The organism is Streptomyces sp. NPDC057939 (assembly GCF_042887545.1).
GTDB lineage: Bacteria > Actinomycetota > Actinomycetes > Streptomycetales > Streptomycetaceae > Streptomyces.
The window spans coordinates 54,977-111,924 of the sequence record NZ_JBHVPG010000003.1 but is presented as its reverse complement, the minus strand read 5'-3'; the positions used below and the strand labels follow the sequence as shown (position 1 = coordinate 111,924).

Below are 56,948 nucleotides of genomic sequence, written 5' to 3'. Positions count from 1 at the left end.
CGGGGCGGGGGTCCTGCTGCTCAGGTAGGGCATGGCCTTGCTCGCGATTTCGGACTTCAGCCGCAGGGTGCCGTCGTCGGCGAGGACCAGTAGGGCGCGGGCATCGGGCGCGCCCAGGGCGAACCGGCCGGTCTCGTTCTGGGAGATGTGGGCGAACCAGACTTCGGTCACGTCGAGTCGGGCTGCATCGAGCCAGGTCTTGAGTTCCTGCCAGTCGACCATGGGGAAGTGGGCCTCGAAGCCGGTGATGCAACCGCCCATTCCCTTGCGCGGGCCTTCCCAGGTCGGCTCGAAGTAGGGGACGACGAGGAGCTCCTCCCCGTTCTCCCCGGCGTCGCGGGCCGCTTCCTCGAAGCCGGAGTCGTGTTCGCTGAGAAACCATTCACGCTGGGACACCGAGGGGGCCTCTCGATCGTGGTCATGTTGGGCAGGCCCTCTTGATCCTCCCGCTGCCGTGCCGGCCGGTCAACGCGGGAGGGATGAGCCGCGGCGGCCGACGCGCACAGCGGCTGACGCATCCAGCGGCCGACGGGCGAACGAACACGGTCGGCGAACCTGTGGCCCCGGCACGTTGCCGGTGTCGGAGCCGTCGGTGTTCCCAGGTGGAGGTGGCCTGCCGGTCGGCGATGTCGGAGCGGGGCAGTGTTCGGCAAAGCGTGCGTGGCCCGTGCCCCCGGTGGTCGGGGTCGCGGGCCACGCATGGTGATGCAGTCAGGGCCTACTTCCCGACGACGACCGTTACGGATTCCCAGCCGGTTTCCACCGAGGAGTACCGGTGCGGGTCGTCGTGGCTGTAGGGGAAGTGGTAGCCGCCGTTCTTCTTCACGTTGCACAGGGTCAGGTCGTATGTGCCGGGAGGCACCTCCCACGTCACCTCGATGGTGACGTTGCCGTTCGAGATGTCCCGGGTGAAGTGATAGTCGGAGATCAGGCGGTGCGGGCTGGAGGCCTGCGCGATTTTGATCTTCCCCGAGACGTGGCCGCTGTCGCCCCACGCGGTCCCGGCGAAGTTCAGTGCCCACGCGTCCACGTACCAGGTCGCCTTCACATGGAACACGTTGCGCTCCGCATTGTGGAACACCTGTGCCTGGAGCGTGTGGTTCAGCTTGCTGTAGCCGTCGAAGCCCTTCGCGACCATGCCTTCTCGCCGCGCTTTGCGGTGCGCGAGTTCCGGACCGACCGGTGCCGGGGGCGGCGGCGGGGGCGGCGTCCACAGGCCGGGCCCGGTGTATGCCAGCAGCAGACGGCCCTGCGTCGGGTCACCGGGCTCCTTGTGGACGACGGGGGTCGGCGGTCGGCTGGAGGTCACCGGAAGGACGAACTCACCCGACCACGACGTCCCGTCGTAGACCTGGTACCCGATACGGCCGACCGTCCGGGTGTAGGTCTCCGGGACGTCCTTGCCCTTCAGGGCGTCGTCGAGGATCTTCCAGGCCCGGTCGCTGTGGCTCTCGCGCAACGGTTCGGCCAGGTGGCTGGCGATCTGCCTCAGGACCTGAGGCTCGTCCTTGGCCGCGACGATGTCGGACAGACGCGGCGAGATCAGCCCGAACAGGTGCTGGCGGATCTGGAAGTGGAGGCCGCCCTTGGAACGGATCAGTTCGTCGACGGCGTCCTCGGAACGGATGGTCTCTTCGGTGATCACGTTGTAGAAGGTGTAGAGCTTGCCGTCGTACTCCACCGTGCTGGGAGCGGACTGGGCCGTCCCGGTGGCCGGGCTGTCGGAAGCCTTCGCCCAGGCGCCATCGGTGTTGATCCAATGCTTGAGGTGATCGCCCTCGGTGTAGACCAGATGGAGGGCGTTCTTGTACGACACCAGCGACAGCCGTGACGACGGCGACTCCGCCGGGCCGTTCGAGGTGACCTCCTCATCGGTGGTCCACGCGCCCGGGAACGGCACCGGAGTGGAGGTGATGCCGTCCTTGACCGTCGCGTACCGCAGGCCGTAGACGCCCTCGCTCCACACGATGTGGATCTCACCGGCGTGGACGGCGACACCCGGCACCACAGGGCTCGACAGGGGTACCGTCTCCGTGGTGCCCTCGCCCTTGGGCCGCTGGACGGCCCGGACCGTCCACTTGCCCGCGGGGGACAGGACCGCTTCGTTGACCTGTCCGTCGCTCACCGCCTTGAGGAAGGCGTGCAGATGGCCCTGGTGGGAGACGAGAGCCGGCGGACGCACGCTCTTCACCCCGGGTACCGCGCCCAGGTCGGTCCACCCCGGCCGGCCCGGCGTGAAGTACCGCACGACCGCGACCTGCTCGTTGCCGCCGGTGAGGATCAGGTACACCCTGCCGCCGTGCTCGACCAGACGCGGCGGGTATCCGATCTCCGTCCGCAGGAGATCCTGCGGAGACCAGCCCACGGGCCCGGACTCCGGCTTGTCCGTGGAGAAGTCCTGCGGCGCGGAGCCGTCCGGCTTCTTCCCCTCGTCGGCGCGGGAAATGAACGAGGTCTGCCAGACTCCCCGGCGTTCCACCTGGTATTTCTGCTCAGCCATGTGCGAAGGCTCCCCAAGCATCGGCGTAGGTACGAGCGGAAGGCGCACGGTGTGTGTCCGTCCGCGCGCACAACGTTACGTAGCTGCGGCGTTGTTGATCAGTCCAGAACGAGCCACCGAGGGAGCAACCGGGTGAAGTCTTGGCCTTGAAACCCCTTGTGAGCACCCGCGCAAATCACGCAAACCGAAGGACCCCGACAAGGTCCATCACCTCAGGAAGCGCCCGACTACTCCCCCTTCCGCGACCGCTGCCCCGACCGCGGCTTGGCGGGGCGCCGCTGTTCCTCCTCGGCGAGGGGTCGGCACTCGGACACCGACCGGATCGACCAAGAGCTTCTGGACGTGGACGCTTGCGACCTCCCCGAGACCCAACCCCGCGCCCCGCGAAGGCCGGGGCGGTGAGCCGGCCGTGGTTTTCCCGAACAGCGGTCGGGAAGCGGGGGCACCGGCCGCACGCACGGCTGTTGGGCAATGACTCCCCAGCGGTGAGGGTCACGGTCGTGCCCGGAGGCCGTTGATGGCAAGGGTGCTGGGTCCGAACATCGTGGCCCCAGGGGGTCTGGATGTCGTCCGTCCGCCACGGCCGGCGAGGCGGCGCGGGTAGTGGCGGGGGGCGGTGTGGGTGGGAGCCGGACGGCGCCGAACTGTGCGATCTCCCTCTTGACACGCGGCTCTGCCGCTTGGCCACGTGACCCGATACCTGGTGGAACGTCAGGTCTCTGTCGGATGGCCATCCTGTTTCAGGCCGTTGGTGACGGGCGCTGGGCGAAGGGTGCATGGCGAAGTGAGCGAAGTCGCCACAGAAACGTGGGCGAGGGCTGTTGCTCGTTCCATCCAGACCGGTGCGATCCGGGCTTGGTGGCCTTACGGGCGGGATCGGTTCTCTCCGAGGTTTCAACAGCCGCCTGTCACTCGTTCGAGTGGCAGGTCCGGTTTGCTTGTCGGAGGTGATCACACCGGAACGATCATGTTTGTGACACCTCATCAGAAGCACTGCCACGGAAGGTGGAACATCCATGCCGGTCAACGGATCCCCCGATAGCCCGTTCGCTCTCAGCCCCGACGATGTCGCCAAGCTGGAGGCGATTCGCGAGGCACTGCTCGACCCGTCGCCGCGTCGGATCGGCAGGCTCGACCAGTGGGGTCTTGCCGACACCTACGAGGTGCAGGCGGAGATCGCCGAGTACCGGGAGTTCCAGATCGCCATGGCGGACGGAACCCGGATCGATGCCGGGCTGAGTACGCCGCGCAACCTCGCGCCGGGGCAGACCTGTCCCGCCATCGTCATGCCCGCCCCGTTAAGCGACTTCGGCCGGCTGGCCTACTTCGGCACGATCCCGCGCTGGACGCAGGGCGGCTACGCCGTCCTGACCTACAGCCAGCGTGGTCTGGCCGGCTCCGAGGGCGAGATCCAGGTCGCGGGCCCCCAGGATGTCGCCGACGGAGTCGAGATCCTCAACTTCCTCACAGGGCAGGAAGGCATCGATGCGGACCGGATCGGATGCTTCGGCGCCTCCTACGGTGCGGGTACCAGCCTGCTGTTGGCGGCGCGGGACCCGCGGGTCAAGGCCGTGGCGGGCGCCAGCGCGTGGAGTGACCTGTTCACCTCGTTGTTCGAGAACGGCACCCGGCACATCAAGGCCTTCGAGGCACTCGTGGGCCTGTTCCACGAGGAGCGCTGCTCGCAGGAGTTCCAGGCGATCATCAGGAAGATCCGCGCCAACGTCATCGACGATGAGGTCACGAAGTTCGCCAAGCTCCGCTCGCCGATGGAGCAGCTGAAGGCATACAACGACCGTGAGCTGCCGATCCTGCTGACCACTTCCTGGCACGAAACGATCTTCTCCGTGCCGGCTGTCGTCGACCTCTTCACCAAGCTGCAAGGCCCCAAGTCGTTGCTGGTACAGATCGGCGACCACGGCAACAGCGAACTTCCCGGCCTGCTCGGAGGCATCTCCAAGCCCACCGAGATGACCTACCGCTGGATGGACCACCACCTCGGCGGCACCGCCGGCGACGGCGCCCAGCCGCAGTTCGGCATCCGCTCGGAATACATGCACAACCTGCTGTCCGATCTCACCCACAACGACTGGGCGGACTACGCCCTCCCCACGCAGCGCTTCCACCTCGGCGCCGTGCCCGACGGCAAGCAGGATGCGCCGTTGGCGCAGGGCCAGCCGCAGGCGGGCTGGACCCGCTCCGTCCAGGCCGCCGGCCCGGACACCGGGATCGTCGTCGCGCCCAAGCTCGTCCAGACCGGCCTGGCCGAGCGCGTGGGACTCCCGCACGTCTACAAGACCGCCGACATCAAGCGCGACGTCGCCGCCGTCTGGACCACCGCGCCGCTGGAGCGACCGATGCGCGTCCAGGGCGACCTGGAGGCCCGACTCACCGTGAGGCCGCAGACGAAGAACTCGACCTTCACCGCCTACCTGCTGGACTGCGACCCGGCGACCGGCCGGGCCGCGATCATCACCCACGCCCCCTACACCCTGACCGACCAGCAGGCCGCCACGGTGACCTTCCGCCTGCAGCCCGCCCACTACGTCCTGGCCAAGGGCCGCCAGTTGCAACTCATTGTCGACAGCTACGACCCGTTCTTCGCGGACGAGAACACCATCCCCGCCGCCCTTGAGATCACCTCCCCCAAGGGCAACGAGTCCTACATCGACATCCCCTTCGCCACCCTGCCGTAACACCCACCCGCCCCGCCGGGAACCCGCGCCCACCACCAGGTCCGGTCCGCGACACACGCTGACCGGGCCTGGGTGTGGAGCGGATCGATCAGCTCACGCCCACGCTGACGCACTGGGTCACGAAGTTCGGTGGGGTGGATCGTGAGTTCGACGCCCGGATCACCCAGCAGATCCCCGACGAGCGGGTCGCCTGGACCGCGGTGGACGGTGAGGTGAAGCAGGCCGGTGTGGTCACCTTCCACCACCTCGACGACAACAGGTCCAAGGTGATGCTGCAGCTCGACTTTGACCCCGAGGGCTTCACCGAGAACCCGGGCGACAAGCTCGGGTTCGTGCAGCGGCAGATCACCGGTGACCTGAAGCGGTTCAAGGAGTACATCGAGGAGCGCGGTCGCGAGACGGGTTCCTGGTGCGGCGAGGTCCGAGACCTTCGGTCTTCCTACCCGCGCCACGGTGGCCGGGATCCCGGCGGTGGTGTCCGGTCGCCGCCGGGGACCGCGGCACGCGGTACTGGTGACCAACGCTCCGGACCCAGGACGGTGACGACGGCGGGGGTCGGGGGCCGAGGAGGCACTCAGCCGGCCGGTACGACCAGTGCCGCCTCGCGGGCGAGGTCCCGGGCCTGGTGGGCGCGTTCTTCGATGAGCCGACGGAACCCGGGGAGTGCATACCGCTCGCCGGTGGCCGCACCGCGCCCGCGGATTCCGGCGGTGTCGGCCATGAACTGCTGCGGTTGGGGTTGCCAGCCCACGACCAGGACCCGAAGCCCCCAGCCCTCCGCCCGGCGGTGCAGGTCCAGCAGGTGCAGCAGTCCTTCACGGCCCATCAGGACCATTGCGTGCAGATCCACCATGAGGACCCGCTCGTAGCCGGTGACCTGCTCCAGTACCTGCCCCAGCACCGGGCCGCCGTCCGCGTCGAGTTGCCCGCCGACGATGGCCCAGAGGGTGTGGTCTCGGTGCTGGACGTCCACAGTGATCAAGGCGTGCCTCCCGTTCCCCGGGACGGCAGGTGCCTTCCGGGGCCATCATCTTTGCGTGACGGCCGACCCGGCGTGTCCGTGACCCGCTGGAACCAGGCGCTTCGTGTTGACGGTGGCCGCAGGCACTGGTCGACGGCGAGGCCCCAGCGGTGCTCAGCGATCCGGCGGAGTGGCTGCCCTCGGACGGTTCCTCCCACTGCACATATGCCTCGACCTGGGTCGGCACGAAGCTGCGCTGGGCCTTGGCCGTCGACGAGAAGGAGCGCCATGCCCTCCTCGGGCCCGCCGAGGAGGGCCCCACCACCACCGTCATCCACGAGGCCGCCCCGCAGAAGCGTTGCGCGGATGGTTGCCGGGCGAGTTCGGGGAGGCCCCGGGATTGGGGGACGCGGGTGACTGCGCGTCCCCACGACCGGAGGCCGGGTTGCTGTGGTGGGAGATGGTCAGTACGCGCCGACGTACTGGACGACGGTGCGGCTCAGGGCCTTGGCGGGAACCTGGCCGGTCTTGCCCTCGTAGACGAACGAGCCCCCGGTGATGGTCGAGTACCACTCCTCGGACGGGTAGGTCTCGGGCGTCTTCATCACCTCGGACAGGTCGACGGTGTTGGCGTCCTTGTCGGTGCCGAAGCGAATGTGGAGTGTGCACCAGGTCTCGGTGGAGACGAAGGCCGTGTCCTCGCAGCGTCGGTAGGCGTCCCCGACGACGACGGGGCTCTCTCCTCGAATGTCGTGGACGACGCCGTGTCCCGTGTAGTTCGTCCCGGTGAGATCGCTGAACGTGATCGTCATCGCATAGAGGTCGGGCCCGGGGGCAGGCCGTGCCGGCTGCTGGGCGGCGACCGGCGCGCTGAAGGCGCAGCCGGCGCCGAGCGCGATGGCCGCGGCGGCCACCCCGAGGGTCTTGCGGGACGGAGCGAAACGCTTCATCTGGTCCTACCGATCCTGTCGCGTTGCGTCCGAACCGCGTGGTCCGGACGGCGCCACATGATCATGCGCCTGAGCTCGTTGTCGTCTCGCTCGGGGGCACCGCCCGCGGGGCCCCGGCCGGACGGCCATGCCGAGCCTGCGGGCGCAGAAACGGTTCGCAGCGGCCGCTCCCACCCCCCGGTCGGCGGATTGTGGCCATCGCCTGATCGGCCCCCGTAGTTCACCCCGGTGGCAGGGGCGCACAACCGGCACAACAAGCCCGAGCCGCCGGCGCCCGACCCCCTCTCCGGCCCGTCCAACGGCCCGAGCCACCCGGCAGCGTCACTGATGACGTCCTGCACGTCGCCTACGAAGACCACCGCCTCACCTCCGAGGAACGGAATTGGGACACTGGGCCGGTGATCCACACCGACTCCGCGATTCGCTTCCGCTTCGGACTGACCCCGCTGGAGGAGGTCGAGCCGTGGGGTGCCGGGCGCGTACTGCACTGGTTCGGGCTGACCGCCGGCTGGTACTGCATCGACGTCGGCGGTCACGAGGTGCTGCGCTACTCCGAGCGCACGGTCCGGGAACTCCGCAACGACGGCGACGGCGACCTCGACGACAGAGTGCACCCGTACGTCGACCACTACGTCGTCCGCCTGTGGGAGGACGTGATCGCGCTCGTTTCGGGGGCTATGGAACCGGTGCCCCACGACCTGGTGGAGGTCGCGGCCGACATGGCGCCACGCCGGACGTGGATCGACACCCCGGAGGCCGACGCCGCGCTGACCTGGCACGGTGAGGGCTACCTGTACACCGACTACCTGCGCGTCGCCCCGACCATCCGCCTCTGGCGCACCGTGGTCGGTGACGAGGACACCGTGACCGTCGCTTGGGAGCACCGGGCGGACCTGGAGGGCGTGATCGAGTTCGCGAGTCCGCAGGCGGGCCGGGTGACCGTGCCGACGAGCGAGTTCCTGGGGGCGGTGGCCGAACTGGACCGATCGCTGCTCGCCGCCATGGACGGACGCATCAGCGAACTGGAGAAGTCCGGACCGCCGCCCGGGGTTCGAGGAGGGGTGGACGTGGAGCAGTTGCGCCGGGAGCAGCGGGATCGGGCGACCTGGCTGCCGCGTGCGCGGGATCGCGAGCCGGGCACGGACTGGGACGCCGTACGGACCGGTACGCGCACGCTCCTGGCCGCCGGGCCCGAGGCCCGGGACGGCACGGAGTAGAGGGGCCGGGTCGGTCGGCGACGGGGAACCTGTCCCGGGCCCTGTGCTGCGCCAGGGCCCGTTCGAGCTGCTTCAGCGTGGCCGACCGGGTGCCGTGGAAGGCGGTGCCCGGCTCGTCCGCACCGCTCCCGACGGCATCGAGGACCTGGAGGCGCCCTTCCAACCGTCAACGAAGGACCCGTTGCAGTACTAGGTTCTGGAGTGTGACAACCGATCCCGTGGCTTTCGTATCCGCTCTCGTCGCCGACGTCCTGAGCGCGGACGCGGACGCGCGCGCCGCGGTGCTGGAGCCCGCGCTGAGGGGCAAGTACGCCGCTGCCTTCGCGATGGGACGCAGGGAGGCCCGCGCCCTCAGCGCGGCGGATCGCGAGCGCTACCTCTGCGCCTTCGCCCCGTACTGGACCGCCAAGGTCGCCGCGGTCTTCCTCGACATCGGACCGGTCGCCCCCACAACCGCTTCCGCGGACAAGGCCACGGCGCACCGGGTGAGCGCGACCGCCGCCCGGTCCCCCGGGAGTCCCTCCTGCACGCCGGCCGTGACCTACCGGCTCAAGTCGGACGCCGACGGCACGTACCTGCGACTCACCGACCTGGATGTTGAAGGAGCCTCGGTGCTGGGCACGGAGAAGGAGCTGATCCAGCGCATGCTGCGGAGCGACGGCTTCGAGGCGGTGCTGGCCTTCCTGGAAGCCGGGAGCCGATACGAAAGCGGAGCGCCTGTAGCGAAGAGTGAGTAGCGGCGTCCCGCCAGCCATAGTCCGTGGGGTGCGGGGAGGGGAAAGTCTCCCAGGGTGTCCGGGTTCAGGCGAGGCGCAGGGTGATCGCGATGGTTTGCCGTGGGGGTGGACTTCGATGTGGGTGTGTTCGGAGAGGTTGTGGACGAGGGGCCATCCGAACCCTCCGGGTTGCTCGACGCCGTAGCTGCGGTGGTGCGGTGGTGCGGTGGTGCGGTGGGTTCGGGTTGGCGTCGCCGACGGACAGGTGGAGGGTGCCGTCGGTGATTTTGGTGTGGAAGGTGGTGAGGCCGCCGCCGTGTCGGATCGCGTTGGTCACCAACTCGGAGGTGACCAGGAGGGCGTCGGCGGTGGTGACACTGTCGAGGTCGATCCCCGCACCGTGTAGGAGGTCGGTGACGTGGGCTCGTGCGGAGGCGGCGTTGGTCGGCAGGGTGCCGCCGCGGTGCTCGTTCGGGGGAACGGCCCGCTGCTGGAAGCGGTGTTCGGCGCTCGACGTCCCGTATCAGCGCCTTGACTTCCCGGCCGGACTTGAGACGCACCCACAGATGGGCCATGGTCGCGTCGACACCGCCCCAACCGGAGCCGATCTGGGCGATGACCCCGGTGAACTCGGCCGGCCGCTCCCGCCCGCGGTCCTGGCGTTCCACGTGGGTGGTGCCGGTGACGTGGTCCCCGACCTTGAAGGGCGCGTGGTTCTGCCGGGTGCGCAGCGGGCTCATGTCGTGCCGGGGCGGTAGGGCAGGGTGACATCGAACTCCGGGCACTGGGCGAGGAACCGCTCCAGGCCCGTGTCGGCACGATCCAGCATCGACGGGGAGGGGACACCGTGGGCGGGCTGCTCGCACGCCCCAAGGGTGTGGGCGGGCGGGTGTGGGGGTGCGCTCATTCGGGGCCCCCGGGGCTGCGGAGCCGGTTGTCCCGGCCTCAACGACGCTAGGGAGTTCCGGCCGGGGACCTCAACGATTTTGCGGGTTTTGCGGACGACTACCGCTGTGTCGTACGGATGCGTTCGATCCGGGTGCGGGCCGCCCGGCCGTAGAGGGCGACGGTCGACAGCTGTGCGAAGGCCCGCTCGTACACGGCGATCTCGCCGGGCGCGGTGATGCTCACGCGGGCCGACAGCAGCTCGATGCCGACCTGGGCGGTGTCGTAGAGGGTGAAGGACTCCATGGACCACAGCGGCCGGGTGGCTCCGGACGGGACGATGCCCAACGACACCTGCGGCAGGGCGAACACCTCCAGCAGGCGGTCGAGCTGGGCGGCGGTGGTCTCCTTGTCCGCGACCCCGGGCAGCAGCACGGACTCCTCCAGGAGGAACGCGAAGGTGCGGCCGAGTTTGGTCAGGACGCGGGAGCGGGCCAGGCGGGCGGGTGCGGCGGAATCGGCGTCGGTGTCGGGGGCGGCGTGGAAGGCGCCGTAGGCGGCGATGACGGCAGCGGCGTACCCGTGGGTCTGGAGGAGGCCGGGTACGACGTGCGAGCAGTAGACGCGGAAGGCCCGGGTACGGTCGATCAGGGGCACGATCTCGTTCTGCAGGCGGGTCAACCCGGCCCGGTTGAGCCGTTTCCACTCCACGTACATGGAGTTCGCGCTCCGGGCGGCGGCGATGAGGTCCGCCTCCTGGTCATCGGCCCCGCACGCCGCGCACCAGGCGCGGATGTCGGCATCGGACGGCGCGGCCCTGCCGTGCTCGATCCGCGAGGTTTTCGCACTGTTCCAACCACATTGGACGGAGAGGTCCCTGCCGGCCAGGCCCGCGTCCAGGCGTAGGTGCCGCAGCCGCAGGGCGAGCGCGGCACGGGCTTCCTGAGCACCGGTCAGGGGGCGAGGACATTGGGCGGGCCGTCAGGTCAGGACTTGCAGTCGGCCAGTGGCACGGCTCGATCCCACACCGCGCCGAACGCGGTGCGCACAGCGCGGCCGTGGCGGGGTCGTCACACATCTCCCCGCCCACCGGGGCGCCGTTCCCGGAGAAGTGGTTCCGGCAACGGCTGGATGTGGGCAAGCCGTCACGAACGGGCGACAAGCCGTGAGCTTGGACATGCCTGCAGGGCAGGGAAATCTGCGTCCGGGCACGGGCGGCCGAGCTGGAGGGAGGACAACTCCTGGTGACCATGGGGGAGAAGGACATGTCCTATTTCGTGCGTACCTGACTCTGATCCCCGCCCAGCGCCTGCCACGCATGGACCGTCTCACCGTCATGGCGAGTCACACCGTCATGGCGAGTCACACCGTCATTCTGACGGCGACTCACCCACCTCGGGGGTCCCGGCGGCGAGCGCTGCGGTGCGCTGGCGTTCCATCACGTCCGCCGGGGTGATCATGTACGCCTTACCCGCGATCGACTTCTCGAACCCGGCGCGGGTCAGTCGCCACACCCCGCAGGCCTCCCGGCCGGTGACGCCGATGGAGTTCTGCACCCGGGGATTGAACAGGTCGAGGTGGTGGAGGGTCAGGCCCGGATCCACCGACTGCGCGGTGCGGGCGGAGCCCTCCTGCCCGTGATTGGCGAGGACGCTGATCACGTGCGCCACGTGGAGGGCGGGCAGCCGGCCCTGGGGGGCGTCGGGGTGCCGGAAGATGTGCTGCGAGATGTACGAATCGGCCTCCGGCCGGACCTCGAAGGGCGTGTCGACGAGGGTCCCGAGGAGGTCGAGGACGGATCCGCCGCCGACGACGGCGCCGCCGAGGGCGTGCCGAACCCGGTCGACGGCGCGGTCCTCGTCCTCGAACGCCTCGTACTCGGCCCGCGCCAGATCGACCGCGTGCTTCTGGTACCCGTCCGGGATCCATTCCGGCACGTCGTTGGCCTCGTCGACCGGGCGGGGTGTGACGCCGGCCATGTCCTCCGGGGCGTGCGCGTCGAGGCGGATCAGCGCGCGGCCGGGCAGGCGGGTGTACAGCGGGCTGTCGGGGACCAGGATCTGCGTGACGTTCAGCCACAGGCGCAGGTCCGGGCCTTCGTCGCCGGCCAGGCGCCAGATCGCCTCCAGAACCTCGTCGTCGTCCTCCGCGACGCGGACGGGAGCGCCGAAGCGCTGCGCGACGGCGTCAACGTGCTCCCGCCACGCGGTACGCGCGAGGGCGAGGACCTTCGGGTTCTCCTCGGCGTTCTCCGCCTCGATCACGCAGGGCACGTAGCGCGCCATCCGCACCGGGTTGAGGAAGTCGCTGCCCCGCCCGTACAGCTCGAAGGGCGTGTCGGATCGGCTGTGCAGGGTGATGACGGAGTCGATCTCGAGCCGGGTGAAGTACTTGACCTCGTCCATCCATCCGGCGAGGTCGCCCTCCCGTACCGGGGGCCCGGACCACAGCGCGGGGTTCGCCAGACCTATGAAGGTGGCCGCGTCCCGAACCTGCCCCGGTATGTCCTGCCAGGCAAATCGCACGATTCTTCCCCCGTTGAACGATGATCAGTTGATCATCTTAGGGGCGCTTTTGGCCACGACCGCCATGCTTCCCGAAAACGCCTGTGTGTCCGTCCTGGGAGTCAACACCGAGGCCCAGGCCGCCGGTCCCGCCCCGGACGACGGTGTACTGCTCGTTCTGTCGAACGAGCAGTGCACCAACCGTTTCGGGCAAGAGGCCGGCGCGGACGGCGGAAGCGTTCCTGCCTGCAGATCTGCTCACACTGGTCCACGGTCACCACAACGGGTGCACGGCCGCCGCGATCAGCTCGCCCACCCCGCGGTCACCGAGGTAGTGCTGGGCCTGAAGGCGGCGGAGGCTCTTGGGGCCACGAAGGCGGCCGGCCCGCTACGAGTACCTGAGCTGAGCGCGGCCTTCCGCGTTTGGGGGCCTGGGGGCCGCAGGTCGTCGGCCTGGCGGCGGCCACCGGTCACCACAAGGAGGGGTAGGGGTCGTCCTCGGGGGCGTAGGACGAAGGTTTCGGGCGGGGCCTGGCCGATGGTGGTGCGCTGCCCTCGATGGTGAACGTGAACTCGTAGGGCGGCAAGGGGGCCTTGAGGTACTCGTGGCCGATGGTCCAGGTGGTCGTCGCGTCTTCTCCCAGGCGCACGATGTACTCTCCGTCGTCGAGCTCGGTGTAGGCGAAGAACCCCACGCCGTCGTCCAGGTGGATCCGGCTACCCCCCTGATCGAAGGAAACGAATCGGCGAGGCCTGCCCGGCGTGAGGATCTCGACTCCCGTAGCGAGTCCGGCCTGGCCCTGGAAGATGCGCGGTGCTTCGATCCGGCGTACACCGTCACTCTGATAGTAGGTCAGGCGTTGCAGGTTCAACCGGAGCACTTTGCGCCCCCAGTCCTTTGTGGCGATGCGCACGCCCATCCGCGTCCGTGATATGCGCTGCCCGTCCTCTGAGGTCCGCTCCGCCCAGTCCGTCCAATCCATGTCCTCTGTCACGGTCATATCTCCCTTCCAGACAGGTATTCAGCTCATCGCGGCCACTCTAGATGCCTTCGCCCCGGCGCTGGGTGGGAGCCGATGCGCACCGTAGTCGCCGCCTGGCAGTCCGGGCCGCGGCCGGCCGGTCCGACGACCTGATGGACGAGGTCGACGTGGAGGGCGTCCGCGCTGTCCTGGTGGTGCGGGACGCGTTCGCGGCGGCGGAGCGGCCGGCGCGCTTGGGGCTTCGTTGCCGGTGCGCCGGCCGGGGGTGATGGCGCGGAGGACCGGGGACCTGGTGGCGGCCGGGCCTCCTGGTCCGCCTCGGCGGGGACGGCGAGACGCCGTACGCCCACCATTCCCGACCCGGGGGCAACCTGAGAGGCTCAGGTTGACGTCAGATGCCGTCGCGGCGCCACCCTGCCCCGCCCGAACCCCACCCGAAGTGTTGGTCTGACGAACCAGCGCCAGCACCGCGACCACGAACCCTCCAGCAGCCAGACCCGCACCCACGAGACTGGCCACCTTGTCACCCGTATCAAGATCAAACACAAGCACCACGACCAACAAGCCCACCACCAGCAACGCGCTCACCACGACCGTGCCCCACACCACCCTGCGCGCCGTACCCGCCACCCCGCACCGCCGCTTCACCCACCGCGACCGACCCCTTCCGAAGGCTAAACGGCTCACCGAGAACACGTTGGCGCATCGTCAGATATCTCAGGGCGCAGGCAATGCCGCCTCCGCGGGCCCGTGCGCGTTTCATGGCCGAGCGGGGGCGCTACGTGGGCGTCGTCTCTCGGCGTCGGTTGCCGTCGGGTGGGGTGGTGGCGCCGTTCAGACAGCGGTCGAGGAGTGCGTGCATGCGAGGGATGGGGAGGGACGGGTTGGCCGCGGCGCCCTCTGCGGTGCGGGGGTCGGCGAGGAGGGCCTCCAGATTCTGAGGTGTCAGGCTCGGGTTGGCGGCGGCTGCTCGGCGCACCGACTCGTCGGGATCGTCCACAGGTGGCGCCGGCAGGGTGTGATCGGCCGCTGCGAGGGCGCGCACCTCGGGATCCGGGTGGTCGATGAGGTCGGTCAGGCCGACTCGAGGGAACGCGGGCAGGGTCAGCAGGTGCGGTCGGTGGGCCTGGCGGGTGACGAACACGTCCAGGAGGAGGCGTGGCGGAGCCAGGGGCTGGTGGCAGGCCAGCAGGATCCGCACCTCCTCGTCGTCGTCCTGTGCCAGCGCGTCGACGAGCATCGCGGGCAGTCCGGGCCAGCTCGCCGCAACCCGGCGCAGTTCCGGTTGCTCGGACGCCGCGCAGGCGGCGATCCAGTCGGGCGAGGGTTCGGTGTCCGGCTCGGTGATCGGGCAGACGCAGTCCGGGCCGTGTCCGATGACGCGCTGGATCGCCCGGTATTCGGCCCAGGTGCGGGGGAAGGGGTGGAGGCGTGCGCGCATCCGTACGTCCTCGTCCGGATCCTCCCTGAGCTCGGCGACGAGGTCGGGGCCCAGGTCGGGCCTGGCGGCGACCATCTCGCGGACCTTTGCTTCGGTGTGGCGGGCGAGCCGTGCGACGGCGTCGGCCGGGGTGTGTGGGTTCCAGGTCAGGGGGTGCACCGTGCCTTCGGCGAAGCACTGCTCGACGAGCGCGGGGGACAGGGCGCACGTGCCGAGCACGAACGACTTGCTGTGCGAGCCGATCGACGGCAGTTTGGCCTCCACCGCTTCCGGGTCCAGCTCCCAACTCTCCTGCGCCGCTTCCCGTACCGCGGGGTCGGAGTCGTCGAGCAGGGCCTGGCGCTGCGCGGGAGTGAGTGACTGCCACCTCCAAGTGGCTCGTACACGGAGTTCTGGGTGCTCGTGCCCGGCCATGGAGCGGTAGAAGGACAGAGGGATCTGCCGGGAGAATGCGAGCTCCTGGGTGATCTCGTGCTCGGTGAGCATGCCGTCCTCGCCCCCGTCCTGAGCGGTCAGAAGAGTGACGAGGATGTCGTCCGGCAGCGGTCTGATCCATCGCGGTCGGGGCCAGCGGGGGCCGCCGGCGAGCCGTGCGCGGACGATCCCCGACGGGTCCGTTGCCAAGCGGGCAAGTCGTGCGGGGTCGACAAGTTGGTTGCCTGCGAGCCGCGCTCGGATCCCCATGGACGGGTGGCGCAGGGCCGCGTCGATGACGGCGTCGGGCAGGTCGCGGCCCTCGCACATCAGCCGGCCGGCCTCACCGGCTGCCAGATCGACCAGGCGTATCAGTACGTCGGAGGGCGCCGCCGGATTGAAGGCGATGCCGCGCAGCCACAGTTCATGGAGAGAATCGGACACCGCGTCATCCTGCCATCTTGTCGTGACCGGACCGTTCTACGTGGCGAACAGGTAGTGCCTTCCACGCCAAGCAACTGAATGTTGCTGAAACTCGGTTCTGGCACAGATCTTGGGCTCTGTCGCAAGTTTGGGGGTAGTTGGGAAGCTATCCGATGTGATGGGTGGGGTTCAGGTCGGGGATCTTCTTCTGCCGGGTGTCGCGGTGGAGGTCGACCAGGTGGTGCTGACGGATGTGGAGGTCCGGGTCGCCGTGCGGTCAGGGGCCGTGTGGGCTGCGTGTCCCGGATGCGGGCGGAGATCTTCGAGAGTGCTACTACGAGCGGACTCTTGCGGATCGTCCGGTCGCCGGCCGACGTGTGCGGATCGAGCTGCGGGCGCGTCGGCTCGCGTGCGGGAACGGGCAATCTGACCGTCGGACGTCCGCCGAACAGGTCTACGCCGAAGGCGCCAAGGAGGCCTTTGCCACCTGGCAGACCGAGGGCGCGCTCCAGCGGCAGATGCCCCTGCCCGGCGGCGGCTTGGGCCCGCGCTTGGTCGACTTGCACCTCTTGGCAGCGGTGGGCGGGCTTCGATCTGGTTATGGTCGATGCGGACATTGCCGGCTGTGTGCACACCTGGCTGGGCAACAGTGGCACTCTTGATGAGTGGCGTTACAGGATTCTGCGATGGCGTGGATCTCAACTCGTGCAGATTCCGACTGTTTTGGGGCCGGGTGACAGTCCGACCTATTGGGCCAGAATCTTTCAGATGGCTGAGCTCGTGGCATTGACGGATCCTAGGCCGAAGAATTCCTATCCGGTCGAACCGTGAAGACCCGTAGACCCTTCCGCGACGAGCTGAGGCGGCCGCAACCACTGTTCCCTGGCTACCCGCGGAGCGGGCTGGGCCTGAGGCGAGGCGGAAGGGTTCCGGAGCGGGGGAGTGAAGGGGAGACCCACTGCGGGGCGAAGGTCTAAACCCCGTGAAACGGGGTCACTCCGGCCTGCTTTTGGTGAGTGGGTTGTGGTTCAGAGTGTGATGCGTGTCCACGTGTCGCCGCTGCGGAGCCAGAGGATTCCGTCTCGGCCTTTGACGCAGGATCTGCTCATGGGTTCGGGGAGGGTCAGTTTCTCCTGTGTGGTGATGACCCAGGTGTTGTCGATGAGTTCTGCGTGGTGCAGTTCGATGCCGGGCCGGTTGTGGAAGCTGTGGGTGAGGATCATCCGGTTGCCTTGGACGGTGAGTCCGTCGATGTCCCGGATTGGGATTTTCCAGCTGGTTTCCTCTTCGGTGGTGGGATTGACCCGTGTGAGGAAGGCGCCTTCGTGGCTGTACCAGGCGAGCCAGGCCAACGTTCCCTCCGTGGTGCCTGCCAGGGGGCCGAGAGGCAGTTCTGGTAGGTGCTGCGGAGTCCATGTGTGGTCGCCGTCGGTGTTCCAGCGTGCGAGGCCGGCGCGGGACGCGGGGTGGTCGCCGTAGATGCCTTGGTCGCCATAGGCGGTCCAGATACCTCCGTCACGGTCGCCGACGACGTATTCGACGCATTCGCCGAGGGATATGTGGTTTATCGGGTAGCCGCCGGGCGAGTACACGACGAAGCTCTCCTGAGAGTCGCGGAGTAGGAGCCGGGACCACGAGAGGAAAGTCAGGCCGCCGGTCGATTTCTTGATGCCGCGCAGGGTTGTGCGGTGTTCCGTCCCGTCTTTGACCACGATGAGCAGGCGGTCGCACGTGGTGGCTACGCGCCAGCCGATCCAGCCTTTGACGTAAGGGGAACGATGCAGGTTTTGCTCCTGGACCAGGATTACTCCGAGTGCGCCGTCCGGTCCGATGTCCCACCACAGTGCTCGCCATCCGGCTTGGGCATCCTTGGAGGAGAGGCTCCATACGGTGGACAGTTGGCGAGTGGTCATGGGCATGCACCTCAGGGACTCCGGGCCCCGACGGCACCCGAAGAGAGCGACGTTACCCGGGCGGGTCAGCGGCGCCAACCTCGGGAGCTTCGCACGAGAGGAACCCGCCCGGACGATGTGAGTGGTCAGCGCGAGCCGCCCGCGGGGTGGGCCGGTCCAGGAGGCGAAGCCGGAAGGACCCAGGGTGGGGGAGCGGTCCGGGCCTCCAAACGGGCCGAAGGCCCGGACCCCGTGAAACGGGATCACCTCAGCCCGCGTAGCGGGCCGTTCGGGCGAAGCCCGAACCAGTCCGAAGCGAAGCGCAGGCCTTCGGCCCGAAGGGCCGGCCCGGCCCCTCGTTCGACCCCTTGGATGTCGGCCCCGCGTCGTTGAGAGCGCCTCCCGGGCATGTCTCTCCTAAGCACGCGTGGCGTGGGAACCCGCCTCCGGTGGATCATGGTTGGTTCCGGGTGCTTGATGATGGGGTTAGGCACCCGTGGTGGCTGCTGGTTTTGTGGTTGGGGTGTGTTGTGGGGGATTGGATCGAGCTGTGGGTGCGGAAGACCGCGTTCTGGTGGCTGGTGGTTGCCGTCTGTGGGTTTTCGGTGCTTGAGGATGGGTGGGTGCCGTTCCGGGTTTTCTCGGCTCTCGTCGGCGTCTGTGCTGTCGTGGAGGTTGCTCGAACCACGTTGAAGGTGGTGCGTGATTCGCGGCCGGCGAAGGAGCGTCTGGAGCAGCACATCGAGGAGTCGCCTGCTCCGTAGCCGGTCGCCCTCGGCGTGGGCGGATTGTTCGGCACCCGGACGGTGGTGTTCTTCGTTGCCGCGGCGCAGCCTGGGGTGATGCGGATCTTTGATGCCGTCGGTGGTCCAGTCCCGGATGCGGAACAGGCCGGGGCGGGGCACCGATTCGGGGAGGGTGCGGGAGGTGGAGGGGCCGTCCCACAGTTTGCCGCCCCCGGTGCAGGCCTCGGCGCAGACCACGCGCAGCCAGTGCGGGCCGGCGGCCGAGGAAAGGGTTCGGCCCTGGTACCCCCACACCCGGTGGCCGGTGGCGCGCAGGCCGAACCGGTCGGCGGCGTGCCGCTGGGCGGCCAGCATCCGGTCGACGACGGCGGGTGCGGGGGCGTCGAACATGGCGGTTCCTACCTCGGCTGGGAGACGGCGGCCGCGTCCTTGGATACCAGCTAGGTCGCGAGTGCCGCGACCTGTTCGACGGTGAGGCCAAAGCGCTCGGCCAGGACCCCGAAGGGTGAAGGGCAGCAGTAGACGCGGACCCGATCAGCACCGGGCTCCGGGCTTAGGGGGTGTCTTCAAAGGGTCCTGAGGGGGCATCATGTCGGCATGGTGCGTCGTCATGAGCTCACGGATGCCGAGTGGGAAGTGCTGTCGCAAGCGTTATCAGGGCGGCCCCGGTTGGATGATCGGGTGGTGTTGAACGGCATTGTGTGGAAGCTGCGGACAGGCACGGCTTGGCGTGACGTGCCTGCGAGATACGGGCCCTGGCAGACCCTCTACACGCGTTTCCGCAGGTGGGCCCTGGATGGAACGTTCACGAGAATGTTGGCGGCGGTCCAGGTGGAGGCCGATACGGCCGGTGACATCGACTGGCTGGTGTCGGTCGACTCCACCGTCGCCCGGGCCCATCAACATGCCGCCGGCGCCCGTAAAAAGGGGCAGGGGCGGGGGACGAAGTACACGATCACGCCCTCGGACGGTCCAGAGGCGGACTGACGACCAAAATCCACCTGGTCTGCGACGGACGCGGCCGGCCCCTCGGCTTCGTCCTCACGGGCGGCAACGCGGCCGACTGCACCCACTTCGAGCAGGTGATGGACGCGATCAAGGTCATCCGACTCGGACCCGGCAGGCCTCGGACCCGCCCGGACCACATCCTGGGCGACAAGGGCTACAGCTCCCGCAAGATACGCGCCTACCTGCGCAAACGCGGGATCGGACACACCATCCCCGAACGCCGCGACCAGCGCGCCAACCGACGACGCAAAGGCCGAACCGGCGGCCGCCCCTGCGGTTTCGACAAGCAGCTCTACAAGAAGCGCAACGTCGTCGAGCGCTGCTTCAACCGCTTGAAACAGTGGCGCGGCATCGCCACTCGCTACGACAAAACCCGCGAGTCATACGAAGCCGCGGTCACCATCGCCTCCCTGTTCCTCTGGCTCAACCCTCTTTGACGACACCCCCTAGGTGTATTGATCACGAGCGTTGTTGACACTCGGCGGGTCTTGAACATGGCGAAGACCTCCGGTGTGGTGGGAGCTGTCTAGGAACCCATTGCGCAACGGAGGTCTTCGTGTCCCACCGTAATGCCCGGCTGACCGTCCTCGGAAGGCAACTGCTGGTCGAACGTGTCCGCTCGGGCCGGCCGGTCGCCCACGTGGCCGCCGAGATGGGCATATCGCGGGCCACCGCCCACAAATGGATGCGCCGGTGGCGGGCAGAAGGCGAGGCCGGGCTCCACGACCGCTCCAGCCGGCCCCGCACCACTCCGCACCGAACCCCCGCCGCCGTCGAGGCCAAGGTCTGTGACCTGCGGCGGGCACGCAAGCTCGGCCCCGCCCGGATCGGCCCGATCCGGGGCCTGCCCGCCTCGACCGTCCACCGGATCCTGACCCGCCACGGCCTGCACCGCCTCGCCTGGATCGACCGCCCCACCGGCACCGTGATCCGCCGCTACGAACGCGACCACCCGGGCGAACTCATCCACGTGGACGTGAAGAAACTCGGCCGGATCCCCGACGGCGGCGGCCACAAGGTTCTGGGCCGCCAGGCCGGCCGGGCCACCCGCAGCCGGATGGGCTTCGACTACATCCACTCCGCGGTCGACGACCACTCCCGCCTCGCCTACAGCGAGATCCACGACAACGAGAAAGTCGCGACCTGCGCGGGCTTCCTGGCCCGCGCGGCCGCGTTCTTCCACACCCAGGGCATCACCCGCATCGAACGAGTCCTCACGGACAACGCGTGGGCCTACCGCAAGGGCCTGGCCTGGAAGAACGTCCTGGGCGACCTCGGCGCCACCGGCAAACTCACCCGCGCCTACCGGCCCCAGACCAACGGCAAGGTCGAACGCTTCAACCGAACCCTGCTCGACGAGTGGGCCTACCTGCGGCCCTACACCTCGAATGATGAACGGACAGCGGCGCTGACAGACTTCCTCCACACCTACAACCATCACCGCTGCCACACCGCACTCGACGGCAACCCACCCATCAGCCGTGTGAACAACCCTGCGGGTCAATACACCTAGCGCCGGTACACCCTCAGCTGGGAGACCTCGTACGACATCTCGGTGGCCGAGGGATCGGGTGCCGGGTGGTACCTGCCGGCGCACACCGACAGGTTGACGATCAGGTACGCGCGCCAGGTGCGGCCCACCCCCCTGCCGTCGCTGAAGACGCGTGCGCCGTTGACCCACCAGATGACCGAGTTGCGACCGAACTCGACCTTCAGGTCCACCCAGCCGCCGGGCCGCACGGACGGGTCGCGGTGGTACCGGTGGCCCTCCCGGACGTGGTTGGAGAGCTCCAGCAGATCAGGGTTGTCGGGGTGGTACTCGAAGACGTCGATCTCCTGGCCGCCGTCCCGCCAGGTCCAGATCGCGGGCCACGCCCCCCGCTCGACGGGCAGTTTCACGCGGGCTTCCAACACGTCGCCCGTGCGCACCATGAAGCCCTCGTCGCTGCCCTCGGTGGTGAGCAGGCCGCTGTCCCAGTTCCCGTCGGGGCGCAGGGTCGCCCGGAAGACGCCGGTGCGGCTGTAGGACGGGTCGGCCGTCAGGTGGTCGAGCTTGTTGTCGCGCGGGTTGACGGGGCCGCCGCCGGGATACGCCCACGAGCGTCCGGCGATCCATTGGGTGGGGGAGGCGAAGTCGGCGGTGAAGGCGGGGGCGCGACGCGGCGCGAGGACCGCCGCTGCGCCGCCGCCCCCCTTGGGAGTGAGGCGGCGCGTGAGGCGCCGCAGCCATCCGGGTGTGTCCGTGTCCATGGACCAGTTCTGCCCACGGCGAGTGGAATCCATCCTCCGTTTCTCACGGAAAGTGATGGCGTGAACGCTTTGGGCTACCACTCCGGTGGGATCGTTGTCCGGCGCGGGGAGGTGCGCGAGGATGTGCCGGTGTCCGACGTGAAGCGCGAACTCGACCGACTGATGCTGACGTTCCTCGGTGCGTTCACCAACACCGGAGGCCGACGCCCGAGGTTGGAGGCGGTCCGGGAGGTGTTCATCCCCCAGGGGATGATCATCAAGAACGTCGGGGGCGAACCCGTCGTCTACGACCTCGACGGGTTCATCGAACCCCGGGAGAGGATCCTGACCGACGGCACCCTCACCGAGTTCCGTGAATGGGAGGTCGCCGAACGCACGGAGATCTTCCAGTCGGTGGCGCACCGGTTCAGCGAGTACCGCAAGTCCGGCTTCCTCGAAGGCGAGCGGTACGAGGGCGCGGGCCGCAAGACGACCCAGTTCGTCCGGACACCCGCCGGCTGGAGGATGAGCTCGATGGCCTGGGACGACTTCCCGACCGACCCGGCCTGAGCGACCCACGACAAGATCGCCGGCGTGGCCCGTGCCGGATGCCGCCTCGCCGCGATTTCCGCCCGTCGGCCCGGAGAACCCGGCCTAGGGGCCCTGACCCATCCCTCGTCGAGGTGGATCGTCCGGATGTCTCCCACTGCCCGGTGCAGTTCGACCAGGGCCGCAACGTCCGCGATGGCTGCCGGTGCGTCGGACAGTCGCAAGGGGAAGTCCGGGACACCGTTGCGGGTGTAGGTCGGAAGCTCGCCATCGCAGTCGAAGCCGTGGAGCGGCGCGGCACCGTCGTCGAACCACGCAGGGCGGTTCTCCTCGACCCAGGCAGCCGCGGCGTCGACGCGATCCACGTGCGTGAGCAAGTGTTCCGGGGCAGGCCCACAGCCCAACCGCACGAGGAAGCCGTGAGCATCCACGGCCCACCAATCCCATACGCGTCCAGGTCGAGGGTGCCGCAGGATCGTTGCCACGCCGTCACCTCATCCAGGCCGTGCGGGACCGGTGATGATCTCGGGAAACGGACCGGCTGACCCGTGGCGGGTGCGCCCGCGGGTCGAGTGCGTTCGTGGCCGGGCCGGGTGGACAGGTGCGGACAGGACTGGACAGTCGTCGGCGGCGCCGGGCATGGAAAGTGGACACCGCCCGACACGAGGCTGTGCGTCATGAACCTTGGACGCACGAACGGCGAGGCCGCCGCCGCACCCCGACGGGGAGCCGCGCTCGCGGCGCTGGCCGCCGCGCAGTTCACCGTGATGCTGGCGACCTCGATCGTGAACGTGGCGCTGCCGCAGATCCGGTCGGGGGTGGGGCTGTCGGACGGCGGCACCACCTGGGTGGTCAACGCCTACAGCCTGGCGTTCGGTGCGCTGCTCCTGGCCGGAGGCCGGGCGGGGGACCTGCTCGGTCGCCGCCGGCTGCTGATCGCCGGCCTCACGGTGTTCGCGGGGGCCTCGCTGACGGCGGGGCTCGCCGACTCCCCGGGCCTGCTCGTCGTCGCCCGGGTCGTGCAGGGCGCCGGCGCCGCCGCCATCGCTCCCGCCGCGCTGGCCCTGACGATGGACCTGTTCCCGTCCGGCCCCGGACGGGGCAGGGCACTGGGGGTGTGGGGCGCGGTCTCCGGCGCCGGGGGAGCGAGCGGAGTCCTGCTGGGCGGGCTGCTCACCCAGGCATGGGGCTGGCCCTGGGTCTTCCACGCCGTCGCGCTCGGCACCCTCCTGGTCCTCGTCGCCGTGGTGGCGCTCGTGCCCCGGTCGGCCGACCGGGCACCCGGACGGTTCGACCTGCTGGGGACGGCGTCCGTCACCCTCGCCCTGACCTGCCTCGTCTGGGCCCTGACCAGCGCACGGGGCTCGGGCTGGACGGACCCCGGGGTACTGGCAGCCCTCCTGGGCGCCTTCGTGCTGCTCGTGTTCTTCGTCATGGTCGAGCGCCGCCGGCCGGACGCGCTGATCCCGCCCCGGATGTTCACCACGGGCCGCATAGCCGCCGGCAACGCTCTGATGGCGCTGCTGGGATCCGTATGGATCGCCCTGTTCTTCTTCCTGCCGCTCTACCAGCAACAGGTCCTCGGCATGAGCCCCCTGGCCACCGGGGCGGGACAACTCCCCCTCGCGGCGGCCAACATGCTCGGGGCGGTCCTGGCCCCCCGGCTCTCCGGTCGGATCGGCGTCACGGCGACCCTGACCGGCGGCCTGCTCGTCGAGGCCACGGGCCTGTTGTGGCTGTCCCGGATGAGCGCGGACGGGAGTTACCTCCTCGACGTCCTCGGTCCGAGCGTTCTGGTCGGCCTCGGCCTGAGCATCGGCTTCGTCCAGCTGACCGCGCTCGCCGTGGACGGCGTGCCCCGGCAGGACGCGGGCCTGGCCGGTGGGCTGGTGAACACCACCCGTCAGGTCGGCGGTGTGATAGGACTCGCGGCCCTCGCCACCCTGGCGGGATCCGTCACCGCCCACGCCGGCGCCCACCAGCCCCCGCTGGAGGCCCTCACCGCGGGCTACCGGGCGGCGTTCGCGGTCTCCGCCGCGATCCTGGCCGCCACCGCGCTCCTCGCCCTGCCGCTCACCCGCCCTGCCCGCCGTCCGGGAGCCGCCCTCCCGGCGTCCACGCCGCCGACCGGGGCACCGTCCGAGCCGCCCGTCCCGGAGGGGCGGGCCGGCGACCGGACGCCCGCAGGCCGACCCGGGACCGCCTGAACGGGGGGGCAGGACCCGAAACCGCGCGACCCGAAACCTTACGACCCGGCCCGACCCGACCCGGCCCGACCCGACCCGGCCCGACCCGTACCGACCCGACCCGTACCGACCCGATCCGTACCGACCCGATCCGTACCGAGCACCGACAAGGACACGCATGCACACCACCGTCGATACGACCGCCCCCGTCGTCGTCAGCCTCACGACGTCGATCGAAGCCGCTCCCGCCACCGTGTGGGAGCTGCACACCGACGTCGACAACTGGCCCGTCTGGAACACCGGCGTCGACCGGGCCCGGCTCGACGGCCCGTTGGCCGTCGGAACCGAGTTCGCCTGGCTCACCCACGGGCTGGACATCACCTCCACGATCCACGAACTCGTACCGGGACGGCGCATCGTCTGGGGCGGGACCGTCCAGGGCATCGTCGGCATCCACGTATGGACGTTCGAGCCGTCCGGTACCGGGGTCGTCGTCCGCACCGAGGAGTCCTGGAGCGGCGACCCCGTCGACGCCGCGGTCGACGAACTCGCCACCGCCCTGAGGACGTCCCTGCAGGACTGGCTCGACTGCCTCAAGGCGCGCGCCGAGCAGCCCGCTTGAGACCAACGCCGGCCACAGCCACAGCCACAGCAACGACAACTGCCACCATCGGCGCCGACGAGACACGAGGACCCGAAATGACCACCGCGCCCTACCTGACCGGCCACTACACCCCCGTCACCGACGAGGTGTCCGCCACCGGACTCACCGTCGAAGGCACCCTGCCCCCCGAACTGACCGGCCGGCTGATCCGCAACAGCCACAACCCCAAGCCCGGTGTCACCCCCAGCCACTGGTTCAAGGGCAGCGGCATGGTCCACGGGATCCGCCTGCGCGACGGTCGCGCCGAGTGGTACCGCAACCGTTGGGTCCACACCCCCGCCCTCGACGGCGCCCCCTACATGACCGCCACGGGCCCCGACCTCACCGCCAGCACCGCCGGCACCCACGTCATCGAACACGCCGGACGCCTCCTCGCCCTCTGCGAGGCCAACCTCCCCTTCGAGCTCACCCCCGACCTCGACACCGTCGGCGCCTACGACTTCAACGGCACCCTGCGCACCGCCATGACCGCCCACCCCAAGGAGGACCCGCGCACCGGCGAGCTCCACTTCTTCGGCTCGTCACCGTTCCCGCCCTTCCTGACCTACCACGTCGCCGACGCCAAGGGCGCGATCATCCGGACCGCCGAGATACCGGGAGCGACCGCCTCCCTCAAGCACGACTTCGCGATCACCCGGCACCACGTCGTCTTCGTCGAGGGCAACGTCACCTTCGACCCGGCGGAGCACTCCGGCATCCCCTACGGCTGGAGCGACGACCAGCCCGCCCGCATCGGCGTGATGCCCCGCGGCGAGGACGGCGCCCGGCACATCCGTTGGTTCTCCATAGAGCCGGGCAACATGCTGCACGTCGGCAACGCCTACGAGGACGACCAGGGCAACATCGTCCTGGAAGGCCCCACCGTCGACCGCGAGGGCTTCCGGCTCTCCTGGAACTGGTGGGTCGGCGCGCCCGGTCGCGGGACCGAGCCCAACACCCGCTCCTACACCCGCCGCTGGGTGATCGACATGAAGGCCGGTACCGTCGACGAACAGATCATCGACGACCTCGCGGTGGAGTTCCCGACCCTCAACGAGAACTTCCTGGGCGCCGAACACCGCTACCAGTACGCCGTGTCATTCCCCGACCACGAGGGCTACGGCGGCTACGGGGTCGTCAAGTACGACCGCACCACGGGAGCCCGTCGCATCCACCGGATCGGCGACGCCCGGATGCCCAGCGAGGCCGTGTTCGTGCCCGCCGCCGGTGCCACCCTCGAGGACGACGGCTACCTCCTCACCGTGGTGTCCGACCTCAAGCAGGACGCCTCCCAGCTGCTGGTCCTGGACGCCTCCGGCCTCGACCGGATCGCCACCGTCCACCTGCCGCGCCGCGTCACCGCCGGCATCCACGGCTCCTGGATCCCCGACGCCGACCTCGACCTCGCGGGCGCCTGACGCACCGCACCGCCCCGGGGCGCGGCGTGGACCGCGTCCCCGGCAGGACCGCCCGTACGACGGCGCCGGACCGATGGTCCGGCGCCGTCCGTCCGTGCGGCGTCCCACCACCCCGCCGATCCCGATGGAGGTCCCACCATGTCCGGCCCCGCAACCGCCCCGCCGCCCGTCGCCCACGTCCGCCCCCCGTCCCCGCAGGCGGACCACGCCACCGCCCGGAACGGGGCCGACCCCGCGCGGGGTGCGCGCGAGGTCGACAACCGCGCCGCCTATCTCGCCTTCGGCCTCGCCTACGTGCTCGGGCACGGCGCCGCCGCGCTCACCGAGGGCTCCGCACCCCTGCTGGGGCTGCCCGGTTGGCTGCCCCCGACGCTCCTCTGGAGCGGGCTCGTGGCCGGCATCGTCCTCGCCACGATCGCCGCCGCGCGGGCCCAACAGGGCGCCGCCGCGGAGGTCCTCTCCGGCAGGCTGCTCGGCACGGCCTGGATCGCCGCCTTCACCGTCCTGTTCCTCGCCATCACCGGGCTCACGTCGCTCGTCGACGAACCGCAGCTCCAATCCGTGCTGTGGCCCGCCGGCTCCGGGCTGGTCGTCGGTCTGCTCTACCTCGCCGAAGGCGCCGTGCGCCGCAACGTGTTGCACTACGGCCTCGGCCTGTGGCTCGCCCTGATCTCCACCGCGGCGCTCCCGCTCGCGACCCCGGGCCTCTACTGGGTGCTCGCCGTCGGGGGAGGCGGCGCCTACGTCATCGCCGCGGCCCTCGAACACCGGCGCCTCGCCGCCACCGCCTGAGACCCCCCGCCCGTCACGGCCGCAGTCCGGCCCGCCTCAGTGCCACCTCGGCCAGCTCGCCGATGACCTGTCGGTCCCCCCGGCGCCAGGCGTCGGCGAGGCCGCCCTCGGGTGCGCGGAGCGCGGCGAGGTCGCGGGCAGGCCCGGTGAGGGCACGCAGGGCGAGCAGGTCGGTGCCTCCGGGCGCGTCGAGGAGACGCCGTACGGCGTTGCCGCGCAGGATCCAGCGCAGGCGGGCGGGCAGCCACAACAACAGGACGACGGCGACGGGCACGACGATCAGGGCGGCCGTGGTCAGGGTGGCCACCTGGCCGACGGCGTCCTGCATCGACTGTCCCGCGTCGGCGAGCCCGGTACTGGCGTCGGCCGCGGACCGGAGCGGCTTGCGCAGGAGTCCGCCGACGAGCGGCACGTCCGAGGCGGCGTCGCCGGCCTTGCCGAGTTCGGTGGCGAGGCCGGTACCCGAGCTCTCGACCCTCCGACCCGGCTCGGCCAGCTTCATGATGGCGTCGTGGACGGCCAGGGCGAACCACACCGCGGCGGCCACCAGGGCCACGGCGATGACGTCCGCGACCACCTGGCGGCTCCGACGGGCTGGGGTCTGTGCGTAGAGGCGCATCGGCGGGCTCCGAGTCAGGACGTCGAGGAGGACCGGACCGGCCGTCGAGGCCCGGCCGGTCCGTCGACCGTACGCCGGACCCGTCCCTTCCGGTGCGCTCCGCGAACGAACGTCCCCGACGCGGCGCCGCCGCGCCGCTCCCGGTACCGGCCGCGCGGTCGCTCGCCCCCCGTGAACGGGCGACCGCGCGGCCGGAGCATCAGTACCAGCCGGTACAGCGCGTGGTGCCGGTGGTGTCGTTCCAGGCGCAGGCCCGCATCACGTAGCCCGCGTCGTCGTAGGCGGGGGTGTGCGTGTCGGTACCGGAGTTGACCGTGGTCATGCCCATCGGGCCGGTCCAGGTGCCGCCTCCGTTCGAGGAACGGTCCACCCACACCTTGTCGCCGGGGTCGGCGTTGTGGATCCGGCCCCAGGCGCAGCGGCTGGAGGTGCTGTAGCGCAGCTCGATCCGGATGGAGTCGACGCTGCCCGTCCTCTTCGTGACCGCGTTCGACGTCGAGCAGGCCATCGCCGAGGCCCCGCCCGTCGCCGGGGCGGGCGCGGCCTGGGCCGCCGTCCCCGTGAGCCCGAGGCCCGCCACCATGGCGACGCCCGCAGTCAGGACGCCCACCCTCTGCTTGATCCGCATGTGATCCCCCTGTGATCGACCGGGAAGTGATCCGCACACCGGGCGGCGTGCGTTCGGACCTCTGTACGGTCTCCCGGATGCCGGTTCAGGGCGTCAACCTCGAAGTTGACTCCCGCGGTAAACCCCTGCGTCAGTACCGCGCCCCGGCGCGGTCCACCCCTGGTATGACGACCGCGTCCGACACCGCCGCGTAAAGTGCGCCGATGCGCTTCAGGCTCCGGCCGGCGGACCGGCTCCGCTCCGTCGATCCGCGGTTGGCCGACGCCGCGTTGGCCCTGGGCGTGACCGCCGCCGCGGCCGTCGCCGGTCGGCAGTACCACCCGCCCGGGTGGCCGCCCTTCGACACCACCGCCTACCTGCTGACCGCCTGGGTCGCACTGCCGCTCGCCGCCCGCAGGTCCGCGCCGGTGTTCGCGCTGGTCGCCTCCTGCCTCGGCTACGCCTGCTACCTCGCGGCCGGCTACCAGCCCTCCCTGAACTTCTGGGCCCCGGCAGTCGCCCTGTACGGGGTCGCCGCCCGGCGACCGCCCCGCACGGCCGCGGCCGGCGCCGCGCTGTGCGCGGCCGTCGTCTTCTGCAGCGGGTTGGCGGCCCCCGAAATCGGCCTGGTCATCACGGTGGTGCAGGCCCTGGGCGTTCCGGCCGTGGTGTGGATGTTCGGCAACGGCGCCCGCGTCCTCGACGAACGCAACGGTCAACTGGCCGCACTCACCGCCCGCTTGCACCGGGAACAGGAGTGGCGCGAGCGTCAGGCGGTCTCCGAGGAGCAGCGGCGCATCGCCCGCGAGCTGCACGACGTCGTCGCGCACCACATGGCGGTGATCAACGTCCAGGCGGGAATGGCCGGTTACGTCTTCCCCACCGCGCCGGAGAAGGCCCGCGCGGCCCTGGGGACGATATCCGAGACCAGCCAGGAGGCCCTGCGCGAACTGCGCCGCATCCTGACCCTGTTGCGCTCCGCCGCGGACGTGGAGGACGGCGAGGCGGGCAGTGCCCCGTACGCCCCGATCCCCGGGCTGGCCGGTCTGCGGGAGGTGGCCGAACGGGTGCGGGCCGCGGGCGTCGCCGTCGACCTGCGGAGCGAGGGGGAGTCCGGGCCGCTGCCGCCCGGCGTGGAACTGTGCGCGTACCGGGTGGTGCAGGAGGCACTGACCAACGTGATCAAGCACGCGCGCCACGCGGCCGTCGTGGTCCTCGTCTCCCACCGGCCCCACGGACTGCTGGTGACGATCACCGACGACGGTGCGGGCGGTCCCGATGACCGTCCGGATCCGGCCAACGTTGCCCCAGGGTCCGGGCACGGCTTGATCGGCATGCGGGAACGGGCCAAGCTCTACGGCGGAACGGTCGAAGCCGGTCCACGAACCGAGGGGGGATTTCGCGTGCGCCTCACCCTCCCGGTCCCGGCCGGGCCCTACCCCGGACCGCGGAACCGGCCACCGGCATGATCCGGACCCTCGTGGTCGACGACCAGATCCTGATCCGCGCGGGTCTCGTGGCACTGCTCCAGGCGGCGCCCGGCATCGAGGTGGTCGGCGAGGCCGAGGACGGCGAGGGCGCGGTCGAGGTCGCCGCCCGCACCCGGCCGGACGTCATCCTGATGGACATCCGCATGCCCGGCCTGGACGGCACCGCGGCGACCGAACGGATCCTCGCCCAGGCGGTGGACCCCCTGCCCCGGGTGCTGGTCCTGACCACCTTCGACCTCGACGAGTACGTGTACGCCGCCCTGCGCGCCGGCGCCGCCGGCTTCCTCCTCAAGGACACCGGGCCGGAGCGGCTGATCGAGGCGGTCTCGGCCGTGGCCCGGGGCGACATGCTCTTCGCGCCCAGCGTCACCCGCCGCCTCATCGAGTCCTACGTGAACCGCGCCGACGCGGTGCCGGACACCCCGGCCGGCCTGGACGTCCTCACGGCCCGCGAGCGGGAGGTGTTGCGCCTGGCCGCCAAGGGCCTGTCCAACACCGAGATCGCCGGCCGGCTCCACATCGGCGAGGCCACGGTCAAGACCCACCTCAACCGGACCATGACCAAACTCGACCTGGACAGCCGCGCCCAGGCCGTGGTCGTGGCGTACGAGACGGGCCTGGTCGTCCCGGGAGCCCCGTAGGGGACCCGGAGGGGTCAGGCGCCGGCGGACCGGGCGCGGCCGCCGTCGTTGCACAGGGCCCAGATGATGAAGCCGCTGATGGCGATGGAGATGACGGCCCAGATCGGCGTGTAGGGCAGCCACATGAAGTTGAGGACGATGCTGACGGCCGCGAGCACCACGCCCGTGGCCCTGGCCCACAGCGCGCCCTTGAGGAGTCCGGCGCCGACGACGGCGAGGACGATGCCGAGGACCAGGTGGATCCAACCCCAGGCCGCCACGTCGAACTTGAAGACGTAGTCACCCACCTGTGAGTAGACGTCGTTGCGGGCGATGCCGGTGATGCCCTTGATCACGCCGAGGACGCCCTCGATCAGGAGGAGGACACCGGCGAACATGGTTCCGCTCGCTGCCCACGCGCTCCGACTGTCGAACACGTCCCGGTCCCGGTGGGCGCCGGTGGGGGAGGTGGAAGGCGATTGCTGTGCCACGAGAGGCTCCTTCATGGGGCTGTGCGCCCGAAGGGGACGCAGGTCCAGCCTCCAAGGAGCGCCGTGCCCCTGACACCCGGACGCGTCCGTTCGGGTGACGGGTCGTCGCCGTCGCCGGAGCTCCGTCTCACTCCCTGAGTACGGGATGGCACGCATTGACATTTTGTTTAAGCTGAGCGCCGCTCGTCGTCACGTCCCCAGGAGTCCACCCATGTCCACGCCCCCGCAGCCCGGTTACGGCGCACCCCAGCAGCCTCACGGCCAGGAGCCCTACGGTCAGCAGCCCTATGGTCAGCAGTTCCCGCCGCCGCCCAAGCAGGGCATGAGCACCGGCAAGAAGATCGCCCTCGGCTGCGGCATCCCCACCGCGCTGGGTCTGCTCCTCCTCGGCGGCTGCGCCGTACTGGTGGGCGAGGCGGCGAACGAGGTGGGCAAGGAGTTGGAGAAGAACTACGACAGCGCCTCGGTCGCCCCCGACGCCCAGGGAAAGCCCGGCGACAGCTCGAAGCCCGGCAAGGACCCGGACATCACCCAGGACGTGAAGGTCACCGCCTGCAAGGTGGAGAAGGGTGACTTCGACCTGAAGGAACTCGTCGTCGCCGTCGACTACGTCAACAGCGGTGACCGCCGGTTCACCTACCTGGTCGAGGGCGAGATCCTCGTCAACGGCCAGAAGAAGGCCGACCTGACCTCGCTCGGTCAGAACCTGGCGCCGGGCCAGAAGTACACCGACGACAAGGCCGGCGCGCTCGGCTACGAGATCGCCCAGTCCGCCAAGGCGGGCGACAAGATCGAGTGCAAGATCCTCAAGGTGTCCCGCAACTCCTACTGAGCACCGACGCCCGACGTCGACCGCCGACCGCCCGGCGCCGACCGCCGAGCGTGCAGTTCCCCCGAACTCCCCCTTCGAGGCCCCCGCCGACCTGTCGGCGGGGGCCTCGTCGTCGTGAGCCGTGTCTCACCCGGGCTCCGGCGCTTGTATGTGCAACGAGTTGCATAGAAGGATTCGGGGCATGGCCCTTGAGCACGCGATCCTCGTCTCCCTGCTGGAGCAGCCGGGCTCCGGCTACGAGCTGGCCCGCCGTTTCGACCGGTCCATCGGATACTTCTGGACCGCGACGCACCAGCAGATCTACCGGGTGCTCAAGCGCATGGAGGCCGACGGATGGATCGACGTCCGCGAGGTGCCCCAGCAGGGCCGTCCGGACAAGAAGGAGCACTCCGTCGCCGAGGCCGGCCGGGCCGCCCTCTCCGCCTGGCTCTGCGAACCGATCCAGCCCGACAGCGTCCGGCACGAACTCGCCGTGAAGATCCGCGGGGCCGCCTTCGACGACGACCCCGCCGCCCTGATCCGCGAGGTCGAACGGCACCACCTCGCGCACGCCGACCGGCTCACGCACTACCTCGCCGGTGAACGACGCGACTTCACCGGCCCGGACGCCCCCGCCGGATCCGACGCGGGCCGCGAGCTCCAGCACGTGGTGCTCCGCGGCGGCATCGCCTACGAGCGGATGCAGCTCGCCTGGCTGGAGGACGTACTGGCCACGCTCCACCGGCTCGCCGAGCGCTGAACCCGCCCGGCCCCGGGGGCCGCCGGGACCGGCCGGTGGCCCGGCCCCGACACCATCACCGACCCGAAAGGCGCACACCGATGACCGACCCGCTGCTGTTCAACCCGCGCACCTACGACCCCGCGCACTTCGACCCCGAGACCCGTCGGCTGCTGCGCGCCACCGTCGACTGGTTCGAGGACCGCGGCAAGCGCCGGCTGATCGAGGACTACCGCACCCGTGCCTGGCTGGGCGACTTCCTCGCCTTCTCCGCGAAGGAGGGCCTCTTCGCGACCTTCCTGACGCCGGCCTCCGCCGCCGGCCCGCAGGAGTCCGACAAGCGCTGGGACACCGCGCGCATCGCCGCCCTCAACGAGATCTTCGGCTTCTACGGCCTGGACTACTGGTACGCGTGGCAGGTCACCATCCTCGGTCTCGGCCCGGTCTGGCAGAGCGAGAACGCGGCGGCCCACGGGCGCGCCGCCGAACTCCTCTCCGAGGGCGAGGTGTTCGCCTTCGGCCTGTCGGAGAAGACCCACGGCGCCGACATCTACTCGACGGACATGCTGCTGACACCGGAGGGCGACGGGGGCTTCCGGGCCACCGGGTCCAAGTACTACATCGGCAACGGCAACGCCGCCGGTCTCGTCTCCGTGTTCGGCCGCCGCACCGACGTGGAGGGCCCCGACGGCTACGTGTTCTTCGCCGCCGACAGCCGCCACCCGGCGTACCGGCTCGTGAAGAACGTCGTCGACTCCTCGAAGTACGTCAGCGAGTTCCGCCTGGAGGACTACCCGGTCACCGCCGCCGACGTCCTGCACACCGGCCGCGCCGCCTTCGACGCCGCCCTGAACACCGTCAACGTCGGCAAGTTCAACCTCTGCACGGCTTCCATCGGCATCTGCGAGCACGCGATGTACGAGGCCGTCACCCACGCGCAGAACCGCGTCCTCTACGGCCGTCCCGTCACCGCCTTCCCGCACGTGCGCAGGGAGCTGGCCGACGCCTACGTCCGCCTCGTCGGCATGAAGCTGTTCAGTGACCGCGCCGTCGACTACTTCCGCTCCGCCGGCCCCGACGACCGCCGCTACCTGCTCTTCAACCCGATGACGAAGATGAAGGTGACCACGGAGGGCGAGAAGGTCATCGACCTGATGTGGGACGTCATCGCGGCCAAGGGCTTCGAGAAGGACACCTACTTCGCGCAGGCCGCCGTCGAGATCCGCGGCCTGCCGAAGCTGGAGGGCACGGTCCACGTCAACCTCGCCCTGATCCTGAAGTTCATGCGCAACCACCTGTTGGAGCCGGTCGAGTACGCGCCCGTCCCGACCCGCCTCGACGCGGCCGACGACGAGTTCCTCTTCCGCCAGGGGCCGGCCCGGGGCCTCGGCTCCGTGCGCTTCCACGACTGGCGTCCCGCCTTCGAGGCGTACGCGGCCCTGCCGAACGTCGCCCGCTTCCGCGAGCAGGCCGACGCGCTGTGCGCGTTCGTGACGACCGCCGCGCCCGACGAGGCGCAGAGCCGGGACCTCGACCTCCTCCTGGCCGTCGGCCAGCTGTTCGCCCTGGTCGTCCACGGTCAGCTGATCCTGGAGCAGGCCCGCCTGACGGGGCTGGACGAGGACGTGCTCGACGAGCTGTTCGCCGTACTCGTACGGGACTTCTCCGCGCACGCCGTCGAACTGCACGGGAAGGACTCCGCCACCCCGGAGCAGCAGGCCTGGGCGCTCGACGCGGTCCGCCGCCCCGTCGTGGACGCCGACCGTTCGGCCCGCGTCTGGGCGCGGGTCGAGGCGCTGTCCGGTGCGTACGAGATGAAGCCGTAGCGGGCGGGGTCCGGCCGGGGGCCGGACCCGATCCCGGCCCCGTCGCGCGCGGCGGCGGGGCCGGGGCGGCCGTCAGGCCTGGTCGCCCTCCAGCCCCTCCAGGCTGTCCATGAACGAGCTGACGGAGAACACCGCACGACCGGGACCGGCCGGGCCGTAGCCGGGAGGGGAGCTCAGGCCGAACTCTTCCAGCGTCGCCCGGTAGGTCTCCAGCAGCCGGATGTGGTATTCGAGCGGCGCGCCCAGCGGGTTGGCCTTGCCGAGCGGCGTCGTCGGCTCCGGGCACCAGGTGGTGAAGCGGGGCACGACCCCGTGCGACATGAAGTACCGCAGGCCTTCCTGGGTCGACGCGATGGCCTCGCTGACCTTGGTGAAGCCGAACGGCTCGGCCATCTCGATGCCCGCGACGAAGTTGGGGATCACGTTGCGCGGCCCGAACACCTCCGTGGACTCCAGGATCCGGCGGTGCCATTCGTCGCGGCCGACGTAGCGCTCCTTGCCCGGGCAGTGCAGTTCGAACAGGCGCCGGTCCCACACCTCGAAGTTGGGGTGGTAGATGCGGATGCCGTAGTCGTGGAAGCGCTGCACGTCGTCGCGGGGCAGGGCCTGGGCGACGACCTTGCCGGTCCAGCGGCCGGGGAAGCGCTCCTCGATGGCCTTCGCGTAGTGGCCGTAGAAGTCGGCCTCGTCACGGCCGGCGACCTTGGAGGTGATCGAGCCCCCGGTGAGCGTGTACGCCTTGGACGCGCCGGTCGTGTCGTACCGGTCGATGATCTCCAAGGCCTCCAGCACCTCCTCGACCGGCTTCACACCGGTGTAGGGGCGCCCGGCGGCCTTGTGCTGGCGCCAGTTGTGGTTGATGTCGCAGAACTGGCACTCCTCCTTGGCGCCGAAGTACTGGCACACCCGGAACACCGTCAGGTAGATGAGGTAGCCCCACTGGATGGTCGGCGCGACCTCCATCACGGACTTGCCGTTCGACAGCTTGTGCCGGTAGTACTCCGGCATCGGGGGCAGGCCGACGTCCGCGATCCGCGCGCCGTCCAGGTACAGGCCGAGCGTGCCGTCGTCACCGCCCCGGACCACGTACGGGGAGTCCGGGTTGACCCGTACGGACACGACGGTGCGACGCAGGTCGTACGGCCCGCCGGTGAGGACGATCTCCTCGGGCGGCCGGTTGAGCGCGGCGGCCCCCAGCTCCGGCAGGGTGCGGTGGTCGAAGGAGAAGATGAAGTACGACTTCGGCTTGACGTCGCCGCTGCCCCCGTCGGCGGTGCCGCTGAGCGCGGACTCGTCGAAGGCCATGCCGCCGCGCAACAGGTCTTCCTTGATCACGGCTTCCCGGGGCACGTGGGGGAAACGGCCCATCAGGTCCTCGACCAGTGCGGTGCGACTGGTGCCGTCCGCGCCGTCCGTGCCTTCCGAGTAATGCTTCATTTCCGACTCCTCCAAGGTCGCGCGCCGGGGCGCGCGGGTGTGACGGCGGGCGCGGTGCCCGTCGGCACGGTTCAGTTCGTCCGGACGTCCAGTGCCGGGGCCATCATCGCGAAGGCCCGCGAGGCCACTGCGGCCGGGTCCTCGCCGCCGTTGTCCGTGCCCCCGTTCCCGGCCTCTCCCTCGCCGGAGCTCCAGCGGTGGAGCGCCGTGTCGAAGGCGGTCAGCGCCATGCCGGCGGCCAGCCGCGGGTACAGGTCCGTCTCGACGTCGAGTCCCAGGCGGCGTGCCAGCTCCGCGGCCAGGCCGTCGCGCCACTCGGCCTGCCGCTCCAGGAAGCGGGCGCGCAGGGCCGGGGTGCGCAGGATCAGCCGTACCACCGGCAGTGCCCGGTCGGGGTGGTCGCCGCAGGCGCCCAACGGGACCGAGACCGCGTGCAGCAGGGCCACCGAGGACTGTTCCCGGGGCGGACGGGCCGCCAGCTCCGCGGCGATGCCCGCCCCCATGTCGGCCAGGAACTGGACGACCACGTCCTCCTTGGACGCGAAGTAGCGGAAGAACGTCCGCTTCGAGACACCGGCCGTGGTCGCGATCTCGTCGATGGTGACCACGTCGAACCCCTTCAGCGCGAGCAACCGGAGCGCCGCTTCGGTCAGCTCGTCGGACACGAGCCGGCGTTTGCGCTGGGCCATGGACAGGCCGGGGTGGGTGGTCACCGGCCCATCGTAACCGCATGCCTCGGACGGCACTCGGGCGCGCCCTGCCACCGAGTGCCGGCGGGGGCAGGGGCTGTCACCCGGTCCCCGACCGGAGCGGCACCGGTGAACGGGCCGGCGAACGAGTCGGTGAACGGCCCGGCCGACCGATCCCGGACCGGAGCGGCCTGATGGCCGCCGTCACGGGAGTCGACGGCGGCCCGGGCCCGGCACCACCCGGGTCGCCGCCCGTGGGAGCCGTCGGTGGGTTTCACGGACGGGCGGTTCCCGTTCGCGGCTCCCGCTTGATCCACCGGTTCACCAGGCTTCGCCCACCGGCCCTGACCCCGGTGCCCTTACCGGTGCGCGGGCCGACGCCGGAGCCCTTGCCGGTGTCGACGCGCGTGTCGGGGTCGGTGGCGGGGGCCGTCCCGGCGCCCGCGTCGACCGTCGGGTCCGGCTGCTCCGGGACCGGGCGCGGGGCGCGCTGCCACCAGTGGTGGCGGCGCGGGTGCACGGCGCGGCCCATGCGCCGACCGAGGAAGAGGTAACCGAGCAGGGCGCCCGTGGTGTTGAGGATGACGTCGTCCACGTCGAAGGCCCGCCCCGTGACGAGCGCCCCTTGGATCAGCTCGACGAGCGTCATCACCACGGCCGTCGTCAGCGCGACCCGGAGCAGCCCCCGGGCCTGCGGCAGCAGCACGGGCAGCAGCACCCCGAACGGGACGCCCAGCAGGACGTTGCCGCCGAGCTGCTTCGCGGCGTCCTTGACCGAAGTGCCCTCCAGGTAGGCCTCGATCGACGCACCCGGATGGACGTTGCTGTGCACGAGGGCCGCGGAGGCCGCGGACGGCTCCAGGGTGACGCGGGCCAGGGCGATGCTGAAGAGGACCGTCCCCACGAAGGCGCCCAGCATCGCCAGGACGCGCACCGCGGGATGGGCGGGGGGTCGCCGCGGTTGCGGCGGGACCGACGGCTGTCTGCGCTGCCAGGCCCGGCGACGGGGCTCGGCGGAGTTCTCGGACTCGTGCATGGTCACTCCTCGGGAACCGTTCGGTTGCTGGCGAGCCGTGTACCCCGCCGCGGGGCGTCCACGCGCACCTGCGGTGAGCGGCATGAACATGGCATGGATGACCATGAAATGACGGGGCATCCGGTCCGCATGGAGACCAAAGCGAACGACCCCGCGCCGTCCGCCGGACCGGTGGCGCGGCGGGGACGCAGACGCAGGGCGGTACAGGCCGCCGTGGCCCTGGCGGCCGTCGCCGTCCTGCTCCTGGTCGCCGGGCGGCTCCTCCAGCTGCCCGGCCTCGGCGACCTCTTCGGCACCCGGACGAACGACCGGACCGGGCCTGCCGTACTCACCTCCCTGCGCGACATGAGCCGGTTGGAGGGAGCGGCGGGCGACTACCAGGTCGTGGTGGACCTGGAGCGCGACGCGCCCTTCCTCCCGGACGCGGTCCGCGGGACCCGCACCCTGTACGTCGGCGCCGGCTCCGTCTCCGCCTTCGTGGAACTGGGCGGACTCGACGAGGGGGCCGTCGCCGTCGACGCGGATCGGACCGCCGTGACGCTGAAACTGCCCCACGCCGCGCTCGGGACGCCCGCGTTGGACCCGAACCGCTCGTACGCCGTGTCCAAACAGCGGGGCCTGCTGGACCGGCTCGGCGACCTCTTCTCGGACAACCCGTCCGGCGAGCAGGCAGTCCAGAAGGTGGCGGTCCAGCGGATCGACGAGGCGGCCCGCGCCGGCGGCCTCACCCAACGGGCCGAACGGAACACCACGGCGATCCTGGAGGGCCTGCTGCGCTCGCTCGGCTTCCGGAAGGTGTCCATCTCCTACGCGTGAGCCCCGCCGGCCGGGGCCCGGTCGGGGCTTCGACGGCCCCGACCGACGCCGCGCGGGTCGATCGGCGTGAAGACCCCGAGCCGGTCCTCGACGGCCTGCGCCGCCTCCAGGCACAGGTCCTCCCGGAAGGCCCGCCCCACGATCTGCACGCCGCAGGGCAGCCCGTCCGTGACGCCGGTCGGCACGGCCACCGCGGGGACCCCCACGAAGCTGGTCGCCGTGCACAGCCGCATCCCCGCCGCGACCCGGTCCCGGCCCGCCGCGTCGCGGGACTCCAGGCCCGGCTCGACGGGCGGCTCGGTGAAGGAGGGCCCCAGCACCAGGGGGTGGGCGTCGAGGAACTCCGCCCAGGAGCGCCGGATGTTCATCCAGGTGCCCATCAGTCGCACGAGTTCCTCGGCGTTCGCGGGCGGGGTCCGCTCCATCGCCATCGCGATGTACCGGTCCCCGCCCTCCCCGAGCAGCGGGCGCACCGCCGGCCAGGACGGGGCGAACTCCGTCATGGTGATCCGGCCGTAGGCGTCGAGGGCCTCCTCCAGCCGCGGAACGTCCGCGACCTCCCGGACGTCGTACCCGGCGTCCCGGAGCGCGCCGGCGGCGGTCTCCACGGCGGACCGGACCGCCGGGTGCACGCCGAGCCCGCCGGGATTCGTCACGACGGCCACCGTCACCGGGCCTGGCAGGGGCGCGCCGCGGAGCGGGACCGGTACGGCCCTGGGGTCGCGCGGATCGGTGCCGGCCAGCACCTCGAAGGCCAGCCGCAGGTCGGCCACCCTCCGGGCCAGCGGGCCGTCGGTGACCAGCATCTGCGAGGCCGGTCCGGGGTCGTCGGTGCCCAGGACGCGATGGTCGGCGGGGAACCGTCCGGTGGTCGGCTTCAGCCCCGCCACACCGCAGAACTGCGCCGGAACGCGGATCGAGCCGCCGGAGTCGTTGCCGAGGCCGAGGGCGGCCATCCCCGTGGCGACGGCGACGGCGTCGCCCCCGCTGCTGCCGCCCGGGGTCACGGCGGGGTCCCACGGGTTGACGGTGTCGCCGAACAGCTCGCTGCGGGTGTGCATCCCCGCCAGGATCAGGGTGGGCACGTTGGAGTGCCCGATCGGGATGGCTCCGGCGGCCCGCAGCCGGGCCACGGGCGGGGCGTCGGAGGCCGCCACCAGACCTCGGAACCGGGGCACCCCGAAGGTGGTGGGGATCCCTTTGACCGGGGTGCTCTCCTTGACCGTGAAGGGCACCCCCGCGAGCGGCCCGAGCGCCTCACCGGCGGCCCGCGCGCGGTCCGTGCGCGCCGCGGCGGCGCGGGCCCCGTCGGCGATGAGCCGGGTGACCGCGTTCACCGCGGGGTTGACCGCGGCGATGCGCTCCAGGTGGCTCCCGACGAGCTCCGCGGCCGATACCTCCCCGCTCCGCACCGCCGCCGCCTGCCGGCCGGCCGACATCTTCCACAGGGCGTCACCCATGACCCGTACCCGTCTTCCCGTACTCGTTCCGATGCGATTGCATCGGTACTGTATCCCGCCAACCGATGCGGGCGCATCGAAAAAAGGGCGCGTGGCGCCCCGCGCCCTTCCCGCACGATCCCGGCGCCGTCCCTCACCCGGAGGGCCCACCCTGATGGACCGGCCGGATGGCACGCACCAGTGTGGAGGTGGGGTACCTCCCGCCCCTGCCGGGCCGGGCGGCTTCCACAGCCGAGGAGACTGCCGATGCGCCGCTACCCGCCGATCGCCGAACACGGCCTGATCGGAGACCTCCAGACCTGCGCGCTCGTGTCCTCCGACGGCGTGCTGGACTGGTTCTGCTCGCCGCGCTTCGACTCGCCCAGCATCTTCGCCGGCCTCCTCGACCACGACCGGGGCGGCTACTTCGCGATCACCGCCGATGCCCCCGACGTCACGACCCGCCAGCTCTACCTGGCCGACACCGCGGTCCTCATCACCAGGTTCCTCACCGCCGACGGCGTCGGTGAGGTCATCGACTTCATGCCCGTCACCGGGGACCGCACCGTCACCGACCACCACCAGGTGGTCCGGGTCATGAGGGTGGTGCGCGGCGCCGTGCGCTTCTCCCTGGAGTGCCGCCCCCGCTTCGACTACGGCCGTGCCCCGCACGCCCTGACCCTGGACGGCGCCGGCGCCAGGTTCGAGGGCCCGGACGTCACCGCCCACCTCCAGGCCGTCGGCCCGGTGCCGCTGGAGGCGGAGGGGAGCGACGTGCGCGCGTACGTCACCCTGGCCGCGGGCGAACGCGCCGCCGTCGTCCTGACGGTCGGCGCCGCCGGTGCCGAGGCCCCCGAACCCCCGACCGTGGCGGCCACGACCGAGGCGTTCGCCGCCGTCCACGCCTTCTGGCACGACTGGATCGGCCGGTGCACCTACCGCGGCCGCTGGCAGCAGATCGTCAACCGCTCCGCCATCACCCTCAAACTCCTCACCTACGCCCCCACCGGAGCACCCATCGCGGCCGCCACCATGGGCCTGCCCGAGCAGGAGGGCGGCGAGCGCAACTGGGACTACCGCTACACCTGGGTCCGCGACGCCTCCCTTTCGGTGCGGGCCATGCGCGACCTCGGCTTCACGGAGGAGGCCGACGCGTTCCGGAACTGGCTCGGACAGCGGCTCTACGACGGAGGGGCGCCCAACGGAGAACCGCTCCAGATCATGTACCGCGTCGATGGAGACCCCCACCTCACCGAGGACGTCCTCGGCCACCTGGAGGGTTGGCGCGGCTCCGCCCCGGTGCGCGTGGGCAACGGCGCCGCCACCCAACTGCAACTGGACATCTACGGCGAGGCGGTCTACGCCATCGCCCAGGTCGACAGCGCCACCCACGTGATCGGCTACGAGGGCTGGACGCGGTTCGCGGGCCTGCTGGACTGGCTGTGCGAGAACTGGGACCGGGCCGACGAGGGCATCTGGGAGACCCGCGGCGGCCGGCAGCACTTCACCTACAGCCGCCTCATGTGCTGGGTCGCCTTCGACCGCGGCATCCGCCAGGCGATGGTCAACGCCCGCCCCGCCGACCTGCCCCGCTGGACCGCCGCGCGCGACGCCATCCTGGAGCAGATCATGACCCGCGGCTGGAGCGAGGAACGAGGTGCGTTCGTCCAGCACTACGACACCACCGTGCTGGACGCGTCACTGCTGTTGATGCCCCTGGTCGGCTTCATCGCCCCGGAGGACCCCCGCTGGCTCGCCACCCTGGAGGCGATGGACGCCGAACTCGTCGCCGACAGCCTCGTCTACCGATACGACCCGGCCGCATCCCCAGACGGCCTGCGCGGCACCGAGGGCACCTTCTCCCTGTGCAGCTTCCTGTACGTGTACGCCCTCGCCCGCTCCGGCCGCCTGGAACAGGCCCGCTACGCCTTCGACAAGATGCTCACCTACGCCAACCACGTCGGGCTCTTCGCCGAGGAGATCGGCCCCACGGGCGAGCAACTCGGCAACTTCCCGCAGGCCTTCACCCACCTCGCCCTCATCACCGCCGCCCTCGCCCTCGACGCCGAGCTCGACGGGGCGGCCGGACGCGGCTGAGGGAAGCCCGGCGCGGACACCGGAAGGACAGGCGATTTCCTGCCATCGTGCGGCCGGGTTGGCCGGGCGATCGTGGATCTCCCGCCCCGTCTGTGGCACTCTCGGGAAGCCGCAGGGTGCGAGCCGTGCTTCGTCGTCCCATCACGCCGGGGTGCCTTCGGCACCGACCGTCGCCGGGCGGAGGACCGGTGGCCGAAGGCCCCTCCACGACAGCCGGGGCGACCGCACGGATGGCCGTAACCCGCCCCACGTCGAGGGGCGCGCGGAGTGGGCCGTCCATGCCGGTCGGGGAGCTCACAGGTTCGTGGAACAGCGTCACAGGGGGAACTGGTGTTCAAGCAGCGGGAGATGCGTCAGTCGGTCGGCGCCATGGTCAAGGCGATCGGCCACTTGGAAGCCCCCGTGGAGGGCGAGACGATCTGCCGGACGCTCTGCGAGGCCATGGGCGACCGCCGCGGCCGCAAGATCGAATTCCGGACGACCTCCTTCCCGCCCGGCACGGCGAGCGGACTCGCGCTCGACCTCGGCTCGAAGGACCTCATCGTCGTCGAGGAGCGGACCGTACCCGAGCACCAGCTCATCATCACCGGACACGAACTCCGCCACCTGGAACTCGGCCACTGCCACCAGCACGTCACCGAGGGCGCCGTGGCCGCCCGCCTGCTGCACCACGACGCCGAGCTCCAGGGCATCGTCTCGTCCGTCCTGGCCATCGCCGGACGCCAGAGCCCCGCCCTCCTCGAACAGGACGGCACGGCGGCGAGGAGGCACGAGCAGGAGGAGCAGGCCGCGGAGCGGTACGGGCTCGAACTGGCCCACGCCGTACGGCACCTGCTGCGCGAGCCGCTGTCCCACCGTCTCGACCGGGGCACCACCTCCGGCAGGATCGAGGCCGCCCTGGGCCACCACGTCAAACGGGGCTGACGTGTCCGACCTGGGCTTCCAACTGCCCGCGGTCATCGGTGTCCTCGCGGCCCTGAGCAGGCTTCCCGGCCTGCTGCGCAACCCGCACGACCCCCTGCTCCGGGCCGTCGTCGCGTTCCTGCTGACCACCAGCGGAGCCTTCTTCCTCGGGGCGGTCCCGATGCTCGCGGAGGTCAACGCGATCACGGGCGTCCCCAACCTGGCGGCCCCCCTCGTCCACGCCATGCTGATGGCGTCCTCCGGGACCGGCATCGTGCTGATCATCAACTGGCGCGGTGGGCCGCCCGCCACGATCCGGCGGGCCACGCGCCGGGCCCTCGGCTCCTACGGCGCGGTCGGCCTCGCCCAGTTCGGGCTGTTCCTGCTGGGGGACGCCCCCGTCGAGCGGCTGCGGGACCTCGAAACCCACTACGCCACCACCCCGTACATCCGCGAGATGACCCTGCTCCACCTCGCCGCCCACACCGCGGCCGCACTGGTCATGTACTCCCTGTGCCGGCGCTGGCTGCGCGAGGTCACCGGGGAACTCCGCGTGGGCCTGGCCCTCATGGTGATCGGCCAGTGGTTCACCGTCGGCCACGCCGTGTGCACGCTCGTCGCCGTGGGCGCCCGGTTTGCGGGAACGGACTGGGACTTCCTGAGCACCCAGGTGGCCCGCCCGCTCCTCCGGGCCGGCTCCTCCCTCGTCATCTGCGGGTTCGTGCTGCCGCTCCTCGTACAGCGCCTCGCCGGGCCCTGGCGGGACTGGTCCGGGTACCGCCGACTCGGTCCGCTCGCCCGATTGCTCGCGGGGCTGACGCCCGCGACGACCACGGTCAGGATGCCCCTGTTCTCCTGCCTCGGGGTGCGCCGCCTCCAGCGCGAATCGAGCATCCACGACGGACTGCTCACCCTCAACCCCTACTTCGACCTCGCCCTGCGGGCCGGCGCCCTCGACGCGGCCCTCACCGGGGGCGCCGACGCCGAGGAGGCGGCGGCGGTCGCGGACGCGGCCATGGTCACCGCCGCGGTACGGGCCCTGCGGGCCGATCCCGAGCGCTGCGTCATCGCCCACACCCGGGCCCTCCAGGATGACCCGGGAGGTTGCCGTGACCTCGTCCGGACCTCCAGGGCCTTGTCCCGCCTTCCCGTGGCGGCGAGCCCGGGCCCGTGCGTCGGCGGCGGGCCCGGGGCCGACGGCCGCACGGCCCGACCGACCGGCTCTCCGATCAGCCGGGGCGGTGGCCCCAGGCCGTGATCAGCCCGGGGGAGAGGTCCGCGCAGTCGGGGGAGTCGAGGTAACGGACCGCCGCCGCGATCGCCGCGTCGTCCACCAGCCCCGTCGCGGTCATCGCCGCCCTGGCCCGGTCCCAGGTACCGGCCCAGAACCCGCTGATGGGGCTGCCGGGCACCAGCGGCGGGACGTGGACCTCCGCCGCCACCCCGGTCAGGCCTGCGGCGCGCAGCAACTCCGGATAGCGCGGGGTCCAGGACACATCGGTGCCGATGGTCTCGCGCAGCCCCTGCCACATGGCCCGCATGGCCCGGGTGTACGGGGTCGCGGGAGCGTCCGTGCCCGTCAGGTCGACGGCGTCCCCGAGGACCAGGACCCCGCCCGGGACGAGCAGTTGCCCGAGGCGTTCGATCAGGCGCTCCCGCTCGGTGAGGTGCATCAGGACGAAGCGGGCGTGCACCAGCCGGAACTGACCGGGATCGAACCCCGGGTCGAGGACGTCCGCCTCCAGGAGGTCGAGTCCGGGCTCGGGACGGGCGGCCAGGAAACGGACGTCACGGTCGACGGCGAGGACGCGCGTGACACCGGCCTCCCGCAGCAGCCGCCGGGCCACGGTTCCGGTGCCCGCGCCCAGTTCGAGGCAGTTCCAGCCGGGCCCGGCGCCCAGCGCCCGGAGCCGGGCGAGGGTGACGTCGTCGTAGGTGAGGGCGCCGAGGTCGATGCGCTCGTCCTCGCCGGCCCGCCCCGGCGGGAACACCTCCGTACCGTAGCGGCCGGGTGCGCCGGGGCCGGTGCTCGCTCCGTCACCGGTCCGGCCGGAGTGTGTGGACACGGACGGATCACCGCCTCCCGGGGTCGCGCGGGCCGTGCGGCGCGGGCCCGGCGCACGGGGGCGCCGCACCCGCGGGAACCGCACACGGCACTCGCGCTCCCAGTATCACCGGATCGCCGCGCGGCGGCCCGCCGACGACCGGGTCGGCCCGGGCCGACCCGGTCGGGCGCGGGCGGTGCAGGCCGGGCCGGTGCGGTGCAGGGGAGTGGACGGGAGGGGGCTCCGGGGCCGTGGTGGCCGGTCACCCCTCCTGGAGGTGGGCGGCGATCATCGCGATGTCGTTGGCGACGCTCAGGATCCCACTCGGATCGGGCGTCGGCGTCGCCGCCCCCGTGACACCCGCGTAGAACACGTCGAAGCGGCCGTCGCCCCGGTCCAGGTAACCGGCGATCGTCATCGCACCCACGCCCAGCCGGTCGTTGAGGGCGTCGTACCCGACGGCGGCCCCGGTCTTGGCGAACACCTTGCCGCGGGCCGGGCAGTCCCGGCAGTTGGTCGCGAGCAGCCCGTCGACGCCCAGGATCGGCAGCGCTTCCCGGAACCGCCGCGCGTCCGGCGTACCCATCCAGTACGTCAACATCTGGATCTCCGCCCGAGGCGTCGCCCGGTCCACGGGGTTCCCGCCCCTGCCGTCGAGGAGCTGCACCTGCTCCCGGTCCACACCCGCCCCGTCCAGGAAGCGGGCCAGTACCGGGAATCCGTCCATGCAGGCGTGGCTCCCGGTCTCGACCGCCATCAGACAGATCCCGAGGTTGGCGCCGAGGTTGTGGCTGACCTTCAGGATGAGCTCGGCGTACTCCGCGTAGGGCGGCGAGGTGTACACCGCCACCCGGGGGCTCCCCTCGTACGTCCGGGGCAGCGCGGCCACCGGGTTGGGGCCGGCCGGATCCGCAGTGACCCGTACCCCCGCCCGGCCGAGCGCCGCGATCAGCGCGCTGCGCCCGAACGCCGCCGGATCGGCGACGGGCGAGACCCGCAGCACCGGAGCGGCGCCCACGGCGATCGTGCCGGACAACCGGATCCGGGTGCCGTTCTCGGAGGCCGTCACGTCGATGGAGCCCGTTTCGCCGGCCGCCACCGTCTTCACCGTCGACGTCACCCGGTACGGGGCGACCCGTGGCCGCCAGTCCAGTCGGGCGGGCGCGTCCGGGCGGTCCCCGGGAGTGGTCAGCAGGTCGATCAGGTTGTCGTTGATGATCATCGGGGTCGGTGTCGGGTCGAGGGTCGGATCCGGTGCGAAGAGCCGACCGTCGACGACGACGTCCCCCTCCACCCGGGTGATGCCCGAAGCCCGCACCTGCCGGGCCAGCCGGTCGATCCCGGCGAGGGGGTTCTCCGGGGTGAGCGTCGCGCCGGGCACGTCGTTGGCGTAGGTGTGGTCGAGGTCGGTGAACGCCACCGTGCCGTCGGGGCGGGTCCTGCCGCCCATGGTCAGGTCGCCCTGCGCGACGAGGGCCAGGTTCCCGTCCAGCGTGGAGCCGTCGCGCTCACCGACCGCGTGGACGGGCGTCTCGAAGCGGTGATCGGCCCCGAGGGTCTGCCACGGCCCGGACACGCTGAACAGCTTGGCCGTTGAGCCCGGGATGAAGACCTGCTCCGGGAACATGCTGCGCACCACCCGGCCGCTGTCCGGCTCGACCTGAAGCAGGCCCCACTGGGCGTTGCGGTACTCGGGCTTGCGCATGATCTCCGTGATGCGCGGGTCGAGCGGCTCCTGGCCGCCGGTCGCCGACGGCGAAGGGGTCGGGGTCGGTGGGGTCGGGCCCGAGGCCGCGCCCGAGGCCAGGGCGGCGAGCAGCAGGGCCGAGCAGCCGGCGCCCACCCGCCACCGCAGGGACCGGGGGCCGGTGGCCCGGGGTCGGGAGTCTGTTCCTCGCACCACGGCACGCCCCGTTCGTCTCGACGGACTCCGGCCGCACCGTCGGGCCGGACCGGCCCCCGGGATCAGACCAGCGTGGCACGCCCACCCGCGACGCGCACGCCGCCCGTCGGGGCGGGGGCGTCAACCCGGCGAGGGCGGGCGGCCGTCCTGTTCGGCGTGCCCCGTCAGCCGGTCGCCCAGCGGGCTGCGGCGGTACAGGACGTGCCGTCCGTCGCGCGCCCGGGTGACGAGCCCGGTCGCGTGCAGGACGCGCAGGTGTTGGGACACCGCGCTCGGGGTGACCTTGAGGCGCCGGGCGATCTCGACGGTCGGCAGCGGCTCTTCGAGGAGGCCCAGCAGCCGAGCCCTGGGCGCCCCCAACAGGGCGGCCAGAGCCGGCGCGGTGACGACCGGCGCGGCCTCCCACAGCGTCGCCACGCCACGGCTGGGGTACGCCAGCGTCGGCGCTTCGCCCTGGCCGACCGGCGGCGCCGGTTTGTGGGCGAACACGGACGGTACGAGCAACAGCCCGCGGCCCGAGGCCTTGACGTGATGCCGGCTGATCATCTTGTCCACGTGCAGGACGCCGTCCTGCCAGCGCAGGTTCGGATGCATGTCGGCGAACAGCAACCGGGCACCGCCCAAGGCCAGTTGCCGGGCCCGGTAGGTCATGTCGGCCTCCAGGACCAACCGCATGCGCGGCCACACCGGCTCGACGGCGGCCCTCCAGTACCGGAGCAGCAGTTCGCAGAGCGCGTCGCGGAGCCGCACCACGGGGGCGTCGTCGGCCGCGAGGGCGTCGCGCAGCGCCCCGGGCAGCGGATCCGGCGCGTGCGCGGCCAGCAGGTCGCCACGCACCACGGCCGGGGAGGTGCGGCGCACGACGGCCAGCTCCTCCTCGAACGACGCGTCGAAGCGCGCGGGCCGCGGCGTGAGGAAATCGGGCAGGGTGCGCCGCACGGGCATCAGCGACATCAACGTCTCGACGTCGGTCGCGCCCAACCCGCCGGATCCGCCGCCGAGCCCGCCGACAGCGCCGACACGGCCGGGATCGCCGACGCCGCCGGGCGCGCCGAGGACGGACCTGCGCCACGGCAGGTGCAGCGCCGACAGTCCCGGCTCCCGCAGGACCCGCAGGCTCAGCACGGTCTCGTACAGGGGGGAGAGCGCGAAACGGGTGTCCGCGAGGTCCTCCACACCCAGCTCAAAGGTGATCATTAAGCGCCAGGCTACATTCGTTGTCGGTCGTGCGCGGGTGCCGTGAACTCTTCCGCATGACACCCACAGCACCCGTGCGGTGCCCCTCCACCGTGCCGAGGCCCCGCGCCGCCGGCCCCGGGGCGGCGGCCTGACATGGACCGTCGGACGCTCCTGCTGCTCTCCCTTGCCTGTGCCGTCGGCGTGGGCAACGTGTACTTCCCCCAGGCGATCGGCCCCCTCGTCGCCACCGGACTGGGGGCGTCACCCGATTCCGCCGCCCAGATCGTGACGGCCACCCAGATCGGCTACACGGTCGGGATCTTCCTCCTGGTGCCGCTGGGCGACCGGATCCCGTACCGGCCCCTCCTCGTCACCCTGTTCGGCCTGACCGGTGCGGGCCTCGTCGCGGCCGGCTGCGCGCCGGCCCTGCCGCCGCTGGTCGCCGCGAGCGCGCTCGTCGGTGTCACCACCGTGGCCGCACAACTCGTCGCCCCGCTGGCCGCCGGTCTGGTGGGCGAGGAGCGCCGCGGCGCGGTGCTGGGCACGCTGCTCAGCGGCTCGCTGGCCGGGATGCTGCTCGCCCGCACCTTCAGCGGGACGCTCGGCGAACGGCTGGGCTGGCGGGCCCCCTACCTGGTCGCCGCCGTCGTGGTGTTCCTCCTGGCGGCCGTCCTCGCCCGCACGCTGCCGGCCGGCACCCCGCCCGAGCGCCGTTCGTACCCGGCGCTCCTGGCCGAGCCCCTCCGGCTGCTCCGCTCAGAACCCGAACTGCGCCGCTCCTGCCTCTACCAGGCCACCGTCTTCGCCGGGTTCTCGGCCGTCTGGACCTGCGTGGCGCTCCTGCTGACCGGCCCCGCCCACGGTCTGGACGTCCGGGCCGTGGGACTACTGGCCCTGGTCAACGCCGTGACGGTCCTCTGCACGCCGTACGCCGGACGGCAGGTCGACCGCAGGGGGGCCGACGCGGTCAACCTCGTCTGCCTGTTGGCGGTCCTCGGCTCGGCGGCGCTCCTCGCGGCGGGCTCGCGCGGCGGGGCGGTGGGCCTGGCCGCACTGGCCGGCGGAACCCTGCTGCTCGACGTCGCCATGCAGTCCGGCATGATCGCGAACCAGGCGCGCGTCTTCGCGCTGCGCCCCGACGCCCGCGCCCGGCTCAACACCGCGTACATGACCTGCGCCTACCTGGGCGGCAGCGCGGGCTCCTGGCTCGGCGTACGGGCCTACGGCCTGGCCGGCTGGGGCGGGGTGTGCGCATTGGTCGCGGCCCTCGCCGGGGTCGCGCTGGCCCGCCACCTGGTGGCGGTCCGCCACCGCAAGGCGCCGGCCGCCGCGTCGGTCGATCCGGTCGGACGGCCCGCGAGGGGACCCGTCGGGGCTGTCGCGGCCCGTCCGGATTGCCCGCCACGACGGGACGGGTGAACCCGCCACGTTGGAAGGGGCGAGCCCGCCTCGCCGGACGGGGCGAACCCGCCCGGGCGGGATGCCGGGCGGGCCCCGGCGACCGCGGGGTCCACCGGCGGCGCGCACCGGTCGGAGCACGTGGGAGCCGGCCGTGAGCGGCGACTCAGTCGCCTCCGCCACCACCTCCGCAGCCGCCCCCACCGCCGCAGGAGGAGCCGCAGCCGCCCCCGCCGCCGTCCCCCCAGGAACGGGAACGCCGCCTGCGCGACGAACCTCCACCCCGGCGGCCCCCGCGCGTCACCGCGAAGAGGACCACGAAGAACCCGACCACGAAGATCATCAGGATCTCCACCGCGACCACCCCCCGTACTTGTTCCATCCGGATTGTATGAGCGGTATCCCCGGCCCGACCGGTCGCTACATCGGACTTGAGGAACTCCAGAGCTTCGTCGCGCGGACGGTGCCCGGGTGGTGCGCACACGGGTCGTGAGTAGGCGTACTCACGACAACCGGCCGGGCCGGTCCCGATGATGGGCAGCGACCGCCCCGTCCGCACCACCGCACCAGCGAGGTCCCGTGCTCACCCGCATCGCAGACGCCCTCTTTCCCGCCTTCGGCACCCTCTCCGTGACCGCGGATCCCGACGGCGTGCCGCCGCGCGGCGCCTGCGTCCTCGTCGCGAACCACACCTCCCTGTGCGACCCCGTCGTCGTCGCGGCCGCCCTGCGCAGGCTCGGTACGGAGCCCGTGATCATGGCCACCGCCGGGCTCTGGCGGATCCCCGTCCTCGGTGCCGCCCTGGCCCGGGACGGGCACATCCCCGTCCACCGCGGTACGGCCCGCGCCGCCGAGGCGCTCGACCGGGCGGCCCGGGTGCTGGCCGACGGACGCTCCGTCCTGCTGTACGGCGAGGGTCGCCTGCCGACCCGTCGCGACCCGGGCGAAGCCGCGCCCGGCCCCTTCCGCAGCGGCGCGGCCCGCCTCGCCCTGGCCGCCGGCGTGCCCCTCGTACCGGTGGGACAGGCGGGCGCGCGCCGGCTGTGTTCCGGAGGCGCCGTCAAGCAGCTCGCGGGCGCGCTCACGGCGCCCGCCCGCCGCCCACGACTCCACGTCCACGTCGGAGCGGCCCTGCGGCTGCCCGGTCAGGTCCCCGAGGCGAGCGCCCACGCCCACCGGGCCGTCACCGAGGCCTGGCGCACCGCGGTCGACGCACTGACCGCGTCCACCGTCCGTTGAGGCCGGGCCGGGCCGCCACCGAACGGCCGGGCGCCCGCCTCCGGAGTGTGGTCCGGGCGGCGGGCGCGTCGAGTGCTCGGGGGAAAGGGGCGGGGGCGGGGCGGGGTCGTGCGGACCCGTGTTCAGGTGATGTCGGCCGAGACGGACCGCTCGGTGTTGCCCTGTACGGCCGTACGGAAGGCCTCCATGCAGGGGGTGCAGTAGCGTTCGGCAGCCGTCTCCCCGGCCGTGCTCCGGGCGGTCGCCGAGGGGGGTGCGTGCCGGCCGCAGAGGGTTCCGGAGGGGGACTCCTTGGAGAGGACGTGCCACAGGAGTTCGCCACGGCCGTCGGGTGAGTCCGCGCGCATTTCGTACATGAGAATGCCCTTCGCGCTCGCTGGGCGGGCGAGAGGTCGCCCGTCGTCCATGAGAGCTCGGTTCCGCCGCAAGGGCCACTCGGCTCGGCCGCCCGGGGGAAACCGGGGCGGAGGAGGTTTGAACCCCGCTCCGGCGCGGGTGGAGCCCGGTGTGTTCCGTACGGGGCCGGCCGCGCCTCCCGGCTCGGCCGGGCCCGCGACGCCCGGCAGCGCCCCCGGGGGCCTGTAGGCGTCGCCCGTGCTCCGGGCCGCCGCGCCCTCGGCCCTGCGGTGCACGGCGCCGGGCACCACTCCCCGGCCCGGCCTGATCCGAACGGCACGGCTCCCCGGGGAGACGGCCCGAGCGACTCCGGCGCGTGCCGACCCGTCCCGGACGCCGGGCTGTCAGTGCCCCTTGTCAGCATGAACCCATGAGCAAGGTAGTGAACTACAGCATGGCGAACCGCGGCGAGATCGCGCGCTTCGTGCCCGCCCTGGATCTGACCGCCGACGAATCACGGCGCCTGGACAACATGCGGATCAGGGCGAAGGCGCGTCAGGACGGCCTCGACCACCAGGGAGTGGACTGGGGGCTGTCGGTCCCGGACGCCCTGGAGGAGTTGGTCTCCGGCCGGGCCGACTCCACCGCCGATCACGCCGGTTGCGCCTACTACGCGGCCCTCCAGATCGTCATCGACCACAACGCGAGCGACAGCGCGACCCTGGCGAGCTACCGAAGCCCCGTCACCTACTTCTGCGCCCTGGACGACGCCCTCAGCTCGGCGGGGGTCCCGGCCGACCTGCTGCCCCATCAGTACGTCTTCAGCGGCCCGCCCTCGGAGATCGGGTTCCACGTACCCCACCCCCCGGAGGGCTCGCCGGAGATCGGATGCTGGCCGCTCGCGAAGGCGGTCCCCGCGGTCGAGGCCTACCGCGAGGTGCTGGACCGGGTCGACGAGGACCTCCGGTACGACCTCGGGGAACTCATCGAGGCCCTCGACGGCTGGGCCTCGGAGTGGAACGGGGGCGAGGGCGCCTGGTGGTGGGCCGAGGACGGCTCGATCTTCTTCTCGATCACCGGCTGACCCACCGAGGAAGCGGCCGATCCCTTCGGTCGGGCCGGATCGAGCCGGATCGGGCCGGATCGGATCGGACGTGATCGGGTCCGGCCCGGCCCGGCCCCGCGACGAGGACTTGACCTCAAGTCTGGTTGAGGTCGGATGGTTGCTCCGACGCGGGCGCCGGAGAGTCCGGAGGCCCGGGACGAGGGGGAGCGCCATGCGGGTGACAGAGGTCGGGGAGTTCGGTGGTCCGGAGGTACTGGTCGCGGGGGAGCGGCCCGAGCCGGTGGCGGGACCCGGCCAGGTGCTGATCGCCGTGGCCGCCGTGGACACGATCTTCGTGGAGACGCAGGTGCGCGGCGGCTGGGGCCGGGAGTACTTCCCGCTCACCCTGCCGTACGTCCCTGGTGGCGGCATCACCGGGACCGTGCGCGCGACCGGTGAGGGCGTGGATCCGGCGTTGAGCGGGCGCAGGGTCGCGGTGTCGATCGGTCATACCGGGGGGTACGCGGAGTTGGCCGTGGCGGCCGCCGACGCGCTGGTGACCGTACCGGAATCGGTGTCCCTCACCGATGCGGCGGCCCTGGTCCACGACGGGGTGACGGCGGCCAAACTGCTGGACGTCACGGCACTGCGGCCCGGCGAACAGGTGCTGGTCGTGGGTGCGTCGGGCGGTATGGGTACCGTCCTCGTCCAACTGGCGAAGGCGGCGGGCGCACGCGTCGTCGGGGTGGCGCGCGGGGACCGGAAGACCGCCCTCGTGAAGGAGTTGGGGGCCGACGCCGTCATCGACGCGGCCCGCGCGGACTGGGTGGAGGCGGCCCGTGCCGCGCTCGGCGGCGCGGGCGCCGATGTCGTCCTCGACGGTGTGGGTGGTGAAGTCGGCCTGACCGCCTTCGAACTGGTCGCGGACGGGGGCCGGTTCTCCGCCCACGGCGCCCCCACGGGCGGCTTCGCCCCCGTGGATCCGGAAGCGGCCGCCGCCCGCGGGGTGCGTCTGTTCGGCATCCAGGACGTTCAGATGTCGGCCGAGGAACACACCGATCTGGTGGAACGGGCCCTGCGGGCCGCGGCCGAGGGCACGCTGCGGCCGGTCATCGGTGCCACCTTCCCCCTGGCGCGCGCGGCGGCGGCGCACGAGGCGATCGAGTCCCGCGCACTCGTGGGGAAGGCCGTCATCACCGTGTGACGTGCGTTGAGCGGGGCGGGCGTGGCCGGTCCGGTACGAACCCACAGCCGGGTGCGCCTTTCGCGGCGGGATCGCCGTCAGGGGCCGGACCCGTGCCCCCGCGCCCTCACGCCGCGTCCGGGCCGTTCGGGGCCTTCGGAGCCTTCGGGGCGGGTTCCAGGAGCGGGCGCGCGCCGTCCGAGCCGGCGGCGATCCGTTCCAGGTCCGTCATCAGGGAGTCCAGCCACGAGGCCGCGGCGTAGTAGAGGCGGGGTGCGCCCGGGGGTTCCGCGGTGAACCCGGCGAAGGTCGGGTCGCGCAGCGGGATCGGGGCGTACGGGGTGTCGCCGCCCGGGTCGAGGCGGGCCGACACGAGCAACATCCGACCCGCGACCCGGTCCCCGAGGCCGGTGACCGCCGTCGCCGGTTCCGGGCCCATGGGCGGGGCGACGATCCGCTCGGGTGGCACGAGCAGTCTGTCGGCCCCCCACAGCGTGTGGTGCCCGGCCATCAGGGTCGCCTGCCAGTCCTGCCCGCCCGACGCCCTCTGTCCCTTGGGCTCGCTCTGGTACTGCGCGTACGCGGACTCCGCCAGGATCAGCGCGGTGCGCAGCGAGCGGTGTCCCGGCGCGCTCAGGACCGGCACCCGTACCCCGCCCGCGGAGATCTGCGCGGTGGTCGCCACCACGATCTCCGCCGCGCCCCGCAGCAACACCGCCGCCGACCGCCGCAGCTCGGCCTGTGCGCCCCGCGGCCAGGCCAACAGGCCGAACACGGCGCCGACGGCACTGCCGGTCAGCACGTCCAGCAACCGGAACTCGGCTAGTTGCCAGGTCGCGGGTGCGAGTTGGGCGAAGACCAGGGCGATCACGATGGTGAACATCGCCTGGGCCCAACCGACGCCCTTGACCGGCCCGAGCGTGAACGCGACCAGCATCAGCGGGGGCAGCGCCGCCGCGTACACCGCGATGTCCGTCCCCACCAGCGCCAGCAGCGTGGCCGCCACGAGGGCGCCCGCCAGAGTGCCGATCAGGGCCACCCGTACCGTCGAACGGGTCTCCTCCACCGTCGTGCGCGTCAACGTCAAGGTCGCCAGCAGCACCCAGAACCCGTGGGGCAACGTGTCCTCCCCGGCGATCAACCGGGCGGCCGCCAGTGCCAGGCTGAGCCGTACCGCGTTCTGGAAGAGCACCGACCGTCGCGCGGCGTGCCCCGACAGTCGGAACCACCACAGCTGCGGGGCGTGCATCCGCGCGTACCAGAACCGGCCCGGCGCCGCCTGCGCCGCGCCCGCCCGGCCCGCCACCGCGATCCCGGCGGCCGTCGACATCGCCAGCGCGGCGTCGGCGGCCTCCAGGACCGCGGCGTGCCGGCGCAGCAACGCCGGGGAGGGGTTGGTCGTCGGGCCCGCCGCCAGGGCCGTACGGGCGCGCAGCAGCTCCGTGTGCGCGTCCACGGAGGTCGTCCGGCCCCGGAGCCGGTCGGCCGTCTCCGCGGCGGCGTCGCGCACCGCCCGCAGCACCTCCAGGCCGGCCGGCCCGGGCTGCGGGCCGGGGACCGGCGGCAGCACCGTCAGCCGACCCAGCAGGGTGCGGGTGGCCAGGCCGGTGTGGGCGAGGCCCCGGTCGCGTACGCCCGGCCCGGCCGGCCGCTCGGCCTCCGGCACCTGCGAGGAGCGCAGCCGGGTCCCCGCCTCCTCCGCCGTCCGCACCAGATCGGCGTCCAGGGTGTACGGGGCTTCGGACAGCCCGTCGGCGCAGCGGCGCACGGTGTCGGCGGCCCGCGCCGCCAGTTCCCGGTACGCCACGGTCGGCGGATCGGGGAACAGGAACATCTCGGCGAGGACCAGCAGGGCGATGCCCACCGTCGCGCCCACCAGGCGCTCGTCGAGGGAGTCCGGAGCGTAGGGAGGGAACGACGGCAGGATGTACATCAACTGAAGCCCCGGCGCGGCGCCCGCCGGCCGCGGGCCGCCCACGGCGGTGAACGCCAAGGCGAATCCGACGACCAGCATGCCCAGGACCGCGCTCCACGTCCGCACGGACAGGTAGGTGCCGATCGTGATCAGCACCCAGCAGACGGGAAGGACCGGCATCAGCACCGCGGCGCGCTGCCGTCCCGTTCCGGGGATGTGGGACAGGCCCGCCAGAGCCACCGCGGCGAACAACGCGTACGTCGCGCCGGTGGCCGAGCCGAATCCGTAGAGGAGCAGGTAGAAACCGGCGCTGCCGGCCAGGGTCACCCGGACCGACCGCCGGGCCGCCGCCGCGTAGGCGGCGGGCAGTCGTGTCCTGCGGACGCCACCCATGCCCCCAGGATCACCCCGCACCGGCCGACCGGCACGCGGCGGAGTCCGCGGACGGGCTGTGCCCAGGACAGGTGTGCAGGTGGGAGGGCGTGCGGGTGGGCGGCGTGCGGTTGTGCGGAGCCGGTTGCGTGCGCTACATTGATCTTGTTCCCGCGGCCGAGGTCGGCGCCGGCGGGACCTGCGTTGGTGGTCCAAGGAAAGACGCCCCGCTTCCCGCGGGGAAATGTAGGTGCAAGGCCTGCCCAGCGCTCGGATCGGCCCCGGTCTCCTCACGGAGACCGGGGCTTTCCGCTGTCCTGCTCCGGCCGCTACGGCCGGGTGGCGGTGACCACGTAGTAGTCCAGGACCCGCTCCTCCCAGGCGGCCAGGAAGTTCCTGGGCCAGGTGCCGGGCTCCCAGAGCCGCGAGAGCCAGCGGTCCCAGCCGGGCCACACCTGCGGCCCGATCGAGCGGGTCCGGACGTCGACGAGCCCGGAGCCGGTCAGCGCGTCGGCGAGTTGGGACACGGGACGGGCGATGTCCAGGCCGTTGGCGTACGAGTCGAGCAGGCCGGCGAGCCGGTCGGCCTGGGCGGGGGTGCCGTCCACGGTGAAGAAGCTGGCGACCGCGACCCGGCCGCCGGGGCGCAGGACACGGGCCGCTTCCCGGGCGAACGCGAACAGGTCCGGGAAGTGCTGGGCGGCCTCGACGCTGTAGAGGCAGTCGAACTCCCCGTCGCCGAACGGCAGGCTCTCGGCGGCGCCCAGGGCGAAACGCAGCCGGTCCGGCCGGGCCTCCAGCAACGGGGCATTGACGTCCCGGGCGCGCCGGAGCTGCTGGGGGTGGATGTCGACCCCGGTGATCCGGGCCGGCCGGTACTCCTCCAGGGCGAGCGCGCAGCCGACGCCGAGGCCGCAACCGACCTCCATGACCTGGCCCTTGTGCGGGCCGGCGGCGTCCAGGACGTGCCGGTAGAGGTCCTGCTCGCTGCGGATCCGGTCGGCCTCCGTCAGGGGGCCTTCGAGATCGACGCCCTTCCAGTAGCCGAAGTTGATGAACCCTCCGGAGAACACGGGCACGGCACTGAGGTCGGCCGGTCCGTACGTCTCCCACACCGGGGGCCGTACGACCGGATCGGACTGCTGCCGGGATTCACCTGCCAACGCCCCGTCACCTCCGCGGACTCGGGGGACCCCTCGGTCCCGGAAGCCCAGTGTGGCCCGCGCGACGCCCGCCCCGACAGACCGCCCCGCCCGGACGGACCGCCCCGCCCCGACGGACCGCCGCCGATCCGACGGACCGCCCCGCCCGGCGCATCCGGGCGGGTGGACTCGTGCGAATCCACCGACGGGGCCGGGGACACGTCCGGAATCTCGTGGAATTCCCCAGTGGGGCCGGTCGGTCCGGCCCGGATACGTTCGTGCGATGCGTGATCTCGGTGGTGGCGGAGTGGCGGGCGCGGTGACGTCCGTACTGGTGGCGGCGGTGCTGTGGGGAACGGTGGGGCCGGCTCAGATCTGGGCCGACACGGGTGCCCACCCGGTGTCCCTGGGGGCGGCC

Annotated in this window: 50 protein-coding genes and 2 pseudogenes (2 of these 52 running past the window's edge); 25 read left to right on the top strand and 27 right to left on the bottom strand. The window is 71.7% G+C overall.

Annotation, left to right across the window (positions count from 1 at the left end; genetic code table 11):
• On the bottom strand, window positions 1–396 hold the 5' portion of the coding sequence (locus ACFVS6_RS04860; protein ID WP_389700671.1) for a hypothetical protein. Its footprint begins 21 nt before the window's first position; 396 of the gene's 417 nt are visible here — the first part of the coding sequence; the start codon lies at window positions 394–396; its stop codon lies beyond the left edge, outside the window.
• 322 nt (window positions 397–718) lie between these two features.
• Complete coding sequence (locus ACFVS6_RS04855) at window positions 719–2,500, bottom strand: hypothetical protein (protein ID WP_389700669.1); 1,782 nt, start codon at window positions 2,498–2,500, stop codon at window positions 719–721.
• A gap of 1,016 nt (window positions 2,501–3,516) precedes the next feature.
• Here ACFVS6_RS04855 and ACFVS6_RS04850 point away from each other — a divergent pair.
• Both ACFVS6_RS04850 and ACFVS6_RS04845 read left to right on the top strand, forming a co-directional pair.
• Window positions 3,517–5,196, top strand: coding sequence for a CocE/NonD family hydrolase (locus ACFVS6_RS04850; protein WP_389700668.1), 1,680 nt, complete (start codon window positions 3,517–3,519; stop codon window positions 5,194–5,196).
• A gap of 71 nt (window positions 5,197–5,267) precedes the next feature.
• A pseudogene (locus ACFVS6_RS04845) lies at window positions 5,268–5,618 on the top strand (SRPBCC family protein); the annotation flags it as partial.
• Between the two features lie 152 nt (window positions 5,619–5,770).
• On the opposite strand, the gene ACFVS6_RS04840 reads toward ACFVS6_RS04845, so the two are convergent.
• Window positions 5,771–6,169: a hypothetical protein gene (locus ACFVS6_RS04840; protein ID WP_389701126.1), complete on the bottom strand. Its 399-nt coding sequence runs from the start codon at window positions 6,167–6,169 to the stop codon at window positions 5,771–5,773.
• Between the two features lie 452 nt (window positions 6,170–6,621).
• Window positions 6,622–7,107: a hypothetical protein gene (locus ACFVS6_RS04835; RefSeq protein WP_389700666.1), complete on the bottom strand. Its 486-nt coding sequence runs from the start codon at window positions 7,105–7,107 to the stop codon at window positions 6,622–6,624.
• 398 nt (window positions 7,108–7,505) lie between these two features.
• Here ACFVS6_RS04835 and ACFVS6_RS04830 point away from each other — a divergent pair, with 398 nt between their 5' ends.
• Together ACFVS6_RS04830 and ACFVS6_RS04825 are read left to right on the top strand one after the other, a co-directional pair.
• Window positions 7,506–8,324, top strand: a complete 819-nt coding sequence (locus ACFVS6_RS04830; RefSeq protein ID WP_389700664.1) for a DUF5984 family protein — start codon at window positions 7,506–7,508, stop codon at window positions 8,322–8,324.
• Window positions 8,325–8,542: 218 nt separating this feature from the next.
• Window positions 8,543–9,061, top strand: a complete 519-nt coding sequence (locus ACFVS6_RS04825) for an ABC transporter substrate-binding protein (protein WP_389700663.1) — start codon at window positions 8,543–8,545, stop codon at window positions 9,059–9,061.
• A 715-nt stretch (window positions 9,062–9,776) separates the two neighbouring features.
• Here the strand turns inward: ACFVS6_RS04825 and ACFVS6_RS04820 are convergent.
• The 8 genes and pseudogenes from ACFVS6_RS04820 to ACFVS6_RS04785 form a co-directional block, all read right to left on the bottom strand.
• Window positions 9,777–9,947 (bottom strand): hypothetical protein, encoded by a 171-nt coding sequence (locus ACFVS6_RS04820; protein WP_389700661.1) that lies wholly within the window; start codon window positions 9,945–9,947, stop codon window positions 9,777–9,779.
• 98 nt (window positions 9,948–10,045) lie between these two features.
• On the bottom strand, window positions 10,046–10,642 hold the full coding sequence (locus ACFVS6_RS04815; RefSeq protein ID WP_389700659.1) for a Scr1 family TA system antitoxin-like transcriptional regulator: 597 nt from the start codon (window positions 10,640–10,642) through the stop codon (window positions 10,046–10,048).
• Window positions 10,643–10,684: 42 nt separating this feature from the next.
• A pseudogene (locus ACFVS6_RS04810) lies at window positions 10,685–10,846 on the bottom strand (helix-turn-helix domain-containing protein); the annotation flags it as partial.
• A gap of 449 nt (window positions 10,847–11,295) precedes the next feature.
• Window positions 11,296–12,450, bottom strand: coding sequence for a hypothetical protein (locus tag ACFVS6_RS04805; RefSeq protein WP_389700657.1), 1,155 nt, complete (start codon window positions 12,448–12,450; stop codon window positions 11,296–11,298).
• Window positions 12,451–12,899: 449 nt separating this feature from the next.
• Entirely contained in the window at window positions 12,900–13,424 is a 525-nt protein-coding gene (locus ACFVS6_RS04800) for a hypothetical protein (RefSeq protein ID WP_389700655.1), read from the bottom strand.
• Between the two features lie 766 nt (window positions 13,425–14,190).
• Window positions 14,191–15,711, bottom strand: coding sequence for a hypothetical protein (locus tag ACFVS6_RS04795; RefSeq protein WP_389700653.1), 1,521 nt, complete (start codon window positions 15,709–15,711; stop codon window positions 14,191–14,193).
• A 1,007-nt stretch (window positions 15,712–16,718) separates the two neighbouring features.
• Complete coding sequence (locus ACFVS6_RS04790) at window positions 16,719–17,603, bottom strand: hypothetical protein (RefSeq protein WP_389700652.1); 885 nt, start codon at window positions 17,601–17,603, stop codon at window positions 16,719–16,721.
• 242 nt (window positions 17,604–17,845) lie between these two features.
• Window positions 17,846–18,718: a hypothetical protein gene (locus ACFVS6_RS04785; RefSeq protein ID WP_389700651.1), complete on the bottom strand. Its 873-nt coding sequence runs from the start codon at window positions 18,716–18,718 to the stop codon at window positions 17,846–17,848.
• A 207-nt stretch (window positions 18,719–18,925) separates the two neighbouring features.
• Here ACFVS6_RS04785 and ACFVS6_RS04780 point away from each other — a divergent pair.
• Both ACFVS6_RS04780 and ACFVS6_RS04775 read left to right on the top strand, forming a co-directional pair.
• Window positions 18,926–19,773 (top strand): IS5 family transposase gene (locus ACFVS6_RS04780; protein ID WP_389700649.1). Its coding sequence is split into 2 segments (ribosomal slippage): window positions 18,926–19,262 and window positions 19,262–19,773, totalling 849 coding nucleotides; the frame shifts between segments, so codons are not numbered across the junction.
• 119 nt (window positions 19,774–19,892) lie between these two features.
• Window positions 19,893–20,849, top strand: a complete 957-nt coding sequence (locus ACFVS6_RS04775) for an IS481 family transposase (RefSeq protein ID WP_389700648.1) — start codon at window positions 19,893–19,895, stop codon at window positions 20,847–20,849.
• Here ACFVS6_RS04775 and ACFVS6_RS04770 read toward each other — a convergent pair.
• The gene (locus tag ACFVS6_RS04770; protein ID WP_389700646.1) at window positions 20,846–21,586 is read right to left on the bottom strand and encodes a beta-glucanase; all 741 of its coding nucleotides are present in this window, start codon (window positions 21,584–21,586) and stop codon (window positions 20,846–20,848) included. The genes ACFVS6_RS04775 and ACFVS6_RS04770 overlap by 4 nt on opposite strands.
• 129 nt (window positions 21,587–21,715) lie before the next feature.
• Here ACFVS6_RS04770 and ACFVS6_RS04765 point away from each other — a divergent pair, with 129 nt between their 5' ends.
• The 5 genes from ACFVS6_RS04765 (at window position 21,716) to ACFVS6_RS04745 (ending at window position 27,153) form a co-directional block, all read left to right on the top strand.
• Window positions 21,716–22,135 carry a DUF4440 domain-containing protein gene (locus ACFVS6_RS04765; RefSeq protein ID WP_389700645.1) on the top strand — a complete coding sequence of 140 codons (420 nt, stop codon included), beginning with the start codon at window positions 21,716–21,718 and terminating at the stop codon, window positions 22,133–22,135.
• A gap of 656 nt (window positions 22,136–22,791) precedes the next feature.
• Window positions 22,792–24,321, top strand: a complete 1,530-nt coding sequence (locus ACFVS6_RS04760) for an MFS transporter (protein WP_389700643.1) — start codon at window positions 22,792–22,794, stop codon at window positions 24,319–24,321.
• Window positions 24,322–24,478: 157 nt separating this feature from the next.
• Window positions 24,479–24,922 carry an SRPBCC family protein gene (locus tag ACFVS6_RS04755; RefSeq protein WP_389700642.1) on the top strand — a complete coding sequence of 148 codons (444 nt, stop codon included), beginning with the start codon at window positions 24,479–24,481 and terminating at the stop codon, window positions 24,920–24,922.
• A gap of 77 nt (window positions 24,923–24,999) precedes the next feature.
• Window positions 25,000–26,361 (top strand): carotenoid oxygenase family protein, encoded by a 1,362-nt coding sequence (locus ACFVS6_RS04750; RefSeq protein WP_389700640.1) that lies wholly within the window; start codon window positions 25,000–25,002, stop codon window positions 26,359–26,361.
• A 138-nt stretch (window positions 26,362–26,499) separates the two neighbouring features.
• Window positions 26,500–27,153 carry an ABC transporter permease gene (locus ACFVS6_RS04745; protein ID WP_389700638.1) on the top strand — a complete coding sequence of 218 codons (654 nt, stop codon included), beginning with the start codon at window positions 26,500–26,502 and terminating at the stop codon, window positions 27,151–27,153.
• 13 nt (window positions 27,154–27,166) lie between these two features.
• Here ACFVS6_RS04745 and ACFVS6_RS04740 read toward each other — a convergent pair whose 3' ends face one another.
• Together ACFVS6_RS04740 and ACFVS6_RS04735 are read right to left on the bottom strand one after the other, a co-directional pair.
• Window positions 27,167–27,772, bottom strand: a complete 606-nt coding sequence (locus ACFVS6_RS04740; protein WP_389700636.1) for a hypothetical protein — start codon at window positions 27,770–27,772, stop codon at window positions 27,167–27,169.
• A gap of 199 nt (window positions 27,773–27,971) precedes the next feature.
• Window positions 27,972–28,400: a DUF2690 domain-containing protein gene (locus ACFVS6_RS04735; protein WP_389700634.1), complete on the bottom strand. Its 429-nt coding sequence runs from the start codon at window positions 28,398–28,400 to the stop codon at window positions 27,972–27,974.
• Between the two features lie 203 nt (window positions 28,401–28,603).
• On the opposite strand from ACFVS6_RS04735, the gene ACFVS6_RS04730 reads away from it, so the two are divergent.
• Together ACFVS6_RS04730 and ACFVS6_RS04725 are read left to right on the top strand one after the other, a co-directional pair.
• Entirely contained in the window at window positions 28,604–29,848 is a 1,245-nt protein-coding gene (locus ACFVS6_RS04730) for a sensor histidine kinase (protein WP_389700632.1), read from the top strand.
• Window positions 29,845–30,510 (top strand): response regulator, encoded by a 666-nt coding sequence (locus ACFVS6_RS04725; RefSeq protein ID WP_389700630.1) that lies wholly within the window; start codon window positions 29,845–29,847, stop codon window positions 30,508–30,510. Before ACFVS6_RS04730 ends, ACFVS6_RS04725 begins: the two co-directional genes overlap by 4 nt.
• A 14-nt stretch (window positions 30,511–30,524) precedes the next feature.
• Here the strand turns inward: ACFVS6_RS04725 and ACFVS6_RS04720 are convergent, their stop codons facing one another.
• Entirely contained in the window at window positions 30,525–30,980 is a 456-nt protein-coding gene (locus ACFVS6_RS04720; protein WP_389700628.1) for a hypothetical protein, read from the bottom strand.
• A gap of 211 nt (window positions 30,981–31,191) precedes the next feature.
• On the opposite strand from ACFVS6_RS04720, the gene ACFVS6_RS04715 reads away from it, so the two are divergent.
• The 3 genes from ACFVS6_RS04715 to ACFVS6_RS04705 all read left to right on the top strand — a co-directional run bounded on the left by ACFVS6_RS04715 (window position 31,192) and on the right by ACFVS6_RS04705 (window position 34,356).
• Window positions 31,192–31,812, top strand: a complete 621-nt coding sequence (locus ACFVS6_RS04715) for a hypothetical protein (protein ID WP_389700626.1) — start codon at window positions 31,192–31,194, stop codon at window positions 31,810–31,812.
• A gap of 181 nt (window positions 31,813–31,993) precedes the next feature.
• Window positions 31,994–32,551 (top strand): PadR family transcriptional regulator, encoded by a 558-nt coding sequence (locus ACFVS6_RS04710; protein ID WP_389700625.1) that lies wholly within the window; start codon window positions 31,994–31,996, stop codon window positions 32,549–32,551.
• Between the two features lie 80 nt (window positions 32,552–32,631).
• Window positions 32,632–34,356, top strand: coding sequence for an acyl-CoA dehydrogenase family protein (locus tag ACFVS6_RS04705; protein ID WP_389700623.1), 1,725 nt, complete (start codon window positions 32,632–32,634; stop codon window positions 34,354–34,356).
• 72 nt (window positions 34,357–34,428) lie between these two features.
• Here the strand turns inward: ACFVS6_RS04705 and ACFVS6_RS04700 are convergent, their stop codons facing one another.
• The 3 genes from ACFVS6_RS04700 to ACFVS6_RS04690 form a co-directional block, all read right to left on the bottom strand.
• Window positions 34,429–35,793, bottom strand: coding sequence for a radical SAM protein (locus ACFVS6_RS04700; protein ID WP_389700622.1), 1,365 nt, complete (start codon window positions 35,791–35,793; stop codon window positions 34,429–34,431).
• A gap of 71 nt (window positions 35,794–35,864) precedes the next feature.
• Complete coding sequence (locus tag ACFVS6_RS04695) at window positions 35,865–36,482, bottom strand: TetR family transcriptional regulator (RefSeq protein ID WP_389701125.1); 618 nt, start codon at window positions 36,480–36,482, stop codon at window positions 35,865–35,867.
• Between the two features lie 274 nt (window positions 36,483–36,756).
• Entirely contained in the window at window positions 36,757–37,518 is a 762-nt protein-coding gene (locus ACFVS6_RS04690; RefSeq protein WP_389700620.1) for a VanZ family protein, read from the bottom strand.
• Window positions 37,519–37,611: 93 nt separating this feature from the next.
• Here ACFVS6_RS04690 and ACFVS6_RS04685 point away from each other — a divergent pair, with 93 nt between their 5' ends.
• Complete coding sequence (locus ACFVS6_RS04685) at window positions 37,612–38,334, top strand: DUF4230 domain-containing protein (RefSeq protein ID WP_389700618.1); 723 nt, start codon at window positions 37,612–37,614, stop codon at window positions 38,332–38,334.
• On the opposite strand, the gene ACFVS6_RS04680 is transcribed toward ACFVS6_RS04685, so the two are convergent.
• Complete coding sequence (locus ACFVS6_RS04680) at window positions 38,325–39,794, bottom strand: amidase (RefSeq protein ID WP_389700617.1); 1,470 nt, start codon at window positions 39,792–39,794, stop codon at window positions 38,325–38,327. The two genes, ACFVS6_RS04685 and ACFVS6_RS04680, sit on opposite strands and share 10 nt — an antisense overlap.
• Window positions 39,795–40,040: 246 nt before the next feature.
• Here ACFVS6_RS04680 and ACFVS6_RS04675 point away from each other — a divergent pair, with 246 nt between their 5' ends.
• From ACFVS6_RS04675 to ACFVS6_RS04665, 3 genes are all read left to right on the top strand, one after another.
• Entirely contained in the window at window positions 40,041–41,870 is a 1,830-nt protein-coding gene (locus ACFVS6_RS04675; RefSeq protein ID WP_389700615.1) for a glycoside hydrolase family 15 protein, read from the top strand.
• A gap of 330 nt (window positions 41,871–42,200) precedes the next feature.
• The gene (locus ACFVS6_RS04670) at window positions 42,201–42,794 is read left to right on the top strand and encodes a toxin-antitoxin system, toxin component (RefSeq protein ID WP_389700613.1); all 594 of its coding nucleotides are present in this window, start codon (window positions 42,201–42,203) and stop codon (window positions 42,792–42,794) included.
• Window position 42,795: 1 nt separating this feature from the next.
• On the top strand, window positions 42,796–44,031 hold the full coding sequence (locus tag ACFVS6_RS04665; RefSeq protein WP_389700611.1) for a DUF6545 domain-containing protein: 1,236 nt from the start codon (window positions 42,796–42,798) through the stop codon (window positions 44,029–44,031).
• Here ACFVS6_RS04665 and ACFVS6_RS04660 read toward each other — a convergent pair.
• The 3 genes from ACFVS6_RS04660 to ACFVS6_RS04650 form a co-directional block, all read right to left on the bottom strand.
• On the bottom strand, window positions 44,003–44,839 hold the full coding sequence (locus ACFVS6_RS04660) for a class I SAM-dependent methyltransferase (RefSeq protein ID WP_389700609.1): 837 nt from the start codon (window positions 44,837–44,839) through the stop codon (window positions 44,003–44,005). The genes ACFVS6_RS04665 and ACFVS6_RS04660 overlap by 29 nt on opposite strands.
• A 241-nt stretch (window positions 44,840–45,080) precedes the next feature.
• Window positions 45,081–46,721 (bottom strand): D-alanyl-D-alanine carboxypeptidase/D-alanyl-D-alanine-endopeptidase, encoded by a 1,641-nt coding sequence (locus tag ACFVS6_RS04655; protein ID WP_389700607.1) that lies wholly within the window; start codon window positions 46,719–46,721, stop codon window positions 45,081–45,083.
• Window positions 46,722–46,841: 120 nt separating this feature from the next.
• Window positions 46,842–47,918 (bottom strand): ArsR family transcriptional regulator, encoded by a 1,077-nt coding sequence (locus ACFVS6_RS04650; protein WP_389700605.1) that lies wholly within the window; start codon window positions 47,916–47,918, stop codon window positions 46,842–46,844.
• A gap of 135 nt (window positions 47,919–48,053) precedes the next feature.
• Between ACFVS6_RS04650 and ACFVS6_RS04645 the strand changes: the two genes are divergently transcribed.
• The gene (locus tag ACFVS6_RS04645) at window positions 48,054–49,319 is read left to right on the top strand and encodes an MFS transporter (protein WP_389700603.1); all 1,266 of its coding nucleotides are present in this window, start codon (window positions 48,054–48,056) and stop codon (window positions 49,317–49,319) included.
• A 145-nt stretch (window positions 49,320–49,464) separates the two neighbouring features.
• Here the strand turns inward: ACFVS6_RS04645 and ACFVS6_RS04640 are convergent, their stop codons facing one another.
• Window positions 49,465–49,680: a hypothetical protein gene (locus ACFVS6_RS04640; RefSeq protein WP_389700601.1), complete on the bottom strand. Its 216-nt coding sequence runs from the start codon at window positions 49,678–49,680 to the stop codon at window positions 49,465–49,467.
• 197 nt (window positions 49,681–49,877) lie between these two features.
• On the opposite strand from ACFVS6_RS04640, the gene ACFVS6_RS04635 reads away from it, so the two are divergent.
• Window positions 49,878–50,537, top strand: a complete 660-nt coding sequence (locus ACFVS6_RS04635; protein WP_389700599.1) for a lysophospholipid acyltransferase family protein — start codon at window positions 49,878–49,880, stop codon at window positions 50,535–50,537.
• Between the two features lie 122 nt (window positions 50,538–50,659).
• Here ACFVS6_RS04635 and ACFVS6_RS04630 read toward each other — a convergent pair whose 3' ends face one another.
• Window positions 50,660–50,893: a hypothetical protein gene (locus tag ACFVS6_RS04630; RefSeq protein WP_389700597.1), complete on the bottom strand. Its 234-nt coding sequence runs from the start codon at window positions 50,891–50,893 to the stop codon at window positions 50,660–50,662.
• Window positions 50,894–51,303: 410 nt separating this feature from the next.
• On the opposite strand from ACFVS6_RS04630, the gene ACFVS6_RS04625 reads away from it, so the two are divergent.
• Both ACFVS6_RS04625 and ACFVS6_RS04620 read left to right on the top strand, forming a co-directional pair.
• Window positions 51,304–51,957, top strand: a complete 654-nt coding sequence (locus tag ACFVS6_RS04625) for a hypothetical protein (protein WP_389700595.1) — start codon at window positions 51,304–51,306, stop codon at window positions 51,955–51,957.
• A gap of 193 nt (window positions 51,958–52,150) precedes the next feature.
• On the top strand, window positions 52,151–53,122 hold the full coding sequence (locus ACFVS6_RS04620; protein ID WP_389700593.1) for a zinc-binding dehydrogenase: 972 nt from the start codon (window positions 52,151–52,153) through the stop codon (window positions 53,120–53,122).
• A gap of 106 nt (window positions 53,123–53,228) precedes the next feature.
• Here the strand turns inward: ACFVS6_RS04620 and ACFVS6_RS04615 are convergent, their stop codons facing one another.
• Window positions 53,229–55,409, bottom strand: a complete 2,181-nt coding sequence (locus tag ACFVS6_RS04615; protein ID WP_389700591.1) for an FUSC family protein — start codon at window positions 55,407–55,409, stop codon at window positions 53,229–53,231.
• 308 nt (window positions 55,410–55,717) lie between these two features.
• On the bottom strand, window positions 55,718–56,551 hold the full coding sequence (locus tag ACFVS6_RS04610) for a class I SAM-dependent methyltransferase (RefSeq protein ID WP_389700589.1): 834 nt from the start codon (window positions 56,549–56,551) through the stop codon (window positions 55,718–55,720).
• Window positions 56,552–56,813: 262 nt separating this feature from the next.
• Between ACFVS6_RS04610 and ACFVS6_RS04605 the strand changes: the two genes are divergently transcribed.
• A protein-coding gene (locus ACFVS6_RS04605) for a DMT family transporter (protein ID WP_389700588.1) crosses the window boundary here: on the top strand, window positions 56,814–56,948 show its start. 816 nt of this gene lie beyond the right edge of the window; 135 of the gene's 951 nt are visible here — the first part of the coding sequence; the start codon lies at window positions 56,814–56,816; the stop codon falls past the right edge of the window.

Coding starts and splice junctions, on each gene's coding strand:
- ACFVS6_RS04735 (WP_389700634.1), bottom strand. CDS start 28,400: ATGCGGATCAAGCAGAGGGTGGGCGTCCTGACTGCGGGCGTCGCCATG.
- ACFVS6_RS04785 (WP_389700651.1), bottom strand. CDS start 18,718: ATGTTCGACGCCCCCGCACCCGCCGTCGTCGACCGGATGCTGGCCGCC.
- ACFVS6_RS04700 (WP_389700622.1), bottom strand. CDS start 35,793: ATGAAGCATTACTCGGAAGGCACGGACGGCGCGGACGGCACCAGTCGC.
- ACFVS6_RS04770 (WP_389700646.1), bottom strand. CDS start 21,586: ATGGACACGGACACACCCGGATGGCTGCGGCGCCTCACGCGCCGCCTC.
- ACFVS6_RS04650 (WP_389700605.1), bottom strand. CDS start 47,918: ATGATCACCTTTGAGCTGGGTGTGGAGGACCTCGCGGACACCCGTTTC.
- ACFVS6_RS04815 (WP_389700659.1), bottom strand. CDS start 10,642: ATGTACGTGGAGTGGAAACGGCTCAACCGGGCCGGGTTGACCCGCCTG.
- ACFVS6_RS04855 (WP_389700669.1), bottom strand. CDS start 2,500: ATGGCTGAGCAGAAATACCAGGTGGAACGCCGGGGAGTCTGGCAGACC.
- ACFVS6_RS04675 (WP_389700615.1), top strand. CDS start 40,041: ATGCGCCGCTACCCGCCGATCGCCGAACACGGCCTGATCGGAGACCTC.
- ACFVS6_RS04820 (WP_389700661.1), bottom strand. CDS start 9,947: ATGAGCGCACCCCCACACCCGCCCGCCCACACCCTTGGGGCGTGCGAG.
- ACFVS6_RS04620 (WP_389700593.1), top strand. CDS start 52,151: ATGCGGGTGACAGAGGTCGGGGAGTTCGGTGGTCCGGAGGTACTGGTC.
- ACFVS6_RS04730 (WP_389700632.1), top strand. CDS start 28,604: ATGCGCTTCAGGCTCCGGCCGGCGGACCGGCTCCGCTCCGTCGATCCG.
- ACFVS6_RS04755 (WP_389700642.1), top strand. CDS start 24,479: ATGCACACCACCGTCGATACGACCGCCCCCGTCGTCGTCAGCCTCACG.
- ACFVS6_RS04645 (WP_389700603.1), top strand. CDS start 48,054: ATGGACCGTCGGACGCTCCTGCTGCTCTCCCTTGCCTGTGCCGTCGGC.
- ACFVS6_RS04705 (WP_389700623.1), top strand. CDS start 32,632: ATGACCGACCCGCTGCTGTTCAACCCGCGCACCTACGACCCCGCGCAC.
- ACFVS6_RS04640 (WP_389700601.1), bottom strand. CDS start 49,680: ATGGAACAAGTACGGGGGGTGGTCGCGGTGGAGATCCTGATGATCTTC.
- ACFVS6_RS04850 (WP_389700668.1), top strand. CDS start 3,517: ATGCCGGTCAACGGATCCCCCGATAGCCCGTTCGCTCTCAGCCCCGAC.
- ACFVS6_RS04615 (WP_389700591.1), bottom strand. CDS start 55,409: ATGGGTGGCGTCCGCAGGACACGACTGCCCGCCGCCTACGCGGCGGCG.
- ACFVS6_RS04790 (WP_389700652.1), bottom strand. CDS start 17,603: ATGACCACTCGCCAACTGTCCACCGTATGGAGCCTCTCCTCCAAGGAT.
- ACFVS6_RS04680 (WP_389700617.1), bottom strand. CDS start 39,794: ATGGGTGACGCCCTGTGGAAGATGTCGGCCGGCCGGCAGGCGGCGGCG.
- ACFVS6_RS04630 (WP_389700597.1), bottom strand. CDS start 50,893: ATGTACGAAATGCGCGCGGACTCACCCGACGGCCGTGGCGAACTCCTG.
- ACFVS6_RS04740 (WP_389700636.1), bottom strand. CDS start 27,772: ATGCGCCTCTACGCACAGACCCCAGCCCGTCGGAGCCGCCAGGTGGTC.
- ACFVS6_RS04695 (WP_389701125.1), bottom strand. CDS start 36,482: ATGGCCCAGCGCAAACGCCGGCTCGTGTCCGACGAGCTGACCGAAGCG.
- ACFVS6_RS04625 (WP_389700595.1), top strand. CDS start 51,304: ATGAGCAAGGTAGTGAACTACAGCATGGCGAACCGCGGCGAGATCGCG.
- ACFVS6_RS04690 (WP_389700620.1), bottom strand. CDS start 37,518: ATGCACGAGTCCGAGAACTCCGCCGAGCCCCGTCGCCGGGCCTGGCAG.
- ACFVS6_RS04710 (WP_389700625.1), top strand. CDS start 31,994: ATGGCCCTTGAGCACGCGATCCTCGTCTCCCTGCTGGAGCAGCCGGGC.
- ACFVS6_RS04835 (WP_389700666.1), bottom strand. CDS start 7,107: ATGAAGCGTTTCGCTCCGTCCCGCAAGACCCTCGGGGTGGCCGCCGCG.
- ACFVS6_RS04715 (WP_389700626.1), top strand. CDS start 31,192: ATGTCCACGCCCCCGCAGCCCGGTTACGGCGCACCCCAGCAGCCTCAC.
- ACFVS6_RS04760 (WP_389700643.1), top strand. CDS start 22,792: ATGAACCTTGGACGCACGAACGGCGAGGCCGCCGCCGCACCCCGACGG.
- ACFVS6_RS04725 (WP_389700630.1), top strand. CDS start 29,845: ATGATCCGGACCCTCGTGGTCGACGACCAGATCCTGATCCGCGCGGGT.
- ACFVS6_RS04685 (WP_389700618.1), top strand. CDS start 37,612: ATGGATGACCATGAAATGACGGGGCATCCGGTCCGCATGGAGACCAAA.
- ACFVS6_RS04750 (WP_389700640.1), top strand. CDS start 25,000: ATGACCACCGCGCCCTACCTGACCGGCCACTACACCCCCGTCACCGAC.
- ACFVS6_RS04745 (WP_389700638.1), top strand. CDS start 26,500: ATGTCCGGCCCCGCAACCGCCCCGCCGCCCGTCGCCCACGTCCGCCCC.